General features: G+C 67.8%; 51 protein-coding genes, 1 tRNA gene and 1 pseudogene (1 of these 53 running past the window's edge). 21 read left to right on the forward strand and 32 right to left on the reverse strand.

What is annotated here, in order from left to right; genetic code table 11:
• Nucleotides 1–189 precede the first annotated feature (189 nt).
• Nucleotides 190–594 carry a PaaI family thioesterase gene (locus tag DFQ14_RS11975; protein WP_114453518.1) on the forward strand — a complete coding sequence of 135 codons (405 nt, stop codon included), beginning with the start codon at nucleotides 190–192 and terminating at the stop codon, nucleotides 592–594.
• Between the two features lie 101 nt (nucleotides 595–695).
• Here DFQ14_RS11975 and DFQ14_RS11980 read toward each other — a convergent pair whose 3' ends face one another.
• Nucleotides 696–1,307: an ANTAR domain-containing response regulator gene (locus DFQ14_RS11980; protein WP_114453348.1), complete on the reverse strand. Its 612-nt coding sequence runs from the start codon at nucleotides 1,305–1,307 to the stop codon at nucleotides 696–698.
• Between the two features lie 212 nt (nucleotides 1,308–1,519).
• Between DFQ14_RS11980 and DFQ14_RS11985 the strand changes: the two genes are divergently transcribed.
• Nucleotides 1,520–1,593, forward strand: a tRNA-Leu gene (locus DFQ14_RS11985).
• 552 nt (nucleotides 1,594–2,145) lie between these two features.
• The gene (locus DFQ14_RS11995; RefSeq protein WP_141921311.1) at nucleotides 2,146–2,493 is read left to right on the forward strand and encodes a hypothetical protein; all 348 of its coding nucleotides are present in this window, start codon (nucleotides 2,146–2,148) and stop codon (nucleotides 2,491–2,493) included.
• 993 nt (nucleotides 2,494–3,486) lie between these two features.
• Here DFQ14_RS11995 and DFQ14_RS12005 read toward each other — a convergent pair.
• The 9 genes and pseudogenes from DFQ14_RS12005 to rox all read right to left on the reverse strand — a co-directional run bounded on the left by DFQ14_RS12005 (nucleotide 3,487) and on the right by rox (nucleotide 10,871).
• Nucleotides 3,487–4,482: a hypothetical protein gene (locus tag DFQ14_RS12005; protein WP_141921312.1), complete on the reverse strand. Its 996-nt coding sequence runs from the start codon at nucleotides 4,480–4,482 to the stop codon at nucleotides 3,487–3,489.
• Entirely contained in the window at nucleotides 4,475–4,789 is a 315-nt protein-coding gene (locus DFQ14_RS12010) for a hypothetical protein (RefSeq protein WP_114453352.1), read from the reverse strand. Before DFQ14_RS12010 ends, DFQ14_RS12005 begins: the two co-directional genes overlap by 8 nt.
• A 27-nt stretch (nucleotides 4,790–4,816) precedes the next feature.
• Entirely contained in the window at nucleotides 4,817–5,479 is a 663-nt protein-coding gene (locus DFQ14_RS12015; RefSeq protein ID WP_141921313.1) for a hypothetical protein, read from the reverse strand.
• A 12-nt stretch (nucleotides 5,480–5,491) separates the two neighbouring features.
• Nucleotides 5,492–6,754: a putative T7SS-secreted protein gene (locus DFQ14_RS12020; RefSeq protein ID WP_114453354.1), complete on the reverse strand. Its 1,263-nt coding sequence runs from the start codon at nucleotides 6,752–6,754 to the stop codon at nucleotides 5,492–5,494.
• Complete coding sequence (locus tag DFQ14_RS21875) at nucleotides 6,754–7,107, reverse strand: type VII secretion target (protein WP_158546694.1); 354 nt, start codon at nucleotides 7,105–7,107, stop codon at nucleotides 6,754–6,756. The genes DFQ14_RS12020 and DFQ14_RS21875 overlap by 1 nt, the downstream gene beginning before the upstream one ends.
• A gap of 200 nt (nucleotides 7,108–7,307) precedes the next feature.
• A pseudogene (locus DFQ14_RS22305) lies at nucleotides 7,308–7,506 on the reverse strand (tyrosine-type recombinase/integrase); the annotation flags it as partial.
• Nucleotides 7,507–7,594: 88 nt separating this feature from the next.
• Nucleotides 7,595–7,720: a methionine/alanine import family NSS transporter small subunit gene (locus DFQ14_RS12035; RefSeq protein ID WP_114453355.1), complete on the reverse strand. Its 126-nt coding sequence runs from the start codon at nucleotides 7,718–7,720 to the stop codon at nucleotides 7,595–7,597.
• The gene (locus tag DFQ14_RS12040) at nucleotides 7,720–9,249 is read right to left on the reverse strand and encodes a sodium-dependent transporter (RefSeq protein WP_114453356.1); all 1,530 of its coding nucleotides are present in this window, start codon (nucleotides 9,247–9,249) and stop codon (nucleotides 7,720–7,722) included. The genes DFQ14_RS12035 and DFQ14_RS12040 overlap by 1 nt, the downstream gene beginning before the upstream one ends.
• Nucleotides 9,250–9,443: 194 nt before the next feature.
• Entirely contained in the window at nucleotides 9,444–10,871 is a 1,428-nt protein-coding gene (gene rox, locus DFQ14_RS12045; protein ID WP_114453521.1) for a rifampin monooxygenase, read from the reverse strand.
• Nucleotides 10,872–11,186: 315 nt separating this feature from the next.
• Here rox and DFQ14_RS12050 point away from each other — a divergent pair, with 315 nt between their 5' ends.
• A complete protein-coding gene (locus tag DFQ14_RS12050) occupies nucleotides 11,187–11,696 on the forward strand; it encodes a TrmH family RNA methyltransferase (RefSeq protein WP_114453357.1) in 510 nt (169 codons plus the stop codon).
• Nucleotides 11,697–11,775: 79 nt separating this feature from the next.
• Here the strand turns inward: DFQ14_RS12050 and DFQ14_RS12055 are convergent, their stop codons facing one another.
• Nucleotides 11,776–12,429: a carbonic anhydrase gene (locus DFQ14_RS12055; protein WP_114453358.1), complete on the reverse strand. Its 654-nt coding sequence runs from the start codon at nucleotides 12,427–12,429 to the stop codon at nucleotides 11,776–11,778.
• Between the two features lie 173 nt (nucleotides 12,430–12,602).
• Between DFQ14_RS12055 and DFQ14_RS12060 the strand changes: the two genes are divergently transcribed.
• The gene (locus DFQ14_RS12060) at nucleotides 12,603–13,145 is read left to right on the forward strand and encodes a GNAT family N-acetyltransferase (protein ID WP_114453522.1); all 543 of its coding nucleotides are present in this window, start codon (nucleotides 12,603–12,605) and stop codon (nucleotides 13,143–13,145) included.
• Nucleotides 13,146–13,248: 103 nt separating this feature from the next.
• Nucleotides 13,249–14,133 carry an oxygenase MpaB family protein gene (locus DFQ14_RS12065; RefSeq protein ID WP_114453359.1) on the forward strand — a complete coding sequence of 295 codons (885 nt, stop codon included), beginning with the start codon at nucleotides 13,249–13,251 and terminating at the stop codon, nucleotides 14,131–14,133.
• A 67-nt stretch (nucleotides 14,134–14,200) separates the two neighbouring features.
• Here DFQ14_RS12065 and DFQ14_RS12070 read toward each other — a convergent pair whose 3' ends face one another.
• The 5 genes from DFQ14_RS12070 to DFQ14_RS12090 all read right to left on the reverse strand — a co-directional run bounded on the left by DFQ14_RS12070 (nucleotide 14,201) and on the right by DFQ14_RS12090 (nucleotide 20,242).
• Nucleotides 14,201–14,992: an IclR family transcriptional regulator gene (locus DFQ14_RS12070; RefSeq protein WP_420810158.1), complete on the reverse strand. Its 792-nt coding sequence runs from the start codon at nucleotides 14,990–14,992 to the stop codon at nucleotides 14,201–14,203.
• 176 nt (nucleotides 14,993–15,168) lie between these two features.
• A complete protein-coding gene (locus tag DFQ14_RS12075) occupies nucleotides 15,169–15,795 on the reverse strand; it encodes a sarcosine oxidase subunit gamma (protein WP_114453361.1) in 627 nt (208 codons plus the stop codon).
• Complete coding sequence (locus DFQ14_RS12080; protein WP_114453362.1) at nucleotides 15,773–18,667, reverse strand: 2Fe-2S iron-sulfur cluster-binding protein; 2,895 nt, start codon at nucleotides 18,665–18,667, stop codon at nucleotides 15,773–15,775. Before DFQ14_RS12080 ends, DFQ14_RS12075 begins: the two co-directional genes overlap by 23 nt.
• Complete coding sequence (locus tag DFQ14_RS12085) at nucleotides 18,667–18,939, reverse strand: sarcosine oxidase subunit delta (protein ID WP_114453363.1); 273 nt, start codon at nucleotides 18,937–18,939, stop codon at nucleotides 18,667–18,669. The genes DFQ14_RS12080 and DFQ14_RS12085 overlap by 1 nt, the downstream gene beginning before the upstream one ends.
• Before the next feature lie 76 nt (nucleotides 18,940–19,015).
• The gene (locus DFQ14_RS12090; protein WP_114453364.1) at nucleotides 19,016–20,242 is read right to left on the reverse strand and encodes a sarcosine oxidase subunit beta family protein; all 1,227 of its coding nucleotides are present in this window, start codon (nucleotides 20,240–20,242) and stop codon (nucleotides 19,016–19,018) included.
• Between the two features lie 138 nt (nucleotides 20,243–20,380).
• Here DFQ14_RS12090 and DFQ14_RS12095 point away from each other — a divergent pair, with 138 nt between their 5' ends.
• The 8 genes from DFQ14_RS12095 (at nucleotide 20,381) to DFQ14_RS12130 (ending at nucleotide 31,437) form a co-directional block, all read left to right on the forward strand.
• On the forward strand, nucleotides 20,381–21,064 hold the full coding sequence (locus tag DFQ14_RS12095) for a GntR family transcriptional regulator (RefSeq protein WP_114453365.1): 684 nt from the start codon (nucleotides 20,381–20,383) through the stop codon (nucleotides 21,062–21,064).
• Between the two features lie 268 nt (nucleotides 21,065–21,332).
• Nucleotides 21,333–23,828 (forward strand): GcvT family protein, encoded by a 2,496-nt coding sequence (locus DFQ14_RS12100; RefSeq protein ID WP_114453366.1) that lies wholly within the window; start codon nucleotides 21,333–21,335, stop codon nucleotides 23,826–23,828.
• A 97-nt stretch (nucleotides 23,829–23,925) separates the two neighbouring features.
• Entirely contained in the window at nucleotides 23,926–25,137 is a 1,212-nt protein-coding gene (locus DFQ14_RS12105) for a glycine cleavage T C-terminal barrel domain-containing protein (RefSeq protein WP_114453367.1), read from the forward strand.
• Nucleotides 25,134–25,979, forward strand: coding sequence for a methylenetetrahydrofolate reductase (locus DFQ14_RS12110; RefSeq protein ID WP_114453368.1), 846 nt, complete (start codon nucleotides 25,134–25,136; stop codon nucleotides 25,977–25,979). The genes DFQ14_RS12105 and DFQ14_RS12110 overlap by 4 nt, the downstream gene beginning before the upstream one ends.
• Complete coding sequence (locus tag DFQ14_RS12115) at nucleotides 25,976–27,673, forward strand: formate--tetrahydrofolate ligase (RefSeq protein ID WP_114453369.1); 1,698 nt, start codon at nucleotides 25,976–25,978, stop codon at nucleotides 27,671–27,673. Before DFQ14_RS12110 ends, DFQ14_RS12115 begins: the two co-directional genes overlap by 4 nt.
• Nucleotides 27,670–28,275 carry a cyclodeaminase/cyclohydrolase family protein gene (locus DFQ14_RS12120; protein WP_114453370.1) on the forward strand — a complete coding sequence of 202 codons (606 nt, stop codon included), beginning with the start codon at nucleotides 27,670–27,672 and terminating at the stop codon, nucleotides 28,273–28,275. The genes DFQ14_RS12115 and DFQ14_RS12120 overlap by 4 nt, the downstream gene beginning before the upstream one ends.
• A gap of 241 nt (nucleotides 28,276–28,516) precedes the next feature.
• Nucleotides 28,517–29,749 carry a lipase family protein gene (locus DFQ14_RS12125; RefSeq protein WP_114453371.1) on the forward strand — a complete coding sequence of 411 codons (1,233 nt, stop codon included), beginning with the start codon at nucleotides 28,517–28,519 and terminating at the stop codon, nucleotides 29,747–29,749.
• A 278-nt stretch (nucleotides 29,750–30,027) separates the two neighbouring features.
• Entirely contained in the window at nucleotides 30,028–31,437 is a 1,410-nt protein-coding gene (locus DFQ14_RS12130; RefSeq protein WP_114453372.1) for a GntP family permease, read from the forward strand.
• Nucleotides 31,438–31,443: 6 nt separating this feature from the next.
• Here DFQ14_RS12130 and DFQ14_RS12135 read toward each other — a convergent pair whose 3' ends face one another.
• The gene (locus tag DFQ14_RS12135; protein ID WP_114453523.1) at nucleotides 31,444–32,172 is read right to left on the reverse strand and encodes a FadR/GntR family transcriptional regulator; all 729 of its coding nucleotides are present in this window, start codon (nucleotides 32,170–32,172) and stop codon (nucleotides 31,444–31,446) included.
• Between the two features lie 134 nt (nucleotides 32,173–32,306).
• Between DFQ14_RS12135 and DFQ14_RS12140 the strand changes: the two genes are divergently transcribed.
• Nucleotides 32,307–32,822 (forward strand): gluconokinase, encoded by a 516-nt coding sequence (locus DFQ14_RS12140; protein WP_114453373.1) that lies wholly within the window; start codon nucleotides 32,307–32,309, stop codon nucleotides 32,820–32,822.
• Here the strand turns inward: DFQ14_RS12140 and DFQ14_RS12145 are convergent, their stop codons facing one another.
• From DFQ14_RS12145 to DFQ14_RS12160, 4 genes are all read right to left on the reverse strand, one after another.
• The gene (locus tag DFQ14_RS12145) at nucleotides 32,823–33,245 is read right to left on the reverse strand and encodes a universal stress protein (protein WP_114453374.1); all 423 of its coding nucleotides are present in this window, start codon (nucleotides 33,243–33,245) and stop codon (nucleotides 32,823–32,825) included.
• A gap of 265 nt (nucleotides 33,246–33,510) precedes the next feature.
• Nucleotides 33,511–33,789 carry a type II toxin-antitoxin system RelE family toxin gene (locus tag DFQ14_RS12150; RefSeq protein ID WP_114453375.1) on the reverse strand — a complete coding sequence of 93 codons (279 nt, stop codon included), beginning with the start codon at nucleotides 33,787–33,789 and terminating at the stop codon, nucleotides 33,511–33,513.
• A complete protein-coding gene (locus DFQ14_RS12155) occupies nucleotides 33,786–34,076 on the reverse strand; it encodes a type II toxin-antitoxin system Phd/YefM family antitoxin (protein ID WP_114453376.1) in 291 nt (96 codons plus the stop codon). The genes DFQ14_RS12150 and DFQ14_RS12155 overlap by 4 nt, the downstream gene beginning before the upstream one ends.
• An 86-nt stretch (nucleotides 34,077–34,162) precedes the next feature.
• Nucleotides 34,163–36,676, reverse strand: a complete 2,514-nt coding sequence (locus DFQ14_RS12160) for a DEAD/DEAH box helicase (RefSeq protein ID WP_114453524.1) — start codon at nucleotides 36,674–36,676, stop codon at nucleotides 34,163–34,165.
• A gap of 304 nt (nucleotides 36,677–36,980) precedes the next feature.
• On the opposite strand from DFQ14_RS12160, the gene DFQ14_RS12165 reads away from it, so the two are divergent.
• From DFQ14_RS12165 to meaB, 4 genes are all read left to right on the forward strand, one after another.
• Nucleotides 36,981–37,400, forward strand: coding sequence for an SdpI family protein (locus tag DFQ14_RS12165; RefSeq protein ID WP_114453377.1), 420 nt, complete (start codon nucleotides 36,981–36,983; stop codon nucleotides 37,398–37,400).
• A gap of 136 nt (nucleotides 37,401–37,536) precedes the next feature.
• Nucleotides 37,537–39,474 carry a methylmalonyl-CoA mutase family protein gene (locus DFQ14_RS12170; RefSeq protein WP_114453378.1) on the forward strand — a complete coding sequence of 646 codons (1,938 nt, stop codon included), beginning with the start codon at nucleotides 37,537–37,539 and terminating at the stop codon, nucleotides 39,472–39,474.
• Nucleotides 39,471–41,711, forward strand: a complete 2,241-nt coding sequence (gene scpA / locus DFQ14_RS12175) for a methylmalonyl-CoA mutase (protein ID WP_114453379.1) — start codon at nucleotides 39,471–39,473, stop codon at nucleotides 41,709–41,711. The genes DFQ14_RS12170 and scpA overlap by 4 nt, the downstream gene beginning before the upstream one ends.
• A gap of 21 nt (nucleotides 41,712–41,732) precedes the next feature.
• Complete coding sequence (meaB, locus tag DFQ14_RS12180; protein WP_114453380.1) at nucleotides 41,733–42,719, forward strand: methylmalonyl Co-A mutase-associated GTPase MeaB; 987 nt, start codon at nucleotides 41,733–41,735, stop codon at nucleotides 42,717–42,719.
• Nucleotides 42,720–42,751: 32 nt separating this feature from the next.
• Here meaB and DFQ14_RS12185 read toward each other — a convergent pair whose 3' ends face one another.
• The gene (locus DFQ14_RS12185) at nucleotides 42,752–43,450 is read right to left on the reverse strand and encodes a DUF305 domain-containing protein (RefSeq protein ID WP_246195468.1); all 699 of its coding nucleotides are present in this window, start codon (nucleotides 43,448–43,450) and stop codon (nucleotides 42,752–42,754) included.
• A gap of 258 nt (nucleotides 43,451–43,708) precedes the next feature.
• Between DFQ14_RS12185 and DFQ14_RS12190 the strand changes: the two genes are divergently transcribed.
• Together DFQ14_RS12190 and DFQ14_RS12195 are read left to right on the forward strand one after the other, a co-directional pair.
• On the forward strand, nucleotides 43,709–45,151 hold the full coding sequence (locus tag DFQ14_RS12190; protein WP_246195469.1) for an LVIVD repeat-containing protein: 1,443 nt from the start codon (nucleotides 43,709–43,711) through the stop codon (nucleotides 45,149–45,151).
• 170 nt (nucleotides 45,152–45,321) lie between these two features.
• Nucleotides 45,322–46,017, forward strand: a complete 696-nt coding sequence (locus DFQ14_RS12195) for a dienelactone hydrolase family protein (RefSeq protein ID WP_114453381.1) — start codon at nucleotides 45,322–45,324, stop codon at nucleotides 46,015–46,017.
• Between the two features lie 36 nt (nucleotides 46,018–46,053).
• Here the strand turns inward: DFQ14_RS12195 and DFQ14_RS12200 are convergent, their stop codons facing one another.
• From DFQ14_RS12200 to lpdA, 10 genes are all read right to left on the reverse strand, one after another.
• Entirely contained in the window at nucleotides 46,054–47,769 is a 1,716-nt protein-coding gene (locus tag DFQ14_RS12200; protein ID WP_114453382.1) for a putative bifunctional diguanylate cyclase/phosphodiesterase, read from the reverse strand.
• Nucleotides 47,770–48,150: 381 nt separating this feature from the next.
• Entirely contained in the window at nucleotides 48,151–49,083 is a 933-nt protein-coding gene (locus DFQ14_RS12205) for an oxidoreductase (RefSeq protein ID WP_276528449.1), read from the reverse strand.
• 60 nt (nucleotides 49,084–49,143) lie between these two features.
• The gene (locus tag DFQ14_RS12210; protein WP_114453383.1) at nucleotides 49,144–49,851 is read right to left on the reverse strand and encodes a M50 family metallopeptidase; all 708 of its coding nucleotides are present in this window, start codon (nucleotides 49,849–49,851) and stop codon (nucleotides 49,144–49,146) included.
• A 112-nt stretch (nucleotides 49,852–49,963) separates the two neighbouring features.
• Complete coding sequence (locus DFQ14_RS12215; RefSeq protein WP_246195470.1) at nucleotides 49,964–51,307, reverse strand: amidohydrolase; 1,344 nt, start codon at nucleotides 51,305–51,307, stop codon at nucleotides 49,964–49,966.
• Nucleotides 51,304–52,077 carry an EI24 domain-containing protein gene (locus DFQ14_RS12220; protein WP_114453384.1) on the reverse strand — a complete coding sequence of 258 codons (774 nt, stop codon included), beginning with the start codon at nucleotides 52,075–52,077 and terminating at the stop codon, nucleotides 51,304–51,306. The genes DFQ14_RS12215 and DFQ14_RS12220 overlap by 4 nt, the downstream gene beginning before the upstream one ends.
• A gap of 90 nt (nucleotides 52,078–52,167) precedes the next feature.
• Nucleotides 52,168–52,386, reverse strand: a complete 219-nt coding sequence (locus DFQ14_RS12225) for a hypothetical protein (RefSeq protein ID WP_114453385.1) — start codon at nucleotides 52,384–52,386, stop codon at nucleotides 52,168–52,170.
• A gap of 302 nt (nucleotides 52,387–52,688) precedes the next feature.
• Nucleotides 52,689–53,981 carry a dihydrolipoamide acetyltransferase family protein gene (locus tag DFQ14_RS12230; RefSeq protein WP_179951563.1) on the reverse strand — a complete coding sequence of 431 codons (1,293 nt, stop codon included), beginning with the start codon at nucleotides 53,979–53,981 and terminating at the stop codon, nucleotides 52,689–52,691.
• A gap of 22 nt (nucleotides 53,982–54,003) precedes the next feature.
• The gene (locus DFQ14_RS12235) at nucleotides 54,004–54,999 is read right to left on the reverse strand and encodes an alpha-ketoacid dehydrogenase subunit beta (protein ID WP_114453386.1); all 996 of its coding nucleotides are present in this window, start codon (nucleotides 54,997–54,999) and stop codon (nucleotides 54,004–54,006) included.
• Nucleotides 55,000–55,090: 91 nt separating this feature from the next.
• Nucleotides 55,091–56,212 (reverse strand): pyruvate dehydrogenase (acetyl-transferring) E1 component subunit alpha, encoded by a 1,122-nt coding sequence (gene pdhA, locus DFQ14_RS12240; protein WP_114453387.1) that lies wholly within the window; start codon nucleotides 56,210–56,212, stop codon nucleotides 55,091–55,093.
• A 117-nt stretch (nucleotides 56,213–56,329) separates the two neighbouring features.
• Nucleotides 56,330–57,671 carry the 3' portion of a dihydrolipoyl dehydrogenase gene (gene lpdA, locus DFQ14_RS12245; protein WP_114453388.1) on the reverse strand. It continues 125 nt past the right edge of the window, so 1,342 of the gene's 1,467 nt are visible here — the last part of the coding sequence; the start codon falls outside the window, past its right edge; the stop codon is at nucleotides 56,330–56,332.

Here is a 57,671-nt window from a genome sequence, read left to right on the forward strand (position 1 = left end):
GGTGTTCAGGTCTTTCGTCACACATCGATCATGAACACCCTCCACCTATCCCCGTGCCCGGCCCCTTCACGCGACCTTCACGGAATCAACCATCTAGGCTGCACCCCTGACCACTGGTGCGCACAGGTTGAGGAGGACGATCCAGTGACGGCCACGGAGAACGGCGAAGCGCTGACCGGGGAGAATCCCATGTTGTTCGAGTCGCAGGTGCCCGATGAGGAACTGCTGTGGCATCGGATGGGCATGGAGGTCACCGAATGCACCCCCGATCGTGTGGTCGGGACCATGCCGGTTTCCGGAAACCGGCAGCCGTACGGGCTGCTGCACGGCGGCGCCAACGCCGTGCTCGCCGAGAGCCTCGGTTCCACCGCGGCCGTGCTGAACGCCGGGCCGGGGCGGATCGCGGTCGGACTGGAGTTGTCCTGCACCCATCACCGCGCTGCCACGGACGGTGTCGTGACCGGCGTGGCCACTCCCCTGCACCGGGGTGGCAGCACGGCCACCTACGAAATCGTGATCACCGACGAGCGGGGGAAGCGGACCTGCTCGGCCCGGCTGACCTGCGTGCTGCGCGACCAGCCACCGGGGCAGTGAGAGCATTCCGGCTCCCGGCGCCGAACAGCCGGGGGCCGGAGCGGGGGGGCCGGAGCGGGTGGAGGCGGAGGCGAGCCACTCGGTCTCCCCGAGCGCTCGGGCTACTCCAGGTTGTCCAGCACGGCCTGCGCCACGGCTTTCATCGTGGTGCGCCGGTCCATGGCCGTGCGTTGCAGCCAGCGAAACGACTCCGGCTCGGACAGGTCGTGGTTGCTCATCAGCAGGCCCTTGGCACGTTCGATCGTCTTGCGCGCCTCGAGACGTTCGGAGAGCTCCGTCACCTCCGCCTCCAGGGCCTGGGCTTCGGTGAAGCGGGAGGCGGCGAGTTCGATCGCCGGGACCAGGTCGCGCTTGGCGAACGGTTTGACCAGGTACGCCATCGCTCCCGCGTCCCGGGCTCGCTCGACCAGGTCCCGCTGGCTGAACGCGGTGAGGATCACCACCGGGGCGATCCGCTCCCCCACGATCGACGAGGCAGCCTCGATCCCGTCCATCTTGGGCATCTTGATATCCAGGATGACCAGGTCGGGACGCAATTCGTCCGCGAGGCGGATCGCCTCCTGCCCGTCACCGGCCTCACCGACGACCTCGTAGCCCTCTTCCCGCAGCATTTCCACCAGATCGAGCCTGATCAGCGCCTCGTCCTCGGCCACGAGCACGCGGCGTTGCGTCGTCTGAGCCGCACTTGGGTCCTCGGCAGCCGGCGTGGTCACCGGGTCCTCCTGGATGGTTCTCGGGTCTGCCGGTGCGGTCGCACCGGAGAGTGCATTTTAGCCCCGCATACCGCAGGCTCTCTGAGCAGGGAGAGTGAGCGGCGACACCGAATCGACCGCCCGCCACGCCGCGGGAGGCTGCTCGAACAGTCGCGGCCACACCCCTGGCGGCACCGCTGATCACCGGTGGAGTACCCTGGCTGGAAGCAGCGGCCCCCGTAGCCCAATCGGCAGAGGCGGCGGACTCAAAATCCGTGTAGTGTCAGTTCGAATCTGACCGGGGGCACCTTCTCTCACCTCCCTGAAACGGCCGCTCACCTGCGGACATGCCGTGTTCGGGCGATCACGGCGTCTGCGGGTGTTCCCGACTCGATGCGGCCTCGTGCGGGTGTTCACGGACAATGCGCGGACACGACTTGAGCTGATGCGTTGGCCATATGGTTTTGCAAGCTCGGTTCGAGCTGTTCGGGACGGCCCGGCGTTGCTTCCAGCGGCTGCACGGGTTCCTCGCTCCTTTCCGCTACGCTCGATTGCTCCTGTGGTGTGATTTCTTCCTCTGGGGCACACCAAGGACCGGTCTGCCGATACTGTGGTGCCAGCACGGAGGTTGCATGGGCTACTGGAAAAAGCACCCCCGTAAAGATCTCGAAGAGGTACTTGAGGTATACGACCAGCATGGATGGCGAGTTGAGGACCCTCCGAAGTACTACCGGGTGAAGTGCCCGTGCGGTGACCATCAGCGATCGATCCATCTGACCCCAAGCAACCCCAATTACGGCAAGCAGGCACTACAGTGGCTATACAGGCAACCGTGCACGGAGACCGAGGGAGGTGCTGGATGCAGGTAGGCGTGTTCATTCACTGGACGTTCACAGTCCGCCCCGAGCACTCGGGTCTCGATCTTTTCGAGCACGGTGACCAGCTCACCGAAGCACTCCTGAACCAAGAGGCATGTACTTCGGAGCTGAAGGACTCAGCGGTGTCGGTGGATCGTCGCAACAGTGTCATCGAGATCGAAGCGAGCGTCGTGGCTTCGTCGGCCAACGAGGCGATAGCCATCGGGCAGGCTGCGATCCGTGCAGCAATCCATGCCAGCGGAGGCGGTACGCCAACGTGGCCCAGTCACGACGAGCTGGTCACGCTCCTGCCGACGAACCTGCAGACCGAAGAGCTGGCTCTGACTTAACCTCTACCCCACGGTGAGACAGGAAGCTCGTGGCACCACCCGTGCCGCTCTGCGAGACGGCAGCTGCTCTGCGTAGCAGTCGAGCAGTCTGTCGGCCTCCCACCTTCCGACACGAAAAAGGCGCCGCCCAGGCGGCGCCTTTTCGATGTTACCCAAGCCAGTCCACACACCCTCTTCCCCGAAGAAGCCGGGTATGGTCACCGTCTGTGTTCTCAGCGGCGCGGTACTTGCCGTGCCCAGAACATCCGTAATGGGTGGCTCGACAGCAGCGCATACGCCACTACTCCGGGCTGCTGTGCCCGTTGCCGGCACGAGGGCGCACTACGAGTCGCTCGAACCGGTTCGGTCACTCATGCCCCGTCACCATGTGCTCGTCGCGGCCGGAGACAGCCACACAGCAGTTCACGAGCGGACGGGTGTCATCGAGTGTGCTGCCGATGCGGTCCTGCTCCACCTCGGTGAGGTAGCGGTCGGAGATTCCGAAGACACGCGCAAGATGTAGCGCTGTGTTCGTGTGAGCCGCCGGGTATCGTGCACGAGCTCATTGATTCGACGCGAGGACTTTGTGCTGTTCGAAGCGCTCACCAGAGGGAACCGCGACGCCGACGAGCCCGAGACGAACCCACTCGCTGCCGTAGACCGGCTGGCTGAGGAAGCCTCGCCGGCTATCCGCAGACCATGGCCGAGCAGAACTTCCACGAGTTCAGCCTCTCCAGCACTCCGAACGCGGCCCGGACCGTGTTCCGAGCAACCGCGTGCTCACGTGTCAGAATCGGCTCGGATGGCAACAGTCGGACAACATCGCGCCTGAGGACAGTGCCCCGTACGTGCGCGTCCCGTAGCCACTGACGTCCCTTCTTCCCTCGACCCACGTCTGCGCTCGCTGCCAGGCCCACCACCGCGAACCCATGCGCTCGCCCTCGAACGACTCGATGTCCTGGAACATCGCACACCGGTAATCCTCGGACTCGCCCCTCCACCACCGACGCACTCTCACTGGTGCCGGCTGTGGCGTTCATCGTTCTCGGCGAGCGTGTTGAGTTCTCCGTAGGCGTCGAGGAAATCACCGATCTCCGCACGTCGTTTCCGCCGCACCAGTACCGCCCTGAACATCGCCACCCCCAACAGGGAGAGCATCACCACTGCGATGGCCAGCATGACGTAGAAGCGACTCCCATCACCGGGCTCGAAGGATCCCAGTGTTCCGAACAAGATGATCGTGCCGAAGATCCCGTAGAAGAACGCCAGCGCGACCTGTCTGTTGAACCGCTTCGCCCAGTACTTGTGCCGCTCCCGCGCCCAGTTCAGCTGCGTGGGAGAGAGTGGATCGGTCCCGTTGTCGCGCTTGATTTCTTCTGCGCGTGCGGCGACCACCGGATCCTGCCGCAGCTCAGTCGGTGTCGCTCCTTGAACGAACGAGCCATCGTCGTTGTCCAACACGACATCGCCAGGTCGGGACAAGAGCAGCATGTTCCCGGCAGAAGCAGGATCGGTGCCGGTTATGGCCCATCCAACCGCCTCGGCGGCTGCCCGGATGTCAGCGCGCGACAGGTCCCCGTATTGGGAGGTGTCGAGTCGGTACTGGCCGCGAACATCCGGCTCGGCAGTCTTGAGTTCGTCAGTCAACCGCTGCCCGGAACTTGCTTCGCGCACCTGTCCGGGCGCTTCTGCAGGGCTGCGAACGAAACACAGGAACCAGCCTCTGTCCTGTAGGTCTTCGCCCCGGAATGCCCATCCCAGCTTTCCGAGCACATCGATGATCTCGGATTTTGAAAGCTCCCGGTAGTGCACCCAGTCAATGTGAAAATCTCCCCACCGGTACCGATCCTCGACCTGTGCTTTTTCAAGCTGCAGCAACTGCCGCTTCCGGCGTCTGTTCCTGATGCTGCGCGGGACCCCCCACAGATGCGCACCGACAACCAGGAAAGAAAATAAGAGCGACGGCAACAGTATCCACAGGGCAACACTGTCGGCTATTTCCTCACGCACGGCCGCTCGCTTTCTTTCGAGATTGCGGATGATCGAAGAACTGCATGTATCGACTTCCGTACCTAGTGGAATCGCGAACGTACCGAAGCCCCTCTGCCGAGGCGATTTCCTTTACCATGTGGTCGGACAGCGGATGTATCTTCCATCGCGCCACCTCGGCGTACCCATCGCTATTCCTGCTACCGTACAGATCGCCTCGAACACGTGCAGCAGCCTTACCCACGCTCTGAAAGAGCGGGATGATCCGATCCATCGCCACCCACAGCATGACCAAGGCGAAGAGAGAACTCCCAATAATCGTGCCCATTCGACCGCTCCTCCCGTCCTGGGGTCCTCAGAGCCCAGCCAGTAGATCACCGATTGACTTCTTTGCCGGGTCGGTGAAAGAGACGCTGGTGGCGATCCCGTTCAGCATCGACACGTAGTGCTCCCAGTCGTCCAAACTTTCGCTGGACACACCGAGTACAGCCATCCTCCGGCCACCGGGGAACGGGAGGATCACCTGTGCTTGTCGAACGCGGTGGACGTTTTCCACCGACTTTCCCGTTACCGACACCGGAAGTCGAACCTCTACTTCCTCTCCGACCACGAGAGCCTCACCAGCTGGGTAGTCCGCAAACCCGACCTTGCGACGCCCGTCCGGCTGCCGAAGAGCACTGGCGACTGCGGCGAGCGGCCGATGGGCCGACAAGTCGGCCTCCTTGACCAGAATGCTGAACTGCGATGTGGTCAGCTTGGACGGATCAGCGTCCGAACGCGCGACGCAGTGGCCCACGTAGACCGCTCCCTGATTCAGAAGCTGAGAGAGCATCAACTCCTGAAGGAATACTATGTGCACCTGTTCGGCAACAGACGCTCCGCCCAGCGACGCGGCGATATTCTCGTATCCACGTCTGATCCGCTGTTCAGGATCTTCGTCGAAATCTACGTGATGAAGCTGTTCCGGAACCGTGAAGCAAATCGGAACCGCACATTCGTCCTCTACTCCCGCAGCCAACAACTGTCACCCTCACTTGAGTTGGATACCACTCAGAATGGCACCAGCCGCACCGGCGGAATTTTTGGCATCAGTGGTGTCCTGACCTTTTTCGAACAGGCCCACCCCAGAAGGGACCTGCAATGCCACGTCGGTGCCTCCTTGAAGCACCTTGGCCGCGCTTTCCTGTGCGCCTGCAGTGGCAGCATCAGCGAGAAGCTGATTTCCTCCCACTGCTTTCTCCGCGACCCATTGGAATGCCTTGGCGGGTTCCTTCATGTCTCTCACGACCGAATCAATTTCATCCGAAAACCCTTTACTGCCTTTGGCTACGGCCTCTCCCGCTGTATCGAGCATCCCGGCCGCGCCGGTTGTCCTGGTAACGTCGACCACGCGATCCACTCCCGCCACGACGTCGCCTGCCGCATTGAAACCCTTGGACACGGCACCGACACCCGGAAGTACCCCCAGCACGTCGCCACCAACTGTCATCCAAGCATTGGGGTCGTCGTACTTCTCGTTGGCCACCATGTCCCCGCCATGGGCAGCGAGCGCCACTCCACCTGCGGCCAACGCTATTGGCCCGGCAATCGGGATGAACGCGGGGATGAGCGCCAGTGCGCCGGCGACCGTGGAGACGATCCCGGCGATGTCACCGAGGTCACCGAGGTGGTCCTTGAACCACTTACCCGGGTCGTCGAAGAGCTCACCGAAGGATTCGAAAAAGGCCTTGTTCGGTGCTTTCTCAGCCGCCTCGTTCAAGGCTTTCGAGCATGTTCTGGCGTCATCTTCCCAGGTGTCTTGAAGAGCCTCGGCCTTCTTTCGAATGGCTTCGACCGCTCCCCACGCGTCATTCGCGGCGTTGATCTTCTTTGTTGCGCTATCGCGCAACTCCGGACTGTCCGCTTGCTGCACGGCCGCGCTGCGGGCGGCTTCTGCCGCGGCATTCTTGGCGTTGTAGTCCTCGAGTGCCTGGCGCGCCTGCTGTTCCAGGCGTACCGCTTCCTTCTGGTGTTCCTCCAGGCGGTCGCCCCAGGTTCGCAATGCCTTACCGGCAGCCTCCAGTGAGGAGTGCGCATCGTTCAGGTACTTCGGCAGCTCGCCGAGATCTTCCGCGAACGCTCGCGCAGCTTCACCTGTCCACACGTCCCGCTGGCCCTGAACGGACTTCAGTACGTCATATGCCTCTTCGGAATACTTGCCGGTGTCGGTCATCTGCTCGGCGATGTCTCGCACCATCGCCACATTGCCGCGAGCGGGATCGAACCCCAGCGATGGATACTTCGTGCCGCTCATCACGCATCCCCCGCCGTGTTCTGACCGCCTGCCGGTTCTCCACTGGTCGCTACGGCAACGCCGGTTGCCATCTTCTCCAAGTCCTGCGCGATGGCACTGTCGAGCTCGACATAGCACTGCTTGGAAGCGTCAAGAGATCCCTTGATCTTTTCGACCGCGTCACGGAGCTTGTCCAAGCCTTCCTTCCAGTCGGCCCTGAAGTTGGAGCAAGCTTGATCGAGGCCTTCCGGGCCGATGGAATCCGGACCGGCCTTTTCCATGCGTTTGGTAGCGCTGCTGATGTTCTCGGTGGTCCGGTCCAGGTTCTTGCCGAGCGCGTCCAGTCCCCCGATGTCAACCGACAAGTCCGGCACTGCTACATCCCTACGTGAAGACTGCGGTTCGTAAGCGGTGTGACCATACTCGAGCTCGATCTTTACCTGGCCCCTGTCGGTCGTATTTGCTCCGAACAGCGGTGCCGACCATCGGCGTCTCCAGTGATACGCCCTGCGTACGGGCAACCTGTTTCCTGACGCGTGGCGAGGCAGATGGCCAAGATCACACACGTTCCCGGCTATCCTGCTTTCAACGTTTGTTGAATACGGCGCTGTGCGGCACCCCTGCCTTGCCAGGCACTTGGCGTAGATCTGCAGGAGCACGGTCACGCTGTGCCCGGGCCATTCGGCGACCCGAGTCGGCGGGACACCGGCGGACAGCCAGGTCGATACGGCCGCATGCCGGAGATCACAGGGAAGCTTGGCCGGCGGTGAGGCGACCGAATATCGCCGGGACCGGCGATCTTTCACCGGCCCGGCCGAGATCACTTCAACCTGCGGTGATGCACAGCAGGGCAGTGGTGCACTACTGGTCGGGTTCGTCGTGCTCGCGTGGCTCCGGGTGGCGGCGCAAGTGTATGGCCGAGGCGAGCAATCCGCCCCACACGAGCACGATCGCGATGATCATCATGAGTATGGCAGCCGTCGACATCAGCGCGTCACTCCTGTTCCGACGTCCTCACCCGTGGCAGCTTCGGCACCGCGCCGCCACGGCATCAGCGCGAACACGATGCCGAGCACGATCGCTCCGATCGCCACCGCCCAGCCCGCGCCGATCAGGAACGACGTCGGGTAGTCCTCGTAGTTGCTGGACAGTTCGGCGCGCAGGCTGTCCCACATCATCCAGCCCAGCACGACCGGCGTGACCCCTCCGAGCAGCACCTGCCACCACACCCCGAGACGGACGACGGAGGTTTCGTTGGCGTGCGCCTGCAGCATGGGCAGCTTCCGCAGCAACCACGCGACCGTGATCAGTGCTACCAGAGCGGCGAGCGCGACACCGTAGGCGTTGATGAAGTGATCCATCGTATCCAGCAGGTACAGCCCTTCCGCGGTCGGGAACAGCAGGATCGAGGCCAGCGCGGTCGCTCCACCCACGGTGAGCACGGCGGGCAGCCTGCGCATCCCGGTCTTGTCCTGCACGGCGGAGATGACGACCTGAACGATGCTGATCAGCGACGACAGCCCGGCGAGCACGAGCGAGACGAAGAACAGCACCCCGAACAGGGTGGCGCCACCGGGGATGCTGGAGATGATCGTCGGGAAGGCGACGAAGGCCAGGCCGATCCCGTCGGTGGCGACCTGGTCGAGCGGAACTCCCGTAGCGGCGGCCATGAACCCGACCGTTGCGAACACGCCGATACCCGCCAGCAACTCGAAGGAGCTGTTGGCGAAGCCGGCGACCAAACCGGTTCCGGTCAGATCGGCCCTCCGCGACAGGTACGAGGAGTAGGTGATCATGATTCCGAATCCGATCGACAGGGAGAAGAAGATCTGGCCGTATGCCGCAACCCAGACACTGCCGTCGGTGATGGCCGACCAGTCCGGTGTGAACAGCGCGTTCAGACCGACCGCGGCACCGGGCAGGAACAGTGCTCGCACCACCAGGATCAGGAACAGCACGACGAGCAGCGGGATGAACACCTTGTTCGCGCGCTCGATGCCCTTGCGGATCCCCAGTGCGAGCACGCCGAGCGCGACCACCCATACGGCGATCAGCGGCCACAGCACGTTGCCGACATACCCCGACACCATGCCCGGTTCCCCCGCTCGGGCCAGGAAGTCGTTGAACAGGAACGTGTCGGGTTGCTGTCCCCACTGGGCGCCGAAGGAGAACCCGACGTAGCGCACCGCCCACGCGATGATGACCGCGTAGTAGGTCGCGATCACGAAGCTGATCAGTACCTGCCACCAACCGATCGCCTCGGCAGGGCGGGCAAGCTTGCGGAAGGCCAGCGGCGGTGAGCCGCGGAACCGATGCCCGATGCTGTACATCATGATCAGCATCGGGATGCCTGCGGTCAGCAGCGCGACAAGATACGGGACGAGGAACGCGCCGCCACCGTTGTCGTAGGCCACATACGGGAACCGCCAGATGTTGCCGAGACCGATCGCCGAGCCGACCGCAGCGAGGAGAAAGCCCAAGCGGCTACTCCACTGCTCGCGCCCCTGATCCGCCATGCGCGCTGCTCCTTGCCAGGCCGATTCGTTGCTGGAACCCTCGCAGCATATCCACCGCGCCCACTCGGCCGCGGTGGTGGTCGAGCGGATCGAATGCCTGGCCCCGCCCTCGGTCAACAGCGCCCGGGTTGCTGTTGACCGAGGCATGTCGGAGGTGGGCCGGCACAAGACCCCACCGGGCCACGACTGCGCGCTCAGCCGGCGGCGGCGCCGAACCACGTGGGCAGCCGGCTGAGCAGATCCTGCTGATCGTCACCGACCCACGCCACGTGGCCGTCCGGTCGCAGCAGCACCGCGGGCACGTCCAGTTCCTCGCTGACGTCGACGACGTGGTCGATGCGATCCGCCCAGCCCGCCACCGAGAGCCGGCCGGTCTGGTCGAGCAGCAGCCCGCGGCCACCGTGCATCAACTCGTAGAGGCGACCCCGCTTCAGCCCCACGTCCCGCATCCGCCGGCCGAGCAGGTCATGGTCCTCGCCGAAGTCGTAGCGGACCCCGAGCGCGGTGATCTTCTCGGTCAGGTACCGGTTCACGTCCTCGAAGTCCATCAGCTCCGACACCAGCCGGCGCACTGACCGGGGTCCCGGCTCGGTGGACAGCAGCTGCATCTGCGCGCGGGTGTTGTCCAGCACGTCGGCGGCCACCGGGTGCCGTTCGGTGTGGTAGCTGTCCAGCAGCCCCTCCGGGGCCCAGCCGTCGACCTCGGCGGCCAGTTTCCAGCCGAGGTTGAACGCGTCCTGGATGCCGAGGTTGAGCCCCTGCCCGCCGGTCGGCGGGTGGATGTGCGCCGCGTCGCCGGCCAGCAGCACCCGGCCGGTCCGGTACCGCTCGGCCTGCCGGGTGGCGTCACCGAAGCGGGACAGCCAGCGCGGTGAGCGCACGCCGAAGTCGGTGCCGGCGAACACCTGCAGCTGCTGCTTGAACTCCTCGAGGGTCGGCGGGACCGAGCGGTCCTCGGTCACCCCCTCGGCGGGCACGACGACGCGGTACACCCCGTCCCCGAGGGGCCCGACGCCGAACCGCAGTTGGGTCTTGCGGACTTCCGCGACGGTGGCGGCAACGGTCTCCGGATCCTCGGTCACCTCCATCTCGCCCAGCAGCGTCTCGACACTGGTGGGCTCGCCGGGGAAGCCGACGCCGAGCAGTTTGCGCACCGTGCTGCGTCCGCCGTCGCAGCCGACGAGGTAGCGCGAGCGCAGCTGCGTGCCGTCGGACAGCTCGGCGGTCACCCCGTGTTCGTCCTGGCTGATCCCGACCAGTTCGCAGCCGCGCCGGATCTCGGCGCCGAGCTCGGTGGCGCGCTCGGCCAGCAGGCGATCGGTGGTGGGCTGCGGGATGCCGAGGACGTACCCATGCGCGGTGTCCAGTTGCCCGGGCGGGGGTTTGGGGATGGCTGCGAAGAAACCGCCGACCGGGTACTGCCGGCCGTGCGCGAGGAACCGCTCCAGCAGACCGCGCTGGTCCATCACCTCGATGCTGCGCGCGTGCAGGCCGAGCGCGCGGACCACCGGGGTCGGCTCCGCCTCCTTGTCCAGCACGAGCGCGTGCACGCCGTGCAGCCGCAACTCGCCGGCCAGCATCATGCCGGTCGGTCCGCCGCCGGCAACGATCACGTCGATCATCACGATCCCCCATTTCCGCAGGCTCGGCCGACAAGCCTGCGGCACGACCCGGGTCTTGCCACAAGCCCCCTGGTGCGCTATACGTTGAAAGTGGCGGGGAGTCGGTACTCCTCCCTTTCCAGCATCGAAGGCGCTGGAACAGGTCGAAGGCGCTGGAACAGTGGAAATGCGTCGTGGTTCCGGTTGATTTCGGACGCTCAGTGGTCCCCGCTCCGCCAACATTCACCGCAAGGACAGACCCGTTGTCCGCTGTGTGGCCCGTCCTCGGCACCACCACGACCGGAGCTCGCTACCTGCAGGTAGGCTTCTGCCGTTGTGAGTACCAGTGGGCAGCGCAGCATCGTGGCGATCGCGCACAACCTGCGGTCGGTGCACAACGTCGGCTCCCTGCTGCGCACCGGCGAGGTTTTCGCCGTGGACAAGGTGTACGTCACCGGCTTCACCCCGTATCCCACTCATCCCGGTGACGAGCGCAGCGCCAAGCTGCAGGCCCGGCAGACCCGCCAGATGGCCAAGGCCGCCGCAGGCGCCGAGAGCACGATGCCCTTCGAGCGCCACACGGACGTGGCCGCGCTGCTGGACTCGCTGCGCGAGGCGGGATACACGGTGGCGGGCCTGGAGATCGATCCGCACGCCATCGACCTCGCCGAGTACGCACCGCCGCAGAAGATCGCGCTGCTGCTCGGCGACGAGGTCCACGGAATCGACCCTGCCCTGCGGGACAGCTGCGACCTGCTGCTGCAGATCCCCATCCACGGGAACAAGTACTCGCTCAACGTCAGCGTCGCGGCCGGGATCGCGCTCTACACCCTCCGCACGGCCTGAGGCCTCGCACCGCCGGCCGGCACTCGCGCAACGGCGCCCGGCCGGAAGCCGGTTTCCCCGCGTCGCACCGCAGCGGCGTTCACTCCGCCGAACCGGTCACCGCGCTCTCCCCCACCAGCGGCCCGTGCGAAGCCACCAGTCGCGCAGCGCCCTCGGACAGGCGGTAGGACAGCCCCGCGATCGCGCAGCGCCCCTCGGACACCTCGGTCGCCAGGACCGTGGAGCGCTCCATCAGCAGGTCCACGGTGCGCCGGACGTGCTCGTCCACGAGCTGGTCGACCTCCGTCAGCCCCGCCGCCTGTCCGGCGAGCACACTCGGAGTGACGCGCTCCACGACATCCCGCACATAGCCCGGCGGAGTGCTCCCGCCGGTGCACGCGTCCCTGGCCGCGGTCACCGCTCCGCACGAGTCGTGCCCGAGCACGGCCACCAGCGGCGTCCCCAGCACACCGACGCCGTACTCGATGCTGCCCAGCACCTCGGGACCGGCCACATGCCCGGCCGTGCGCACGACGAAAAGGTCGCCCAGGCCCCGATCGAAGATGATCTCGGCCGCCAACCGCGAATCGGAACACCCGAACAGCACCGCGAACGGGTGCTGTCCCGACGCCAGCGCGGACCGGTGATCGGCATCCTGGTTCGGATGCAGGCGATCTCCGTCCACGAATCGCCGGTTACCCCCCATCAGGGCGTCGAAAGCCTGCGCGGGAGATGTGGGCGAGGAAGACGACATGGCCTGCAAGGTACAACATGCCCGCGGCCACGGTTCCCCGGCATGTGTGTCCCCGGTCTCACCGAGTGAACGGAACTTTCGTCACTTCTATGCGGGTGAAAGTTCCGTTCACTCTCATCGGCTCGGTGATCGGACACCGGGCCGACGGGCGCGATCCGCGATACCGTGCCCGCATGGACCCGGCGCTACGAAGCGACCGCCTGCTGCTGCGGGACTGGACCGTCGACGACGCCGAGGCGGCGTTCGCGATCTACGGATCGGCCGAGGTCGCGGAATGGCTCACGCCGGCGATGCAGCAGGTTCCGAATCCCGCCGCGATGCGCTCGGTGCTGGAGGCCTGGATCGAGGCCCAGCCCAACATGATGCCCCCGACCGGGCACTGGGCGCTGGTGCGGCGGGCGGACGATGCGGTCATCGGCGGGGTCGCCCTGCGGCTGCTTCCACCGTACGAGGAGGACATCGAGATCGCCTGGCAGATACGTCCCGACGAGTGGGGCAACGGGTACGCCACCGAAGGCAGCCGCGTGCTCATGCGGTGGGCCTTCACCCGGGACGTCGACGAGCTGTTCGCCGTGGCCAGGCCGAACAACACCCGTGCGATCGCCACGGCACGCAACCTCGGCATGGAATGGGTCGGCGAAACCACCAAGTACTACAACCTCCGACTGCAGGTGTTCCGGATCCGGCCCGCCGACCTCGGCGGCGGCGACGCCTGAATTCCCGTGCCCGACGAGCACGCGCGTCGGGCATCGGCGTGTCGTGCCATCGGCCGACCCCGTGCCATGCTGGAACACAACCGCCTCACCATCAGGATCCACCATGCACACGCTGCAGCCACGCTTCACCGACACCGGGCTGTTCGGCCCGGACTCGGTGACATGGCGCCTGCACGGTGATCCCGCGGTCATGTGGGTCGGCGGCCTGCGCGCGCTGCTGCTGCAGGCACTGCATCCGCTGGCGATGGCGGGTGTGGATCAACATTCGGATTTCCGGGACGATCCGTGGGGGCGGTTGCAGCGCACCGGTGATTACGTCGCGACTCTGACCTTCGCCGACAGGCCCACGGCCCGGCGTGCGGCAGCCGCCGTCCGGCGGGCACACCACGGCCTGGCAGGCATCGAACCCGAATCCGGGCGGCCCTACCGGGTGAGCGATCCCGACCTGCTGCTGTGGGTGCACTGCTGCGAGGTCGACTCGTTCCTGTCCGTCGCGCGGCGCAGTGGGCCGGCACTGTCGGACGGCGATGCCGATCGCTACGTCGCCGAGCAGGTCGTCGCCGCGCGCCTGGTCGGCGTCCCCCCGCAGCGCGTTCCGGACTCGGCGGCAGCGCTCGAGGACTACTTCCACACGGTGCGCACCGAGCTGCGCTGCACGGCAGCCGCGCGGCGCGCCGCCCTGTTCCTGCTGTGGCCGCCCATGGCGACCACGGTGCAGCTGCTGACCCCGGCACGGCCCGCATGGACCGCGCTGGCGACGCTGGCCGTGGCCACGCTGCCACGCTGGGCACGCACTCTCTACGGCCTTCCGGCGCTGCGTACGACCGACTGGAGCACCACGCCGACCCTGTACGGGTTCCGGCTGCTCGGGCAGACTCTGCCGGACTCGTGGCGGCATCATCCGTATCACGTCCGGGCGCTCGAACAGTGCCGCATCCGGCAACGCGAGGAAGAAGCCGGAGTGGTCCGGTCGCACGCTCGGCGATAGCCGTGCGTAGCCGTGCCCCGGCGCACCGGCTGCAGGGGTGGGGAAAAGGCCGCGCCGCGGCCGGAGGTCAGGCTTCCAGGTAGCCGAGCTGAGCCGAGAGATCCTTGGAGGCCACCGTCATCGCGTCCACGACTTCCCGGACACGCCTCCGCGAGAACCGGTAGGACGGTCCGGAAGCACTCAGCGCCGCGATCACGCCGCCATCGTGGTTGTACACCGCCACCGCGGCGGCGTTGAGGCCGAGTTCCAGTTCCTCGTAGCTGGTGGCATAGCCGTCCCGCACGATCGCGGCGAAGTCCTGGCGCAGCTCGTCGGGCTCGATGATGGTGCGCACCGTGTACCGTTCGAGCTCTTCGGCGAGAAGGTCGTCCTGGTCTTCCGGCGGTGCGTGCGCCAGCAGTACCTTCCCGCTCGACGTGGCGTGCAGAGGGGTGCGCTGACCGACCCAGTTGTGCGCGGTGACCGCCGCGGTCCCGCGTGCCTGGCTGATGTTGATGGCGACGTCGTTGTCCCGGATCGCGATGTTGACCGTCTCGCCCAGTTCGGAGGCCAGTGAGTCGCAGAACGGGCGTCCGAGGCGGGGCAGATCCATGCGTTCGGTCGCCGCCCCGGCGAGCCGCACGACACCGAAGCCGATCGCGTACTTGCCGCGGTCTCCGAGCTGTTCGACCATGCCCCGGGTCTCCAGCACGCTGACCAGCCTGGAAGCGGTGGACTTGTGCACTCCCAATTCGCCGGCGATCTCGGTGATCCCGGCTTCACCGTTGCGCGCCAGGAACTCCAGGACGGTCACAGCCCTGTCGACGGACTGCACGAGCGCTCCGGAATTCCTGGCGCGTCCATCCTCTGAGTTACCCACGGGCCAACCGTATCCGCTCCGGTGGCACACACCGGAACCATCCGCGCGTCTCGACCTTTTTGTAATGATAAATCACGTGTGCGGCAGATCATAACTCTTGTTTCTCATTGTGCAACTCCCGTGCCGGCCCCGTCCAGGGGAGCCATGAACCACCGTCTCGCCATGAGCAGGGCAGCTCACCGATGGGTGAACTCGGCCATGGCATCCAGCAGCAGGTCCGCGAGGTAGTCCGCAAAGGAACCACGCACCATCAGCCGGTACGCGGGTTCGGTGCCGACCTGCCACAGCACCACCTGTGCCCGCCCGACCAGGGTCTGCGCGCACTGTCCGCTCCGGAAGGCACGCGGATGCAGATCCAGCGAGCAGACCTTCTCCAGCACCTCCCGGGAGGTCGGTCCGGCCAATCGAAGCGTGGTCCGGTTGGCCGAGACGTCCACCACCGACCCCGGCGAGTCCGCCATCGCCGTCCGCGCCGCTTCCACGATCCCGTCGGCCCGGCCGTCCGGCGCCACCACCAGCCACTCGTCGGGCCCCAGCCACAGGGCGGCGTCGTGCTCATCGCCTGTCACCCGGTTGGGCTCGCGCGGCAGGATCGTTCCCAGTGCTTGCTCGACTCCGGCGGCTGCCGGACTCGCCGGAAGCACCCGCAGGTTCACCTGGCTCAGGAACGGCTCCTCACCCAGCCGGACCCCGCGCAGTCCCTCCACACCTGCCGCGGCGAGCTCGTCCCGGCGGCCGGCCAGCGGGCTCCGTCGCAGGCCGGCCACCTCGGTCGATGACTCATTCGTACTGACGACCGTCACGGCGGACTCCTTCCTCGTCGTAGAAGATCGGCTTGGTGACCTCGACGGCGATGTCGGTCCCCCCGGCGGGTGCGCACAGCACCTCGCCGACGCGGCGCCGGCCATCGGCGACCAGTGCGAGCGCGAACGTCCGCCCGAGCGCGGCGCTGCGGTAACTGGATGTGACGTGTCCGAGCATCGGCACCGGGGGCTGCCGCGGCCCGTCGGGATCGACCAGGTGCGCCCCCTCCGGCAGTTGCTGCTGCGGATCCATCGGCAGCAGTCCCACCAGCTGCTTGCGGTCGGTGCGAGCGGTGTCCGGCCGCGCGAACGACCGCTTGCCGACGAAGTCCTTGCGCCGGGACACCACCCAGTCCATGCCCAGATCCAACGGGGTGACCGTGCCGTCGGTGTCCTGGCCGACGATCACGAATCCCTTCTCCGCCCGCAGCACGTGCATGGTCTCGGTGCCGTAAGGGGTGATGCCCAGGTCGGCTCCGGCCTCGGCGACCTCCTCCCACACGGCGAGCCCGTACCAGGCGGGCACATTGACCTCGTAAGCCAGTTCACCGGAGAACGAGACCCGGCAGATCCGTGCCGGGACCCCGCTGCGCAGCACGGTGTCCCGAAACTCCATGAACCCGAACGCCTCCGCCGAGACGTCCAGCTCCGGCGCGATGCGCCCGACCACGGCGCGGGAATCGGGACCGACGACCGCCACCGCCGCCCACTGCTCGATGACCGAGGTGCAGTGCACCCCGAGATGGGGCCACTCGGTCTGCAGCCATTCCTCCAGCCAGTCGAGCACTCCCGCCGCACCTCCGGTGGTCGTGCTCATCAGGTACCGGTCCTCGGCCAGCCGCATCGACACGCCGTCGTCGAGCACCATCCCGTCGGCGGTGCACATCATGCCGTAGCGGGCCTTGCCGACCGGCAGTTTGGCGAACCCGTTGGTGTAGATCCGGTTGAGGAACTCGGGGGCATCGGGGCCCACCACCTCGATGCGGCCGAGGGTGCTCACATCCTGCATGGCCACGCCGGTCCGCGCCGCGAGGCATTCACGCTGCACGGCGGCATCCATGTCCTCCCCGGCACGGGGGTAGTACCGCGCCCGCTTCCACTGGCCGACGTCTTCGAACACCGCCCCTGCCGCCACGTGCCAGGAGTGCATCGGCGTGGTGCGCACCGGATCGTGCAGCCCGCCCCGGTCGCGGCCGGCCATCAGCGCGAACGGCACCGGGGTGTACGGCGGACGGTGGGTGGTCGTACCGACCTCGCCCGGCGAGCCGGCCATCAGCGCGTCGGCGATCACCCCGACGGCGTTGACTCCCGAGGTCTTGCCCTGGTCCTGACCGGTGGAGATCGTGGTGTAGCGCTTGACGTGCTCCACCGAGCGCATCCCCGCACCGAGAGCGCGCCAGATATCGGCCACAGTGGAATCGCGCTGCAGGTCCACGAAATGGGTGTGCCACTGCTCGGAAGTGCCCTCCTCCGCCGGGACCAGCCACAGTGGACGGGGGCGGGTGCTCGGCCGGTCTCCCGCGACCGGCGGCACCGGCGGCACCGCGACACGGAAACCGCTCGTGGTCGCCGCTTCGGCTCCTGCCGCCAGCCCCTGGGACAGGCAGCCGGCGAGATCGTAGGTGCCGCGTGCGGCTCCGACGACCTTCGGCAGCGAACCGGTCGGTTCCTCCGGCAGGAATCCCGCCACGACCGGGTCCCACCGCACGGTCCCGCCCGCCTGGCTGAACAGGTGCACCACCGGATTCCAGCCACCGCAGACCGCCAGCAGGTCGCACTCGACCTCCCGGGGCGTGCCCGTCAGGGAGCCCTGTTCGTCGAGCTCCGAAATCCGGACCGAGGAGATCCGCTCCTGCCCACCGGTGCCGACCACGGCCGAACCCGGATACACCTGCCCCCCGGCTGCCCGGACCTGCTCGGCCAGGTGGGCGGGCGGGTCCGGCCGCGTGTCCACCAAGGCAGGCACCCGTGCTCCCGCGTCGAGGAGTTCCAGCGCGGTGGTGTAGGCACTGTCCGATGTGGTGAAAACGACCGCCTGTTGCCCCGGCAGCACGGCATAGCGGTTGATATAGCTGCGCACGGCCGAGGCGAGCATGATGCCGGGCCGGTCGTTGTCGGCGAAGACCATCGGCCGCTCGTGCGCCCCCGTGGCGAGGACGACCCGTTGGGTCCGCAGGTGCCACAGCCGCTGGCGCGGTTGCTGCGGCCCGGCCTCGGCCAGGTGATCGGTGCGTTTTTCGGCGACCAGCAGGTAATTGCCCTCGTAGCAGCCGACGGCACTGGCACGGGTCAGGACCCGGACCTCCGGCAGTTCCACGAGTTCGCGCACGGCACGGCCGATCCACTCCGTGGCCGGGTGACCGTCGATCCGCTCGGTACCGTCGAGCAACGCGCCGCCGAGTTCCCGCTGCTCGTCGACGAGGACGACCCGCGCACCGCTGCGGCCCGCGGACAGCGCCGCGGCGATTCCGGCCGGGCCCGCACCGATGACGACCACATCGGCATGCACGTATTTCTTGTCGTACACCGCGGTGTCCGCCTCGGGGCCGACCCGCCCGACCCCGGACAGACTCTCGGCGACCAGCCCGTCGTAGAGCTCGACCCGGGTGGCGGTCAGCATCGGTTCCGGGCAGGCACCGTGCAGTTGTACGAGGGCGTTGGGCTCGGTGCAGTCGGCGGCGAGGATGCCGCGCGGGCGGCCCCGGTGGATCGACGGGGCCGCCACGATCCTGCCCTCGGCCAGCAGGGCCGAGGCCAGCGTGTCGCCGGGGTGGCCGGACAGCTCGACCCCGTCGACAGTGCCTCGCAGCCTGCGCGTGCGGTCGACGCGGCCTGCCCGGACCGAGGAATCGAGGCGGTGAGGGCTCGTCATCACATCACCGGCTTTCTCGCCGAGGGCAGCTCGGCGCGCATCTGGTTGGTCGCCGTGTCCCGGACCGTGGTGAACCACCGCCGACAACCGGCGGTGTGCACCCACCGTTCGGCGAACTCCCCTTTCGGGTTGTCCCGGACGAACAGGTATTCACCCCAGGCGCGGTCATCCAGTGCCGCCGGATCCCGCGGATAGTCCACATGGGCCTGACCGCCGTACCGGAACTCGGTTTCCTCGCGGTCACCGCACCACGGGCAGCGAATCTGCAACATGTCGACCCCGATTCCACGAAAATTCCTTCTCACTGACCTGTGACTCGTGTACGCAAGTCATTCCCACGGCCCTTCTCTAGTGCGCGACGGCGGCGGCACCGTGCTCGTCGACGAGCGCCCCGGTGGTGAAGCGCTCCATGCCGTACGGGGCGTTGAGCGGATGGGGCTCACCGGTGGCGATGGTGTGGGCGAACACCCAGCCGGCACCGGGAGTGGCCTTGAATCCACCCGTGCCCCATCCACAGTTGACGAAGAGGTTCTCGTACGGGGTCGGGCCGATGATCGGGGACGCGTCCGGGGTGACGTCGACCGTGCCCGCCCAGGTACGCACCACGTGCGCCCGCGCGAAGATCGGGAACAATTCGACGGCCGCCGCCAGCTGGTTCTCGATGACGTGCACCGAACCCCGGTGGGCGTAACCGTTGTAGGAGTCGACGCCCGCACCGAGCACCAGCTCGCCCTTGTGTGCCTGGCTGCAGTAGACGTGCACGTGATTGGACATCACCACGCACGGGTGCACCGGTTCGAGCAGTTCCGAGACCAGTGCCTGCAGCGGGTGGCTCTGCAGCGGCAGCCGGATACCGAGGGTGTCGGTGAGCAGGCTGGTCCGCCCCGCCGCCGCCAGCCCGACGCGGCCCGCGGCGATGGGTCCGGCGGTGGTCTGCACGCCGGTGACCCGATCCCCCTCGGTGAGGAAGCCGGTGACCTCGCATTCCTGGATGAGATCCACACCCATCTCGTCGGACTTGCGCGCCAGGGCCCAGGCCACGTGGTCGTGCTTGGCGATGCCCGCGCGGCGCTGCAGTGTCGCTCCGAGCACCGGATACCGCAGATCTGCGGACGTGTTCAGAATGGGGCAGATTTCGGCGATCTCGTCCGGAGTGACCCATTCCGCGTCGACGCCGTTGAGTTCGTTGGCGAAGGCCCGACGCCGGGAGTCGCGCACCTCTTGCTCGGTGTGCGCGAGATTGAGGACTCCGCGCTGGCTGAGCAGGAAATCGTATTCGAGTTCGTCGGGCAACTGCTCCCAGAGCTGCAACGCGTGGTCGTAGAGCGCGGCGCTGGCGTCGAGCAGGTAGTTCGACCGGATGATCGTGGTGTTGCGGGCCATGTTCCCGCCCGCCAGCCAGCCTCGCTCCAGGACCGCGATATCGCGGATACCGTGGTTGCGGGCCAGGTAGTACGCCGTGGCCAGCCCGTGCCCGCCCGCACCGACGATCACCACATCGTAGCTGCGTTTCGGTTCGGGGTTGCGCCACAGGCGTGCGGGCGGATCGGGCAGGGCGTGCCGAGATGTGACCACAGTGACTCCTTGTGAGCGAAAGCCTTCTGCGCGAGGAACGCCGTTGTTCCGGTCGGTCGGCCGGAGACACCAGTGAAGAATTCTCGAATACAACTACTCGACAACTGATATGTCAGTCTGTGAGGTAGGCTACGATTCATGCCACCAGCGGTCAATTCCCCATCGGGTGACGGCTTCACGAGCATGGACCACGCGGGCACCCTCTCGCAGGCCGAGCGCGCGTACCTGACCCTGCGGGACCTCATCCTGTCGCTGCGGCTTCCGCCGGGCTCACCGATCCGGGAAGAGATCCTGACCGGTGAACTGGGCATCGGCCGCACGCCGTTCCGGGAAGCCGTCAAGCGGCTTCAGGCGGAGTCGTTGATCGCGATCTACCCCCGCCGCGGGAGTTTCGTCACCGAGGTCAACATCACCGACCACGCCCTGATCGCCGACGTGCGCCGCAGGCTGGAAGGTCACGCGGCACGGCGAGCCGCCGAACGCGCCACCACCGCCGAGCGCACCGAACTGGAGGAGCTGCGCGAGCTGGTCGAGTCCCTGCCCGGCGCACAGGCGCCGATCATGGACGTGGACACCCGGGTGCACCGGACGGTGTACCGCTGCACCCACAACGGCTACCTGGAAGCCACGCTCGGCCAGTACTACAACCTCGCCGTGCGGATCTGGTGCCTGTTCTTCGATCGCCTGCCCGACGTCACCGATCACGTCGTCGAGCACGGTGAACTGCTCAAGGCCGTCATCGAGGCGGACACCGAGCGCGCCGACCGGATCGCGGTGGCACACGTGGACCACTTCGAGCACGCCATCCGCCAGGTGCTCTGACCCGACGGGCCCGCCTCCGCGGCTGACCCCCTACCACACCCGGCCACGGGAGTCGGCGACGCGCAGCGCTCTCGCGCGGGGGCGCCGGAGCGGCGATGCGCGCCTGCCACCGGGCCGAGTTGATCTCCCTGGGCACACGCTCACGCAGCCCTGAATCGAGCCCGCCGAAATCGCTCGAATGTGTGTCTTGACGCACACGAGGCCCCAGGCGCACTGTTGCGTGTGACGCAGTTAGTTGTCATAGGCGCAACGGCAACAGGGGGTGGAGATGGGTACTGGGCTCGGATCAAGCACAGGGGTACTCATCATCGGCGCAGGCATCGTCGGCTGTAGCACGGCGTACCACCTCGCGCGCATGGGAATCACCGACGTACTCGTGGTCGAACAGGGGCCGCTGTTCGCCACGGGCGGTTCGAGCTCGCATGCGCCCGGCCTGGTTTTCCAGACCACCGCGTCCCAGACGAGCACCCAGCTCGCCCGGTACACCGTCGAGCGCTACGCCTCCGAGACCCTCGACGGGCAGCCCTGCTTTTACCAGGTCGGCGGGATCGAGGTGGCCACCACGTCCGCACGGTGGGACGACCTCAAGCGCAAGCTCGGTCTCGCCACCTGCTGGGGCGTCGAGGCCGAACTGCTCGGTCCCCGCCAGGTGCACGACCGGATCCCCCAGATCGATCCGGCTCGGATCCACGGCGGTCTCCACGCGCCCGGCGACGGCATCGCCAAACCCGTCCGCGCCGCCGAATCGATGGCCCGGGACGCCCGGAGCCGGGGGGTGCGTTTCGTGGGCAACACCGAGGTGACCGGTTTCGACATGGCCGGCGGTGAGGTCCGAGCGGTGCACACCTCCCAGGGCACGGTGTCGGTGGACACCGTGCTGTGCTGCGCGGGCGTCTGGGGCCCGCAGGTCGGGGCGCTGGCGGGAGTGTCGATCCCCGTGCAGCCGGTGGCCCACCAGTACGCGGTGACCAGCCCGGTGCCCGGGCTGACCACGGGGGACAGCGAGGCTCACCAGCCGATCCTGCGCCACCAGGACAGCTCGATGTACTTCCGGCAGATCCACGACCGCTACGGCGTGGGCTCCTACCAGCACCGCGCGATCCCGGTGAGCCAGCAGGAACTGGCCCCCACGGCCGCGCCGGGCAACGGCGCCGAACCCTCCTCCCAAGGCGGCGGCTGGAAGGGCATGGCCTCGGTGCACCCCTTCACGGCCGAGGATTTCGCCAAGCCCTGGTCGGATGCCTGCGCTCTCCTTCCCGGCCTGGCCGAGACCGAGATCACCGAGGGCATGAACGGGCTCATGCTGTTCACCGCCGACGGGGCACCAGTGCTCGGCCCTTCTCGCGAAGTCGGCAACTTCTGGGTGGCCGAAGCGGTGTGGATCACCCAGGGCGCCGGGGTCGGGCTGGCGATGGCCGAGTGGCTCAACGGGGACGTCCCGAGCATCGACCTGCGCGGAGCGGACCTGCGGCGCTTCGAGGACTTCGCGCACAGCCCGTCCTACGTCGGAGCACGCGGCAAGCAGAGCTTCCGCGAGGTCTACGACATCGTGCACCCGCAGCAGCCCCCGGAACACCCGCGACCGCTGCGCACCAGCCCCTTCTACTCGAGGCAGCGCGAGCTCGACGCCTACTTCCTGGAGGCCAACGGCTGGGAGCGTCCCCACTGGTTCGAGTCCAACACGTCCCTGGTGCCCGGGCGCGACATCGCCGAACCCGGGCAGTGGGCGGGACGCTACTGGTCCCCGGTCGTCGCGGCCGAACATCAGGTCACCCGGGAACGTGTCGCCATGTACGACATGAGCTCCCTGACCCGCTGCGAGGTCAGCGGGCCGGGCGCCCTGGACCTCCTGCAGCGGGTGACCACCAACCAGCTGGACCGCAAACCCGGCTACGTCACCTACACGCTGATGCTCGACCACGACGGCGGTGTCCGCGCCGACATCACGGTGGCCCGGCTGTCGGAGGACACCTTCCAGGTCGGCTGCAACGGTCAGCGCGACGTCGCGTGGCTGCGCAAGCACGCCGACGCCACGACCCAGGTCCGCGACATCACCGGTGGCACGTGCTGCATCGGACTGTGGGGGCCGTGTGCCCGTGACGTACTTCAATCACTGACCAGCGAGGACGTATCGCACGAGAGTTTCCGCTTCTTCCGCGCCAAGCAGCTCTACGTCGGCGAGGTACCCGTGACCGCGCTGCGGTTGTCCTACGTCGGTGAACTCGGTTGGGAGCTGTACACATCGGCCGAGTTCGGCCTGCGACTGTGGGATCTGCTGGCTTCGGCCGGGGCCGAGTACGGCATCATCGCCGCAGGCCGGGGCGCCTTCAACAATCTGCGCCTGGAGAAGGGCTATCGCGCCTGGGGCAGCGACATGTGGAGCCTGCACACGCCCGACGAAGCCGGCCTCGACTTCGCCGTCAAACCGGACAAGGGCGACTTCATCGGTCGCCGGGCACTGCTGCGCCGCCGCGAGCAACCGCTCCAGCGACGACTGTGCTGCCTGATCGTCGACGACGGCACCGTCCTGATGGGCTCCGAACCGGTGTTCGCCACCGCCGAACCCGACCGCGGAACGGTCGGCTTCACCACCAGTACCGGCTACGGCCACAGCATCGGCGCCAGCCTCGCCTACGCATGGCTGCCCGCCGACCTCGCCGATGAAGGCACCGATGTCCAGGTTTCCTACTTCGACCAGCGACACCCTGCCACGGTCGCGGCCGATCCGGTCTTCGACCCGGAGATGAAGCGCATGCGCTGCTGAGCAGGTCACCACCGTTCACCCCCTACAGGCCACGCCCGTCACCGTTCACCGCGGTACGGGCGCGATCACCTCACCCGAAAAGAGCGAGGAGCGTCCCATGAGCATCAATCCGAACCCGGGAATCCTGCAGTACCCGCGCATCCGCAAGTCCCCGTTCTTCTACGCCTCCCGCCGCCACGGCGTGGGCATGTACAGCGTGTACAACCACACCTATCACGCCCGGCACTACGGCGACCCCGTCGCCGAGTACTGGGCCCTGCTGGAGGACGTGACGCTGTGGGACGTCGGCGTCGAGCGGCAGGTGGAGATCACCGGCCCCGACGCCTTCGAGTTCACCAACATGCTGGTTCCCCGGGACCTGAACAAGTGCAAGATCGGGCAGTGCAAGTACGTGTTCATCACCGCCGAGGACGGCGGCATCATCAACGACCCCGTCCTGCTGCGGCTGGGTGAGAACCACTTCTGGCTCTCGCTGGCCGACAGCGACGTGCTGCTGTGGGCGAAGGGGCTGGCCTACAGCCTGGGGATGAACGTGCAGATCCGCGAGCCCGACGTGGGACCGGTGCAGGTGCAGGGCCCCAAGTCCCGGGACGTGATGGTCGACCTGTTCGGCGAGTCCATTCTGGACGTGCCGTACTACTACGCCGTCGACCGCGAGCTCGACGGGATGCAGATGGTCGTCTCGCGGACCGGCTTCACCGCCGAGCTCGGCTACGAGATCTACCTGCACAACGCCAGCAGGGACGGCGTGAAGCTGTGGGAGACCATCTGGGAGGCCGGCCGCCCGTACAACATGCGCGTGATCGGTCCCTGCCACATTCGCCGCATCGAGGGCGGGCTGCTGTCCTGGGGCAACGACATCACCTACAACACCAACCCGTTCGAGGTCGGCTACGGCTTCGAGGCCACGTGGATGGTCGACCTCAACCAGGAGGCCGACTTCATCGGCAAGCAGGCCCTGACCCGCGTCGCCAACGAGGGCATCGCGCGCAAGCTGGTCGGCGTGGAGATCGGCGGGCCGAGCGTCGGCTCCTTCAACGACGGGTCGATGATCGACGTCTTCGACGTGCGCGACCCGCACGGCCTGCGCATCGGCGAGGTCACCTCCGCCTGCTACTCGCCCCGGCTGGAGCGCAACATCGGCTACGCGATGGTGCCGATCAGCTACTACGAGACGGGCACTCCGCTGGTGGTCGACACCCAGCACGGGCCGCAGGACGCGGTCGTGGTCGAAAAGCCGTTCCTCGACGCGAAAAAGGACATCCCCAAGCAGCTCCAGCGGCAGGAAACGGCGGTGCCATCACGATGACCACGAACACGCAACAGCAACTGCAGCGCTATCTCAGCCAGGCGCGATTCGAGGTTCTGCCGCTGTCGGGGGTCCTGGACCAGGCCGACACCCTGCCCCGGGACGCCACCGTGACCGTGACGTCGTCTCCCTCGAAGGGCACGGAAGCGACACTGGACACGGCCGCACAGCTGCGGAGCAAGGGGTTCCACGCGGTTCCGCACCTGTCCGCGCGGCTCGTCACCGATCGCTCGCACCTGGCGGAGCTCTACAGCCGGATCGACGAACTCGGACTCTCCGAAGTCTTCGTGATCGCCGGGGATTCCCCGACCCCGGCCGGGGAATTCACCGACGCGCTCTCCCTGTTGCGGGCCACGGACGAACTGGGACTCCGGCCACCCCGGGTCGGAGTCACCGGCTATCCCGAACCCCACGCCTTCATCTCCGACCAGACGACCATCCAGGCCCTCGACGAGAAATCCCGCTACGCCGACTACATCGTCTCCCAGATCTGCTATGACCCGAACACGATCGTGTCCTGGGTGAAGGCCGTGCGGGAGCGTGGCGTCACGCTCCCGATCCACATCGGAGCTCCCGGCTCGGTGGATCCGAAGAAACTGCTACGGATCTCGCTGAAGATCGGTCTGGGGCCGTCGATGCGGTTCCTGCGCAAACAGCAGGGTGTGGTCACCAGACTGCTCACGCGCTACACCCCGGAGACCATCTTCGACGAACTGTCGCCCTACCTCCTCGACCCGGACTACGGGATCGCGGGCTGGCACCTGTTCACCTTCAACGAGATCACCAAGACCCGCAAGTGGGTCGACGAGATGGCCGCACGACTTCAGGAGGTTCCGGCATGAGCATCCCGTCGGATCTGGACATCTCGCGTTCGGCTCCACGCAAATCGCTCGATGACATCGCCGAACGGCTCGGGATCGGCACACACCTGCTCGAACCCTACGGTCACGACGTCGCGAAGATCTCGCTGCAGGCACTCGACGAGTTGCCCGAGCAGAACCAGGGGAAGTACGTGGTGGTCTCCGCGATCACCCCGACGCCACTGGGCGAGGGCAAGACCACCACGACGGTCGGGCTCGGGCAGGCGCTGCAGCAACTCGGCAAACGCTCGGCGATCGCGGTCCGCCAGCCCTCCATGGGGCCGACCTTCGGCATCAAGGGTGGCGCCGCGGGCGGCGGGTACAGCCAGGTCGTTCCGATGGAGTCGTTGAACCTGCACCTGACCGGGGACATGCATGCCGTGACGGCAGCGCACAACATGCTCGCCGCGATGGTCGACAACCACCTGCACAAGGGAAACCGGCTCGGCCTCGATCCGCACCGCATCACCTGGCGCCGCGTCATCGACGTCAACGACCGGGAATTGCGCAACATCGTCACCGGGCTCGGAAGCGGCGCCGACGGCACGCCCCGGCAGTCCGGGTTCGACATCACCGCGGCCAGCGAGGTCATGGCGGTTCTGGCCCTGTCCACATCGCTGCACGACATGCGCAGGCGCCTGGGGCGCATCGTCGTCGGCTACACCCACGACGGATCCCCGGTCACGGCCGAACAGCTGGGTGCCGCCGGGGCGATGACCGTGATCATGCGCGAGGCCATCAAGCCGAACCTGATGCAGACGGTGGAGAACACGCCGGTGCTGGTCCACGCAGGCCCGTTCGGCAACATCGCCCACGGCAACTCCTCCATCGTGGCCGACCGGATCGCCAGTCGCTGCACCGATTTCCTGGTCACCGAGGCCGGATTCGGCGCCGACATGGGAGCGGAGCGGTTCTTCAACATCAAGTGCCGCAACTCCGGGCTGCGTCCCGACGCAGCCGTGCTGGTGGCGACCGTGCGCGCGCTGAAGGCGCACTCCGGCCGGTACCGCGTCGTGGCGGGCAAGTCGCTGCCGGAGGAACTGCTCGCCGAGAATCCGGACGACGTGCTGGCGGGGGCGGACAATCTGCGCAAGCAGATCGACAACATCCGCCTGCACGGTGTCTCTCCCGTCGTGGCGATCAACGCGTTCCCGACCGACCATCCCAGCGAACACGAGACCATTCGCCGGGTCGCCGAAGAAGCGGGCGCGCGGGTGGCCGTGAGCAACCACTTCACCGATGGCGGGAAGGGAGCGATCGAACTGGCCGAGGCCGTGGCCGAGGCAGCCGAGGAGCCCAGCGGGTTCCAACTGCTGTACCCGGATTCCGACGACCTGCGCACGAAGATCGAAACGATCGCCACTCGGGTCTACGGCGCCGAGGAGGTGTCCTACCAACCGGCGGCGGCCAAGGCGCTGGACAGCTACACCGCGAACGGGTTCGGCTCGTTGCCGGTGTGCATCGCCAAAACCCACCTGTCGCTGAGTTCCGATCCCACGCTGCTCGGAGCCCCCACGGGGTGGACACTGCCGGTGCGCGAGGTGCGGGCCTCGGTGGGTGCCGGCTTCGTCTACCCGATCTGCGGTGACATGCGCACCATGCCCGGGCTGGGTTCACAGCCCGCCGCGGAGCGCATCGACATCGACGATCGCGGTGAAGTCGTGGGGCTGAATTGAGCATCCTCGACACCTCCGTGCGGGATTTCCTGGCCGAGGTCGCCGCACCGACACCGTCCGCCACGGGTGGCGGTGTCGGTGCGGTGACCACGGCCGCCGCCGCGGGCTTGGTGGCGATGGTTGCCCGGCTGTCGACGTCACTGCAGGACTCGGCCGAACTCGCGGCCCAGGCGGAAGGCTTGCGCGAGCGGGCGATGGAACTCGCCACGGCGGACGCGGACTCCTATGCGGCGGTGCTGGCTGCCCAGCGCCGCCCGCGGGAGGACCCGGACCGTGCCGAGGCCCTGCGGGAAGCGCTCGCGGCAGCGGCCCGACCGCCTTTCCGGCTCGCCCTGCTCGCATCCGAGATCGCCGATCTGGCGGCCGATCTGGCCGAGCGCGGCAAGCCGGTACTGCGCGGCGACGCGGTCACGGCGACCACGCTGGCTGCTGCCGCCGCCCGCAGCAGTGCCGTCCTCGTACGGACCAATCTCACAGCAGCCGGTCACTCGCTCGAACACGCCGATTCCGCCGATGCGGCAGCCGCCGCGGCACAGCGCTCCTCGGCGACGGACACGACCGCCATGGGCTCGTCCTCGGAGGCGGGAACCTCCAGCCGCTGAACGGAGCGGCTTCGCGCCCCATGTCCGCGCTCGATCGTGATCAATTCGAGACTTTCCAGTACCGCTTCGCGCCTCCACGCATAGCACCAGCTCACGCCGTCGCGCGGTCACATCCTCGCGCGTCTCTCCTCGATGCAGCTCGGTAAACAGCGTTGACAAGTGATCCACGTCATCCGAATACTTTTCGGAAATCTTGCCGACTGCTCATTGCCGGTGACGCGTACCGGCCAGGGGAGACCCGATGCGCACACCTCGTCGTTCGTTCCGTACGGCGGCACTGTGTCTGACAGTGCTGACCAGCATGGCGGTGACCGCCACCGGCACCTGGGCGGAGCCGGAAAGCTCCTCGTTCTACGACCCACCCGCACCGCTGCCGCCGGGCGAGAACGGCGACATCATCCGGCACGAACCGTCGGATTTCTTCCTCGATCCGCTCAAGACCGTGCCCGCCTCCGCCGAAGCACACCGGATCATGTACCGCAGCACCGACACGCACGGCGATCCCATGGCGGTCACCGGCACCGTGCTGACACCGCAGGTCCCGTGGACCGGCGCAGGCGAGCGCCCGATCATCGGCTACGCGGTCGGCACCCAGGGGCAGGGCGACCAGTGCGCGCCGTCCAAGCTGATGGCCGCCGGCAAGGAGTACGAGGGCGCGTTCCTGCAGGGAATGCTGGCACGCGGCTACGGGATCGTGGTCACCGACTACGAGGGCCTGGGCACTCCCGGTGTGCACACCTACGTCAACAGCGCCTCCGAGGGCCACGCCGTGCTCGACGCAGTCCGCGCCGCCCAACGCCTCGACGAGGCCGGCCTGCCCGATGACGGTCCGGTCGCCACCTCCGGGTACTCCCAGGGCGGCGGCGCCTCCGCCGCGGCGGCGGAGCTGCAGGCCGACTACGCGCCCGAACTGGACTTCCGGGGTTCCTACGCGGGAGCGGTGCCCGCCGACCTCGGTGCCGTGGCGGAATTCCTCGACGGGAGCCCGTACTTCGGCTTCGCCGGCTACGCGATCAACGGCGTGGAGGCCGCCTACCCGGAGGTGGACACCGACGAGATCCTCAACGACCGCGGGGAGCGGATCCTCGAGGAGATCGAGCAGCAGTGCGTGGGCGAGACCGTCGTGCGGTACCCGTTCACGCAGTCCAGCACACTCACCGAGGACGGCCGTCCACTGTCGGCCTACCTCGACGAGGAACCCTACGCCGCCATCCTGGCCGAGCAGCGCATCGGCGACCGCGCTCCCGAGGCACCGGTCCTGGTCGCGCACAGCGCCTTCGACGACATCGTGCCGTACGAGCAGGGCAGGAACATGGCCCGTTCCTGGTGCGAGGAGGGCGCGACCGTGCAGTTCTCCACCTACCCGTCCCCCACTCACCTCGCCACCGCGGTCGCCGCATTCGGCGAGGCGTTCGCATTCCTGGAAGCCCGCTTCGCGGGTCTACCCGCTCCCGGCAACTGCGGAAGCTTCTGAGACCGCCCCACCGGCAGCACACCTCATCCGCCCCGGGATCCGAGCGCTCCCGGGGCGGTTTCGTCTCGTGTGGGCATCCCGCCCGATCGCATCGAAAACAGCACCTCCACAATGGAGCCGAACGAACACGGAACGCAGCACCGCCCTGCCTGCGCAACTCACGGGTAACTTCCTCGCACAACGGGGTTGTATTCGTATCACCATTGGGGCACAGTGTTGCGCACCGCAGTCGACCCTCCGCGTCGACCTCACGCTCATCAATGGCGAGGAGTTCCACGTTGGAAACGATGCAACCCGCATACGGGGTTGTGCCCCTGTTGCTCATCGCAGTAGCAGCGGTCGCATTGCTGTTGCTGCTGATCATGCGGTTCAAGCTGCATGCCTTCATCTCACTGGTACTCGTCAGCCTGCTGGTGGCCCTGGCCACCCAGGTCCCGCTGGACGAGATCGTGGACACCCTGCTCGCCGGGTTCGGCGAGACACTTGCCAGCGTCGGCCTGCTGGTCGGGCTGGGGGCCATGATCGGGCGACTACTCGAAATCACCGGCGGCGCACAAGTCCTGGCGAACACCCTCATCAACCGCTTCGGGCGCGGCCGCGCACCGCTCGCACTCGGCGTGGCATCACTGATCTTCGGTTTCCCGATCTTCTTCGACGCCGGCTTCGTCGTCTTCCTGCCGATCATCTTCAGCGTGGCCAGGCGATTCGGCGGCTCGCTGCTGCTGTACGCACTGCCCGTGGCCGGTGGATTCGCGGCGATGCACGCCTTCGTCCCGCCGCATCCGGGGCCGGTGGCCGCCGCCACGCTGCTCGGCGCCAACGTCGGCCTGGTCCTGCTGGTCGGCCTGCTCGTCGCGATCCCGTCCTGGTACCTCGGTGCCTACCTGTTCTCCCAGTTCATCGGCCGTCGCCTCGACGTGCCGCTGCCCAGCAACATGCCCGGTGCCAGCAGCACGAGTGGTGACGGTGGCACCGAGGACGAGGGCCAGGAGCCTCCGGTGCAGCTGCCGCGCTTCAGCACCGTGATCACCATCCTGCTGGTTCCGCTGTTCCTGATCTTTCTGAACACGGGCCTGGACACGCTGGGCAGCACCGGCGTGGTGAATCCCGATCAGACGTGGGTGCAGGCGCTGCAGATGATCGGGCAGACCCCGATCGCCCTGCTGGCCACGGCCATTCTCAGCATCGTGGTGCTGGGCCGTGGCCGGTCCAACGCCAGTGTCGAGCAGATCGTCAACGGTGCGCTGGGCCCGGTGTGCTCGATCATTCTCATCACCGGCGCCGGCGGCATGTTCGGCGCGGTGTTGAACAAGAGCGGGATCGGCACCGCGCTGGCCGATACCCTGGCGGCCGCGGGATTTCCGCTCATCGTGGCGGCTTTCGTGATCTCGACGGCTCTGCGGGTCGCCCAGGGATCGGCGACCGTCGCACTCACCACCACAGCGGGCCTGCTCGCGCCGACCGTTGCCGCGACCGAGGGGTTGTCACCGCTCTACCGCGTGCTGCTGGTGCTGGCCATCGCCTGTGGTGCCACGGTGCTGTCCCACGTCAACGACTCCGGGTTCTGGCTGGTGACACGCTTCCTGGACATGGACGTCAAGACGGGGCTGAAAACCTGGACGGTCCTGGAAACACTGCTCGGCGGAATCGCCTTCCTGCTGGTGCTGCTGATCAGCCTGGTTGCTTGACCGCGGTCACGCCGGAGAAGTATCGGGGGGGTGCGACCGTGTTTCCGCCACGGCCGCACCCACCTCGGTGACGATGCCGTGCATGGCCACCCGGGCCACGTCGGCGTCGGACGTCTCGATCGAGGAAGCGACCAGCGCGTGCAAGCGCAGCGCTTTTTCCTCGGGCTGGGGCGGCATCAGGTGGTGCACCGTGCGCCCGATCAGCACCTCCTCGATGACCTCGGACAATCCGGCCATCATCTCGTTGCCCGATGAGGCCAGGAGCAGGCGGTGGAACTCGATGTCCAGGGTCAGGAAGGCTTCCAGGTCTCCGGCCCGCCCGGCCTCCCGCATCAGCGGTCCCAACTCGGCCAGCCGGGCTCGCTGCTGCGGCGACGCACGTTCGGCCGCCAGAGCGGCAGCCGACGGTTCCACGGCCGCACGCAGCTCCGTCAGCGATCGCAGCTGGGCATTGCGGCCCCTGCCCGCCATGCGCCAGCGGATCAACTGAGGATCGAAAACGTTCCACTCGGCCTGGTCCGAGACGGTGACCCCCGTCCTCGGGCGACTCACCACCATGCCCATCGACTGCAGGACGCGCACGGCCTCGCGGGCGACGGTGCGCGAGACGCCGAACTGCTGCTCGATCTGCTCCAGCGTCAGCATGTCCCCCGGGGCGTAGTCCCCGCCGGCGATCGCCGGACCGAGCACGCCCAACACGCGGTCGTGCAGGGTCCGATGACTCGTCGGGGCCATCCGCCCACCACCTTCCGAGCCGGCGTCGGTACCGTCCGCGACAGTGCCGCGTCGCATTGATATCACCAATCATACTGCCATCGGTGCTGTGCAGTTCCTGAGCGAACCGCACAGCACCGTGCGAGGAGAACAGCATGTCGATTCAGACCATGATCATGGGTGTGTCCGGATGCGGCAAAACCACGGTCGGCAAGCTCCTGGAAGAACGGGCCGGCCTGGAGTACGCGGAGGCGGACGAATTCCACCTCCCTGCCAACATCGCCAAGATGAACGCAGGGCGGGCGCTCACCGACGAGGACCGCCTGCCGTGGCTGCGCCGGCTTGCCGAGTGGATGGGGCAACGTCGGCAGGCCGGTGCGTCGACGGTCCTGGCGTGCTCGGCACTCAAACGCTCCTATCGCGACATCCTGCGTGCGCACGCTCCGGACCTGCGAGTGGTGCACCTGTCCGGGTCCGCCGACCTGATACGAGAGCGCATGCTCACCCGGCAGGAGCATTTCATGCCCGCTGCCCTGCTGGAGTCCCAACTGCGGGACCTCGAACCGCTCCAGAGCGACGAGGACGGCATCACGCTGGACTTGACGCTCGCACCGGAGAGCCTCGTACGGCACTCGATCGCCTGGCTCACCCGGCAACCGGCCGAGGCGTGATCACCGCACCACGGTCACCGGGCAGTGCGCATGCTGCACCAGTTTCAGCGCGGCCGAGCCGAGCAGCATCCCCCCGAAAGCACCGTGCCCTCTGTTCCCCAGCACCAGCAGGTCGGCCTGTTTCGACAGCCCCATGAACTCGTCGACCACGTGTCCGCGCAACAGGCGTGTCCTGATGTCCACTGCGGGGAACTGTTCCCGGACGGGGGCGACCACCTTCTCCTGGGACTTCCGGGCGCGATCCTCGAGATCCGCGTCGGATTGCACCAACCGGTACCCGAACTGGACGGGCTGGTGCCACACCGTGATCACATGCACCACACCGCCGAGCTGGTGAGTGTATTCCGCTGCCCATCGCAGCGCATGCTCGGACTCCTCCGAGCCATCCACTCCCACCACGACAACCGGCAAACGCGGCGCCATGATCGACTCCTTCCAGAGCTCTACGGCCACGGCGACAAGACCGACACTTCACCGGATACTCGCAAGTCATCCCGACACCCGACCGTATGGCACGCGCACCACCAGCGCCACCACACGATCCGCCTACCGGACACGACCGAGTGGCAGTCGCGGCGCGCCAACCCGGGCGTCGGTTCTGGAGGGCCTGCCGGGGACAGCGCTACAGCTGGTCGACGGCGGTCACCCGGATCACGGGGGTTCCCGCCTCGTCGGAAGCGGGCACCGGTCAGTGCGAACGATAAGCGTCCCGGCGATGAGCCACCGTGACCACGCTGACAAGGATCTCCTTGTCGTCGATTTCGTAAAGGGCTCGGTACTCACCCCGCCTTGTGCTACGCAGCCGTTCCAACGGTGGATCGAGGCGTTTGCCGAGGCGCCGTGGATTATCGGCAACCGGACCGGTGAGGTGTTCATGCATCGCCACTGCGGCATCCAGCGGCAGCCGGTTCATCTGGCGACGAGCAGCGGCAGTGTAGGAAATCGTATAGCTGCCGGAATGGCTCACTCGTCGGCCGCCGAACGGGCTCGGAGATCAGCAGCCACTTGGTCCGAGGAGACGGTGCGGCCTGCGTGCAGATCAGCCAAACTCTCTTCCAGGGTACGCACAAGGTCGGAGTCCGACAGGACCTCGATGGTCTCCCGCAAACGATCCAGTTCACCGGAGGGCACCACATCCGCGACATGCTCGCCGTGGGCGATGATCGGCACGCTTTCACCGTGCTCAGCACGCTCCACCGCTTGGTTCCACGAGGCCAAACCGTCCGCGGAAACACTCACCGGATGTTCGCTCATGGCACCAGTATGCGACATTGCCGCAGGGATCCCAACAGCACATACGGAGCCGGAGTGCGGGTCGGGCCGTCCCGGCAAGCGGCTTGCTACAGCTGGTCGACGGCGGTCACCCGGATCACGGGGGTTCCCGCCTCGTCGGAAGCGCCGAGGTCGATCTCGGCGCTGATCCCCCAGTCGTGATCCCCGGCCGGGTCATCGAAGACCTGGCGCGCGAACCAGCGATCGGATTCCTCGGTCAGCATCAGCAGTGCGGGACCTCGCGCGTCGGCGCCGGTGCCGATCTCGTCGTGCTGCTCGAAGTAGTCGTCCAGGGCCGCGGCCCACTCCTCGGCATCGAAACCGCTCGCGTGGTCGAGTTCGCCCAGTTCCTCGTGGCAACGCCGGGCGGCGAGCTGCACGCGCCGGAACAGCGCGTTGCGTACCTGCACCCGGAACGCGCGCGTGTTCGCGGTCAGCCGCCATGTCTCCTCGGCGGCAGGCTCCGGTGTGGCGGATTTCACCGCATCGGGATTGCGCAGGCGTTCCCACTCGTCCAGCAGGCTGGAATCGACCTGACGCACCAGTTCACCCAGCCATTCGACGAGGTCGCCGAGCTCTTCGGTCTTGGCGTCGTCGGGCACGGTCTGGCGCAGTGCCTTGTAGACATCGGCCAGGTAGCGCAGTACCAGTCCCTCCGACCGCGCCAGCCCGTAGTGGTTGACGAATTCGACGAAGTTCATCGCTCGTTCGGACATGTCGCGGGCGACGGACTTCGGCGAGAGCTCGTGCTCGGCCACCCACGGATGCCCCCGCCGGTAGGTCTCGTAGGCCGCTTCCAGCATCTCCTCGAGCGGCTTCGGATGGGTGATGTCCTCCAGCATCTCCATGCGCTGCTCGTACTCGATGCCCTCGGCCTTCATCTGCGCGACGGCTTCCCCGCGCGCCTTGAACTGCTGGGCGGACAGGACCTGCCGCGGATCGTCCAGTGTCGACTCGATCACCGAGAGCACGTCGTGGGCGTAGGTCGGCGATTCCGCGTCGAGCAGCTCGATCGCGGCCAGCGCGAACGGCGACAGTGGCTGGTTGAGCGCGAAGTCGAACTGCAGGTCCATCGTGAGCCGCACCGTGCGTCCCTGCTCGTCGGGCTCGTCGAGGCGCTCCACCACCCCTGCCGCCAGCAGGGCCCGATAGATGGCGATCGCACGCAGGATGTGCCGCCGCTGGGCGGGCCTGCTCTCGTGGTTGTCGGTCAGCAGGTGGCGCATCGCCGCGAACGCATCACCCGGCCGGTTGATCACGTTGAGCAGCATGGCGTGGGTGACGCGGAAACTCGACGTCAACGGTTCGGGCTCGGCCTCGACGAGCTTGTCGAAGGTTTTCTCGTTCCAGGACACGAACCCCTCCGGTGGTTTCTTCTTCACCACCTTGCGACGTTTCTTCGCGTCGTCGCCCGCCTTGGCCAGCGCTCGCTCGTTTTCGATGATGTGCTCGGGTGCCTGCACCACGACGGAACCCGCCGTGTCGTACCCGGCACGGCCGGCGCGGCCGGCGAGCTGGTGGAACTCGCGGGCCTTGAGGTGGCGGGTGCGCGTGCCGTCGAACTTCGTCAGGCCGGTCAGCAGCACCGTCCGGATGGGCACGTTGATGCCGACGCCGAGAGTGTCGGTACCGCAGATGACCTTGAGCAGTCCCGCCTGCGCGAGTTGCTCGACCAGGCGCCGGTACTTCGGCAGCATCCCGGCGTGGTGCACGCCGACACCGTGGCGGAGCAGACGCGAGAGGGTCTTGCCGAATCCCGCGGTGAAGCGGAAGTCCCCGATGGCTTCGGCGATGGCGTCGCGCTCGGCGCGGGTGGCGACGTTCATGCTCACCAGTGCCTGCGCCTGTTCCAGAGCCGAGGCCTGGTTGAAGTACACGATGTAGATCGGTGCCTGGTGACCGGCGAGCAGTTCCTCGACCGTCTCGTGCAGCGGGGTCATGGCATAGCGGAACGTCAGCGGGACCGGCCGCTCGGCGGAACTGACCACGGCCGTCTCACGACCCGTGCGCCGGGTGAGGTCCTTCTCGAAGTGACTGACGTCACCGAGCGTGGCCGACATGAGCACGAACTGCACCTGCGGCAGTTCCAGCAGGGGTACCTGCCAGGCCCAACCGCGTTCCGGCTCGGCGTAGAAGTGGAACTCGTCCATGACGACCTGGCCGACCTCGGCACGCGCACCGTCGCGCAGGGCGATGTTGGCCAGGATCTCGGCGGTGCAGCAGATGATGGGGGCATCGGCGTTGACGCTGCTGTCCCCGGTCAGCATCCCGACGTTGTCGGCGCCGAACACGTCGACCAGCGCGAAGAACTTCTCCGAAACGAGCGCCTTGATGGGCGCGGTGTAGAAACTGCGCTGCTTGCCGGCCAGTGCCGTGAAATGCGCCCCGACGGCGACGAGGCTCTTGCCGGAGCCGGTGGGCGTGCTCACGATCACGTTGGCCCCGGACACGGCCTCCATCAGCGCCTCCTCCTGCGCTGGATAGAGCTCGATGTCCTGCTCGCTCGTCCACGTCACGAAGGCGTCGAGCAGAGCGTCAGGGGCGGGATCGGGGGTGTCCGGGAGCTGGTCGGTAAGCGTCATCGCATCTTTCATCGTCCCTGCTCACCTCCGGCCGACAGCAGGCGGGGTACCCGCGGCGCCGCACGGGAGCCGGATCGCCGGCGGCCGCGGCGTATTCGACATGTACGAGCAGGCACGGCGCCGGATAATGCGACCGGTGCCGGTATCGATGATTACCGCCGTGGCCGCGGGCGTGATCGGCAAAGCCCCACGGCCGAGATGAATCGATCGGCGAACACGGTCCGGGCTGTGCTGCCGTATCGTGAAGTGTTCCGCCTTTGGCGGATCGCCGGTTGGTTGTCGAGGAACGCCGAACGGAGGCGAGGTGCACGAGCAGGTGCCCTGGGCGGGTGTGATCATCGTGGCGGTAACGATGGTCGGCGGTGCAGTGCTCGTACACCAGGTGGTTCGACGCGCATCGGACGGTCGCCTCCGCCGCAACCACTTCGCCGGCATCCGAACTCCGTCCACGATGGCGAGCGAGTCGGCCTGGATCGCCGGCCACCGAGCAGCACGCCGGGCAACCGATCTCGGGGCCGGGGGCATGGGACTTGCCGGTGTGATCGTTCTCGGGTTGCGAGACCCGTGGCCCTTCCTGATCACGACACTGCTGGGGGCTGTGTGGGTGCTTTTCTGGGTCTTCGTCAGCGCACGCCACGCCGGCAAGGCAGCCCGGTCGGCCTCCGACATCGCGGAGACAACGACGGTGCCGGCACACCGGAATCGGCACGATCAGTCCCGTTGACGCTTCGGGGAAACAATCTCGGTCGAACACCGACCGGACATAAACCGCTGTCCGACAAGGCATCGTCGCCTGTGCGACCTGCATCACACCCCTGATGTCTCTCGGTGGATCGACCAGCGGCCTACCATCGGCTCCCATGACGGCGTCCCAGCACTCAGCGTCGAGCAGCGGTCGATCCGAACTCGCCCTCATGGAAGGGTTCGAGATGCCGACTCACGAGCAGTGGCAGCAGCAGGTGGAAAAGGTCTTGCGCAAGTCCGGCCTGCTCGCCGAAGGAGCACCGACCCCCGCTGCGCCGGAAACCCTCCTGGCCGAGACCACGCACGACGGAATCACCGTGCAACCGCTGTACACGGCGGACCGGGACGTTCCGCAGGCCGGCGTCCCGGGGCTGGCTCCCTTCGTACGGGGCAGCCGAGCGGACGGCTGTGTCGCCGGAGGCTGGGACGTACGCCAGTGTCACGCTCACCCGGACGCGGCAGCGACCAACCGGGAGATACTGGCGGATCTGGCCGGCGGCGCGTCCTCGGTCTGGCTGCGGCTGGGGCGATCCGGCACGACCGTGGAAGACCTCCCCGATGCCCTGCACGGCGTGCACCTGGACATGGCCGGTGTCGTCCTGGACGCCGACGAGCACTTCGGGGAAGCCGCCGAGGCGCTGCTGAAGCTGGCCGCCGAGGAGGAGGTCCGGCCGAGCGCGCTGCGCGGGAACCTCGGCGCGGACCCGATCAGCGTGCACGCACGCACGGGGCAGGCCGCCGACCACGCTCCCGTCATCGACCTGGCACGTCGCTGCGCCGAGTCCTACACCGGGCTGCACGCGATCACCGTGGACGGTTTGCCCCACCACGATGCGGGTGGCTCCGACGCCGACGAACTCGGCTGCTCGATGGCGGCCGGAGTCACCTACCTGCGTCTGCTGACGGCACCCGCCCCGGCCGGGGCCGGGTTGGACATCGACACGGCAGCCGGGCTGCTGGAGTTCCGCTACGCGGCCACCGTCGACCAGTTCCTCACCATCGCCAAGCTCCGCGCGGCACGCCGGATGTGGGAGCGGATCCTGCGCGCCTGCGGCGCCTCCGAGCCCGCCCGCGCCCAAGTCCAGCATGCGGTCACCTCCTCGGCGATGCTCACGCAACGGGACCCCTGGGTGAACATGCTGCGCACGACGATCGCCGCCTTCGCGGCCGGAGTCGGTGGCGCCCGGGCCGTGACGGTGCAGCCCTTCGATGCCGCGCTCGGGCTGCCGGACGGCTTCTCCCGGCGGATGGCCCGCAACACCCAGTCGCTGCTGCTGGAGGAGTCGCACCTGGCACAGGTGATCGACCCGGCCGGCGGCTCCTACTACGTCGAGCAACTCACCGACGACCTCGCCCGAACCGGGTGGGAGTGGTTCCAGCGCATCGAGGCGGCAGGCGGCATGTCCGCCGCGCTGGATTCGGGACTGGTCGCCGACACGCTCGCGGCGACCTGGTCGCAACGGCAGGAGTCGATCGCCGACCGCAGCGATCCGATCACCGGGGTCAGCGAGTTCCCGGACCTCGACGAGACACCGCTGCGTCGCGATCCCGCACCGGAATCCGGTGACGAGCACAAGGCGCGGAACGCGCTGCCCCGCCATCGCTACGCCGAGGACTACGAGCGCTTGCGCGACGCCGCAGACCGGCACCTGGCCGAATCCGGCAGGCGCCCCCGGGTCTTTCTGGCCACGCTCGGCTCGTTGGCCGCGTACAACGCGCGCGCCTCCTTCGCGCGGAACCTGTTCGCGGCGGGCGGCATCGAAGCACCGGAAGCCGGAGTCACCGAATCCACCCGGGAACTCGTGAACGCCTTCACCGAGTCCGGTACCTCGCTGGTGTGCCTGTGCTCTGCGGACAAGGTCTACGCCGAACGCGCGGAAGACGCCGCCCAGGCCCTCAAGCAGGCCGGTGCGAGCGTGGTGCTGCTCGCCGGTGCCCCCCAGGATCCACCACCCGCCGGTGTGGACGGCTTCGTGCACACCGGCGGCAACGCGCTGGAAATTCTGACCGACATCCACCGCAGGTGGGGATCAGCGAACGGAGCGAAGCAATGACGCAAGGCGACCGGGTCCCCAGTTTCGCCGACATCCCCCTCGACGATCCGGTCGGCTCGGGTGGCCACGAGCAGTGGGCCGGCGCCGTGCAGGCCGCCACCGGCAAAGAGGCCGACGCGCTCACCTGGGAGGCGCCGGAGGGCATCGGCATCAAGCCGCTGTACACCTCCGCCGACACCGCCGAGCTGGAGTTCCCCCGCACGTACCCGGGCATCGCTCCCTACCTGCGCGGGCCGTACTCGACGATGTACGTCAACCAGCCGTGGACGGTGCGCCAGTACGCCGGGTTCTCCACCGCGAGCGAGTCCAACGCGTTCTACCGCCGCAACCTCGCCGCCGGGCAGAAGGGGTTGTCGGTGGCCTTCGACCTGGCCACCCACCGCGGCTACGACTCCGACCATCCCCGCGTCGGCGGGGACGTCGGCATGGCCGGAGTGGCCATCGACTCCATCTACGACATGCGCCAGCTCTTCGACGGCATCCCGCTGGACCGCATGAGCGTGTCGATGACCATGAACGGTGCCGTCCTGCCGGTGCTGGCGTTGTTCATCGTCGCCGCCGAGGAGCAGGGCGTGGCTCCGGAGCAGCTGGCCGGGACCATTCAGAACGACATCCTCAAGGAGTTCATGGTCCGCAACACCTACATCTACCCGCCGCAGCCGTCGATGCGGATCATCTCCGACATCTTCTCCTACACCTCGCAGAAGATGCCGAAGTTCAACTCCATCTCGATCTCCGGCTACCACATCCAGGAAGCCGGGGCCACCGCCGATCTCGAGCTGGCCTACACGCTGGCCGACGGTCTCGACTACATCCGCGCCGGACGCGATGCGGGCCTGGACATCGACTCCTTCGCACCGCGCCTGTCGTTCTTCTGGGGCATCGGCATGCACTTCGGCATGGAGGTCGCCAAACTCCGTGCCGCCCGGCTGCTGTGGGCCAAGCTCGTCGGGCGGTTCTCCCCGCAGGATCCGAAGTCGCTGTCGCTGCGCACCCACTCGCAGACCTCCGGCTGGTCGTTGACCGCCCAGGACGCCTTCAACAACGTCGCCCGCACCTGCGTGGAGGCGATGGCCGCCACCCAGGGACACACCCAGTCGCTGCACACCAACGCCCTCGACGAGGCGCTGGCGCTGCCGACCGACTTCTCGGCCCGGATCGCCCGCAACACGCAACTCGTGCTGCAGCAGGAGTCCGGCACCACCCGGGTCATCGACCCGTGGGGCGGCAGCCACTACATCGAACGGCTCACCCAGGACCTCGCCGAGCGCGCCTGGGCCCACATCACCGAGGTCGAAGAGGCCGGCGGCATGGCCCGAGCCATCGACGCGGGGATCCCGAAGCTGCGCATCGAGGAGGCCGCCGCCCGCACCCAGGCACGCATCGACTCCGGGCGGCAGCCGCTGATCGGCGTCAACAAGTACCAGCCCGACGCCGACGAAACCGACGGGGCACCCGAGGTGCGCAAGGTCGACAACTCGGCGGTGCGCGCCGAACAGCTCGAGAAGCTGCAACGGTTGCGCCAAGAGCGGGACGGCGAGGCCTGCGCCGCCGCGCTGGACCGGCTCACCGCCGCTGCCGAGGCCAGTGTGGACGGCAACCGTCCCGGCGACCTGGAGCACAACCTGCTCACCCTGGCCGTGGATGCCGCACGTGCCCACGCCACCGTCGGCGAGATCTCCGACGCGCTGGAGAAGGTCTTCGGCCGCCACTCCGGTCAGATCCGTACGATCTCGGGGGTGTACACCGACGAAGCGGGGCCCTCGGACAACATCGAGCGTGCCCGCGCCCTGGTGGACGAGTTCGCCGAACTCGAGGGCCGCCGCCCGCGCATCCTCGTGGCCAAGATGGGCCAGGACGGTCACGACCGGGGGCAGAAGGTCATCGCCACCGCCTTCGCCGACCTCGGGTTCGATGTGGACGTCGGTCCGCTGTTCCAGACCCCGGCCGAGGTCGCCCAGCAGGCCGCCGAGTCCGATGTGCACCTGGTCGGCGTGTCCAGCCTCGCCGCCGGGCACCTCACGCTGGTGCCCGCCCTGCGCGAACAGCTGCACGCGGTCGGACGCGACGACATCATGATCACCGTCGGCGGTGTCATCCCACCCGCCGACCACGAGGCCCTGCACGAGGCGGGCGCTGCCGCCGTCTTCGGTCCCGGCACGGTCATCGCCGAAGCCGCCCTCGGGCTCCTCGAGCAGCTCCGCGACCAGCTCGACCACGACACCGGGCAGAGCTGACAGGCAGGTCGGTCGAGAGTCATGCCACGCACCATCGACGTCGACGAGTACGCCAAGGGCGTCCTGGCCGGTTCCCGCACCAAGCTCGCCCAGGCGATCACGCTGGTGGAGTCCACTCGCGCCGATCACCGTGCACGGGCGCAGGAGCTGCTCGTCGAACTCCTGCCGCATTCCGGGGGCGCGCACCGCGTCGGGATCACCGGCGTGCCCGGGGTGGGCAAGTCGACGTTCATCGAGTCGCTGGGCACGATGCTCACCGCAGCCGGGCACCGGGTGGCGGTGCTGGCCGTGGACCCCTCGTCCAGTCGCAGTGGTGGCAGCATCCTCGGCGACAAGACCAGGATGGCCACGCTGGCCGCCGATCCGTCGGCGTTCGTACGCCCCTCCCCCACGGCCGGAACGCTCGGCGGGGTCGCCCGCGCCACCCGCGAGACCATCGTGCTCATGGAGGCGGCCGGGTTCGACGTCGTGCTCGTGGAGACCGTCGGGGTGGGGCAGTCCGAGATCACCGTGGCGGGCATGGTCGACTGCTTTCTCATGTTGACCCTGGCCCGCACCGGCGACCAGCTTCAGGGAATCAAGAAGGGCGTGCTGGAGCTGGCGGACCTGGTCGCGGTCAACAAGGCCGACGGCCCGCACGAGACCGACGCCCGCAAGGCCGCCCGCGAACTGCGGGGGGCTTTGCGGCTGCTCACCCCGGCCGGGGCTTCGTGGAAGCCACCCGTGTTGACCTGCAGCGGCTTGAACGGCACCGGCCTCGACTCCCTGTGGGAGCAGATCGAACTGCACCGCGCCACGCTGACCGAAACCGGCGAGCTCGCGGAGAAGCGCAGCCGCCAGCAGGTGGACTGGACATGGTCCCTGGTGCGCGACCAGCTCATGAGCGAACTGATGCAGCATTCCGGAGTCCGCGACGTGCTCGGCGAGGTGGAACGGCAGGTGCGCGACGGCGAGCTCACCGCGAGTCTGGCCGCCGAACGCCTCCTCGACACCTTCCGCGGGCGCTGATCTGGCCGCGGCGCCGCGCCGCCCGGTGCGCTTCAGCCGATTTCGGTGAGCAGCTGCTGCATGGTGGCGATCTCGTCGCGCTGGGAGGCGATCACGTCCTTGGCCATGGAGCGCACCTGCGGATCGGTCCCCTTCGTGAGGAGATCCTCCGCCATCGTCACCGCGCCCTCGTGGTGCCGGCTCATGAGCCGCAGGAACAACCGATCGAACTCCGTACCGGAGGACCCCTTCAACCGGTCCAACTGCTCCCGGGTGGCCATGCCCATCATGCGCTTGTGGCGGGCGTCGACGTGATAATCGGTCACCGGCTGCAGATCATTGCGTTTCAGCCACGCCTGCATCATGTCGATCTCGGCCTGCTGCGCCCCGCCGATACGTTCGGCCAGTCCTCGGACGCGAGGATTTTTCGCACGGGCGGGCGCCATGTCCGTCATGGTCAGAGCCTGCCGATGGTGGGGGATCATCATCCGGATGTAGTCGATCCCGGCCTCGGACGGCTCGGCCTGCTCCGCGCCCAGTTCGGCCATCTCGGCGGAACCGGCCACCCGCGGTTCGTCACCCGGCGCTCCGGGCAGCACCACCGGTGCCTGCGAGGAACTCGGCTGCCCGGTGTCGGTGGAGGCAGCGCCGGTGGACCCCGTGCTCGTGCAGCCGTTCAGGACCGTCACGGACATCGCGACGGCTGCGGCCACCGCCAGGGCACGGCTCGCCACCACACGGGATTGACGCATCGATTCTCCGTCTCGCCGCGGACAGGACTCGGCGGCAGTAAACCAGAATCCGAGTGCCCGAAATACCTCCATTGAGCGGATTGGCCCCGAGATCGACGAACAACATACTGGATCCTCGCAACACGCCGACGCCCGACCGGCATCGCCGGTCAGGTGTCGACCCATCGATCCGGAACATGGAGTGTGGTGGTCTTGACTTCGAGATCTCGCCCTACAGGCGGGAGAGGGCGCGGGCGGAGGTCGGCGGTCGCCGTCGGGGTGACATCCCTGGTCGCAGGCCTGCTGTTCGCCGCCCCCTCGGCTGCGACACCTCCGGCCAACCAGCCGGAGGAGAACTCTCGGGCGACGGCTGCCGCTCAGAACGACCGCAAGGTTCTCATGAGCGAGAACATGGAGCACGTCGCCAACGTGCCCAAGCAGGCGCCGTTCGACAAGCAAAGCTCCTTCGGCAGCGACATCGCCTTCAAAAAGCACTACGCCTTCGTGGGCAACTACAACGGGTTCACGGTGTACAACATCGCCAACCCGCGCAAGCCACGCGTGATCAGTCAGGTCGTCTGCCCCGGCGGACAGGGCGACGTCTCGGTCTCGGGGGGCCTGCTGTTCCTCTCGACCGACTACCCGCGCACGAACGACACCTGCACGAGCGAACCGACCGACAGTGCCGACCCCAACGGGTGGCAGGGCATGAAGGTCTTCGACATCAGCAATCCGCGCAAGCCGAGCTACGTCTCGTCGGTCGCCACGTCCTGCGGCTCGCACACCCACACGCTGGTGCCGGACAAGGCGGGCCAGGCTGCCTACCTCTACATCTCCTCCTACGGCCCCTCGGAAAAATTCCCGGCCTGCCAACCCCCGCACGACAAGATCTCGATCGTCAAGGTTCCCTACGCCGACCCGGCCTCACCGACCCTCGTCGACGCGCCGGTGCTGTTCCCCGAGGGTGGTAACCCCGGCAACGACAGCACCAGTGCCACCACCGGGTGCCACGACATCACCGTCTTCCCGTCGAAGGACCTGGCGGCAGGCGCCTGCATGGGTGACGGCATCCTGATGGACATCTCCGATCGGGAGGCGCCGCGCGTCATCGAGCGGGTCCGCGACGACGAGAACTTCGCGTTCTGGCACTCGGCGACCTTCAACAACGACGGCACCAAGGTGGTCTTCACCGACGAACTCGGTGGGGGCGGTGCCGCGACCTGCAACGAGGCCATCGGGCCGAAGCGGGGTGCCGACGGCGTCTACGACATCGTGGGGACCGGGGACAACCGGACACTGAAGTTCCGCAGTTACTTCAAGATCCCGCGCCACCAGGCCGACACGGAGAACTGCGTGGCGCACAACGGGTCCCTGATCCCCGTCGAGGGACGCGACATCATGGTGCAGGCGTGGTATCAGGGCGGCGTCTCGGTGTGGGACTTCACCGACTCGGCCAATCCGACCGAGATCGCCTACTTCGACCGCACCCCGTTCGACACGGAGCAGATGCAGATCGCCGGACCGTGGTCGGCGTACTACTACAACGGCTACATCTACTCCAGCGGGATCCAGGAAGGACTCGACGTCCTGAAGCTGCACGATCCCAGGACGGGCAACGCGGACAAGGTGCGGTTCAAGCAGTTCAACCCGCAGACCCAGCCGGTTTACCAGGGCCATCCGTCCACCGGCTCGAACGCCGGGAGCACATCGGGCGGCATGTGAGCAACACCCGAACACACGTCGAGCGGCCCCGCGAGAACCATCACTCTCGCGGGGCCGTTTGCCGCCCCGCATCCGACGCGGCGTTTCGGTGCGGCCCGCAACGGGTAAGAACCGGCACAGTTGTGGTGACGGATCCTTCCCGATCCTTCCCGAGAGCGAAAAGGTGCCGCGTGACCGAAGCGAACCCGCATCAGAACGTGACCTTCACCAGCAACGGCGAGACCGCGCACGGCTACCTCGCCGTCCCCGCATCCGGACAGGGGCCGGGTGTCCTGGTCATTCAGGAGTGGTGGGGCCTGACCGATCACGTCGCCGACGTCACCGACCGGTTCGCCGCCGAAGGTTTCGTGGCACTCGCCCCCGACCTCTACGGTGGACGGACCACACACGACTCCGGGCAAGCGGCGACGATGATGAACAACCTGCCGGTGGAGCGGGCCGCCCGCGATCTGTCCGGAGCGATCGATCACCTGCTCGCCCACCCCGCCGTGGTCGGTACGTCCGTGGGGGCGGTCGGCTTCTGCATGGGAGGCAAGTTCGTCCTGGTCATGGCCGCTCGGGAAGGCAACCGGATCGGAGCTGCCGTGCCGTTCTACGGTCTCCCCTCGATCGAGGAGACCGACTTCTCCCACCTGACCGCCCCGGTGCTCGGTCACTACGGCGAGCACGACCGTTCCGTGACTCCCGAAGCCGTGGACGGCCTCAGGGCCCGGATCACAGCCGATTCCGAAGTCACCCCCCACATCCACTTCTACCCGGCGGGCCATGCCTTCTTCAATGACAGCAACCCCTCCACCCACCACGAGGAGTCGGCCCGGACGGCGTGGACACGCACCCTCGAATTCCTGCGCACACACCTGAGCTGAGGCACACGCCCGGTTCGGCAGGGCGCTTCGGTGGATTCACCAGTCGCGGAGCAGGTGACTCATCGTCTCGGCGGAAACCGGATCACCGTAGACGGAGCCCGCTGCGACCTCGCAGCCCTTCGAGTGCCACCAGGAGGCCTGCTGTTCGGTGTCCATCCCGACCACGGCGATCGGCACACCGCAGTCCCGGACCAGCGGGATCGCCCCCGCGACCGCGCGCACCTCGGGGGCGTCTTCGGTATCGCGCTCGTGGATCAACCGCACGAGGTCACTCGAGAACCGCACCGCATGCACCGGAAGGTCCCGCAGGCAGCGCAGTTCCTCCGGACAGGCCCGGAAATCGTGCAGAGCGGTTCGCACCCCCATCGTGTCGAGCACGTGCACGTTGCCCCGTGCCTCGCCGGAACCGTCCAGCAGTGCCGTCGCCGGCATCCCCAGCCACATCCGCTCCGGGTCGAGCTCCCCGTCTCCGAGAACCTCGCGCACCCTGGCCACCAAGTCGGGATCTTGAGCCTGATTCGGACTGAGAGCCCCCAGGAGCCGCACCCGGTACCCCTCGCGGTGCCACGTGTCGAGCTGCTTCCACGCCGTGGCCAGCATCCAGTCCCGCAAGGACAGGGTGACGCCGGAGCGTTCCGCGAGTCGCAGGCACTCGGTGTGGCCGAGCCGTCCGTAACCGTGCGGCTGCCAGCTCAGCTGCACCTCCACAGCGACCAGTCGCCGGTCGTCCATGGACACCAGGGGTCGGTAGCCGACCTCGAACTCACCGAGTTCCAGCGCCCCCGGCATGATGGCGGCCAGCTTGGCCTCGATCTGCTCTTCCGGAGCACGGTCCGGGTCGAACAGCGCCCACTGCCGCTTGCCCGCCGTCTCCGCGCGGCGCAATGCCACATCGGCCCCCCAGACCATGTCGGCGGGTGCCACTTCCCCCACGGCACGCTGGATCACGCCGATACTCGCCGAGGTCGCGATCCCGTGCTCGCCGACATAGATCGGTTCGGCCAGCTCCTCGTTGATCAGCGCCGCGAACGACGCGATCCCGGGGGTGTCCGGCGACTGCCGCAGCAGGATCGCGAACTCGGTTCCTCCGAGCCGGGCCACCATTCCGGTTTCCCCGTCGATCAACTGCTCCAGGCGTCCGGCCACCGCCCGGATGATGGTGTCGCCCGCTTCGTAGCCCAGACCGTCGTTGACGAGCTCGAACCCGTCGAGACCGAGATGGTAGAGCGTCAGTGTGGCGTCCTTGGGCAGGTTCGCCAGCGCGGCCTCCAGGCGCGTGCGGAAATACTGGCGATTGGGCAGCCCGGTCATGGCATCGTGCAGCGCCTGATGCCGCAGGCGGTCCTGCAGCGAGCTCAGTTCACGGAGATCCTCGATCATGGTGACGGAATGGAGTGGCGTGCCGTCGGCGTCACGCAGCATCGACACGGCCAGGTAGGTCCAGGCCCTGTTCCCGTCGGCGCGGACCAGATTGCGCCGCTCGTGCAGACCCCGGCGGGTTCCCTCGGCCAGCTCGGTGTACGAGGCAGCGAGGCTTCCGGCTTCCTCCGGATCGAACAGATCGTGAATCGTCGCCGACCGCAGATCCTGCTCGGAGTAGCCGAGCAGGTCTCTCAGCGCGGTGTTCGTCTCGACGAACGTGCCGTCCAGGTCGCAGATCGCCACCCCGATGGGGGTGGTGGTGAACACCTCCCGGAAGCGCGTTTCGCTGAGCCGCAGTTCCCGTTCGTCACCCGAATCCTCGACCGTCATGCCGTTCGCCCCGTAACGACCCTGTTCACGAGCATGTCCCGAATCCGACCTCTGCGGCCGTTGTCCGGTCTTTCGATCTCCTCGATGCCTCGGCCCACGAGCGGAGGCGGAGTGAGCCCGCACTGCGGTGCAGCACGGCGGCCTCTCCGGGGGTTCGGGGTGCCTGCTCGGTCACGTCACATCCCTGCGTAGCTTCTCTGCGTGTGCACCAGACTACTGGGGGATACCGCTCCGGGGGAGCACCGGCCCGCGATCATCGACACGTCACTTCGTATCCACTCGATCAGGCGAGTGATCGGCTGTTGGTGTCGGATCGATGTCGGGCACGGTCGAAGGCGGGAACCCCATTCGGCAGCTCCCTGCCTCACTCCACGGCCTTGGCTACTCCACGGCCTCCAGGGTTTCGCCATCGGCCACGAGCGCGTCGAGTTCGGCCACATCGGCGCCCGTGAGCTCGATACCGGCCGCAGCGGTGTTCTCCTCCAGGTGCCGCGGCGAGGACGTGCCCGGAATCAGCAGGATGTTCGGTGACCGCTGCAGCAGCCACGCCAGCGCCACCTGCGCCTGGGTCGCGCTGTGCCGCTCGGCCACGGCGCGGAGGACCTCGTCCTCACGGGCCCTGCTGTCGGTGAAACCCGAGCCCAGCGGGAAGAAGGGCACGAAAGCGGCCCCGACCTCGGTAGCCCTGGTCAGCAGGGCCGCAGCCGAGCGATTCACGAGATTGTAGAGATTCTGCACCGCCGCGATCGGCGCGATCGCACGAGCCTGCTCGAACTGCTCCACCGACACGTGCGAAAGCCCGATCGTGCGGATCAGTCCCGCCTGCCGGAGTTCGTCCAGCGCGCCGACCCGGTCTTCGAGCACCTGGCCGGACTCACCGTCCATGAAGCGCAGGTAGACCAGGTCCAGAGTCTCCCTGCGCAGGCGCCGCAGGTTGTCGTGCACCTGGGCGCGCAATGCGTCCGGGTGACTCAGCGGCAGCCAGCCACCCCGCTGATCGCGGTAGGCACCGATCTTGGTGGCCAGCACCAGGTTCTCACCGTAGGGAGACAGCGCCTCGGCGATCAGCTCGTTGACCACCCACGGCCCGTAGAAGTCACTGGTGTCGATGTGGTTGATCCCCAGCTCGACGGCACGGCGCAGGATGCGCACGGCGCGGTCGTGGTCGGCGGGCGGGCCGAACACACCGGGGCCTGCGAGCTGCATCGCACCGAATCCGACCCGGTTGACGGTCAGGCCCTCACCCAGTTCCAGAGCACCACCGAGGGTGGTCGATGTCGTCATCACGAGGTGATGCTGGTCCAGTCGAAGCATGTCGGCAACCGGATAGTGGACAACATCGCAGATTTCCGCCGATCGCTGCGTCCGAGATGCTCACTCCTGCGGCGGGAGCAGCAGCCAGTGCCCGCCGAGTCCCACGGATCCGATGCCGATGGCGAACCACGATGCGAGCCACACCACTGCGGGCAGACCGGTCAGGCGCGCGAGCTGGTCGGCATCGGAATTCGCGGCTCTCCCTCCTCTGCGCTTACCGCCCAGTTCGAGGAGGGGACGGATCCCGCCGAAGAGCAGGAACCAGCTCAGCAGCTCACCGGACAACGCCCGCACGGCGGAAGCGGCCCACCACGACACCGCGAACACCAGTGCCGCGGTGGCGAGCACCGACAGCACACCATAGGCATTGCGCAGGGCCGGCAGCATCGCGACGAGCAAGCCGACGGTGATCCACAGCATCGTCCGGGTTCGATCGGTGGCGACCAGCCACGCCCCGGCAAGTCCCAGCAGCGATACGGCCGGGTAGCCGGCGAACAGGGTCGCGACCATGCCGGGGCCGGTGGCGCGGCCCGTCGAGACCGTGAGCCCGGAGGTGTCGGAGTGCAGCCGGATCCCGTCGAGTCTGCGACCGCTGAGCAGGGCGACCACGGCGTGGCCGCCCTCGTGTGCGATGGTCACCACACTGCGCAGCAGCGGCCAGAACGTCCGGGAGCCGACCAGGACGAGAGCCGCCGCTGCGACGGCCGCCGCGATCAGGTTGCCGGGATCGTGCAGCAACAGCGCGAGCCGCCGCGATAATTCGTCCACAGGAGATACTCACCGTCCGGGGCCGGGTTTGCCTCCACAGGGTGCCATGCCGTCCGGGCGGGCCGGGCGGGAGCGCCTTCTCCTCCGCGTCGGGCCCTCGTGAGAGCACTCCTCAGCCGAAGAAGGTGGTGACGTCGAGGGCACCGCCGGCCGCTTCGAACTCGTCTCCCACCGCCCGGCGCAGCGCCGCGTCGGCGAGGTAGTCCGCAGTGGTCGAGGCCAACCCGACCGCCCCGTCGAGGACCGCACGGTCGCCGGTCGCCGACCCGGCGGCGGCGGCGAATTCCGCCGTGTGCAACGCCAGGTTCTCGCCCTCCAGAGCGATCATCGGGTGGATCGCGGGCATGCGGTGGCTGAGATTGCCGAGATCGGTCGAGCCCGTGAGATATTCCGGTACGACACCGCGAGGCAAGGAGGTCCGCCCGCGCCGCGACTGGTGCCGGGCCCAGCAGGCGGCCAGCGTGTCGTTGTGCCGGATCGGCAGGTACGCCGGGTTCCGGTCCCACCGCACTTCGATCCCGCACCCGGTCATCTCGGCCGCACCTGCGGCCACGGCCTCCACCCGCCGTGCCAGATCGTGCAGCGGTCCCGGCTCCGCGGAGCGGAGGTAGAACAGCGCCGCCGCACGGTCCGGCACCACGTTCGGGCGCTTGCCGCCCTCGGTGATGATTCCGTGCACCCGGTCGGTCGACGGGAGGTGCTGGCGCATCGCGGCAACACCCTGATAGGCGGCGACCACGGCATCCAGGGCGTTGCGTCCCATGAACGGCTGCGCCGAAGCGTGTGCGGCCACACCGTGGAAAACCATCTCGACCTGGCGGCGCCCGAGAAACGGGTGCACGGCGATGTCGTGGGAGAACGGGTGCAGCATCACCACGGCATCCACATCGTCGAAGACACCCTGCCGGGCGAGCAGCTCCTTGCCACCGCCACCTTCCTCGGCGGGCGTGCCGATGAGGCTCACCCTGCCACCGAGGGACTCGACCACCGGTGCAGCGCCGAGGAACCCGCCCGTGCCTGCGGCACAGATGATGTTGTGGCCACAACCGTGACCGATGCCGGGCAGCGCGTCGTACTCGGCCAGCACGGCCACATGCGGATGTCCCGCACCGGCCACGACCCGGAAGGCGGTGGCAAGTCCGCCGAGCTCCGTCTCCACCCGGTGACCGTGGCGCCGCAGCAGCCCCGTGACCCGCTCCACCGAGTGATGCTCGGCGAAACCCTCCTCGGGGTGCGCGTGCAGGTCCCGGCTCAGGCCCACGAGTTCGTCGGCGTGAGCGAGCACGCTCTGCTCGATCTCGTCGTGCCGTGCCCGTCCGGCGCCGTCGAAGGTCGACTCGATCGGCTCGGCAGCCGCCACGGCACGTTCGGTGGCTGCGGTGACCGCTCGCAGGTAGGAGTCGTCGGCAACCACGGGTTCGGCGGCGGGGTCCCCGCCGGGGTCGATCACACTCACACCCCGGACTGTAAGTCCTGCGAACCGGCCGGGGCCGGATCGAGCACCCGGTGTGCCAGCAACGTGCCACCGACGACGGCGGAGGGAATCACCACGAGCTGCGCCACCGGGACGAGGCAGAGGAGGTAGGTCGGCAGCCCGAAACCGAGTACCCGAGCACGGTGGCGCCGCAGCATCCGGTGTCGCTCGCCGATCCGGAAACCGCCGCGCTGGAAGACCGGGCCCACCATCTCCAGACCGATCACCCACGCACCGAACAGCACCGCCAGGATCGGTGCGGTGACCTGCCCGGCCAGCGGGACGAGTCCGACGGCGAACAGGACGAGCGCACCGGCGATCGCGATCAGCACGAGCGTGACCGAATCCCGCAATCCCCGCCCTGCCTGGCGCACCCACCCGGCGCCTTCACCGGTTCCGTCCAGGCCGAGCCTCCTCTCGGCGACCTCGGCGATGTGTTCGTAGAAGGGTCCGCCGATCAGCAGCGTCAGAGCGATGAACGACAGTGATCCCACCACCGCGGCGCCACCGACGAGGGCGATCCCCACGGCGATTCGGATCGCGCGCCGCCAGAAGAGGGCCCAGTCGTCGGCGAAGGGCGTCATCCAGCCGATCAGGTCCCCGCTGACGTAGAGCAGCGTTCCCAGACCGCCCAGCAGCAGGACCGCGCTCAGCAGTGCCGGAACCATCCCGATCGCCAGCAGCTTCGGCGAGCGCAGGATGATCCCGAATCCGGTACCCAGGTTCCGGGCGCCGGCGATGAAGTCGCTCACGGTAATCCGTCTTTCGCGGTCATGGCCCGCGGGCCTCGGTGCGGAAAGCACCGTGATCATATCCGCCCTCGGCCCCGCCGGACGGCGAGATCACCGCTCGAGGCGGTTCTCCCGCCGGATGTGGCGACTGCTGCGGGGCGCGCGCGCCCACAGCGGATACGTGCGCCGCGGCCGGGACTGCCCCCGTTGGGCGTACAGCTCGACGAGCACCACATCGGGGTTCTCGCCGCCATGGCAGCGCCAGAGCATGGTCAGCAGCTCGTCCTCGTTCAGGACCCAGCGGCGGCTGAACACATCGCCGTCACTCATCGCCGTCACCCCCGAGCAGGTCGGCGGGCACCACAGGCGCCCGTGGTACGCGTACGGACGGTGCTGCCCTACTCGCAGGGTAGCCCATATCACAACTACCGAACGTGTTCGGCGGGCTGCTCGTACGCACGCGAACGGCCCCGCAGTGGTCGGGGGGCACTGCGGGGCCGTTCTCCTCCCCCAGGGGATTTCCGACAGAGACTGCCTGGGAATCGGTTTCTTCGCTCAAGGGATCCGCCCGAGCGCCAGCGACCCCCTCCGGTGGTTCAGCGACCACCCGACCAAGTCCCGAGGCGGTCCATTCAAGCGATGATGCGGAGCGGATCCTCCAACAGAGCGGTGAGCTGCTGCAGGAACACCGCTCCCACGGCCCCGTCGACCGCGCGGTGATCGGCCGACAGAGTCATGCGCATGACCGTGCGGGCCACGAACTCACCATCGCGCACCCGCACCTCGTCCTTGGTCTCGCCGACCGCGAGGATCGCGGCCTCCGGCGGGTTGATGACCGCGGAGAACTCCTCGATACCGAACATGCCCAGGTTCGACACGCTGAACGTGCTGCCCGTCATCTCGTCCGGCTTCAGCTTCCCCTCGCGGGCGCGCCCGGCCTTCTCCCGGCCCTCGGCGGCGATCTCCGAGACGCTCTTGCGGTCGGCGTCGGTGATCACCGGAACCACCAGACCGGATTCGATCGCCACCGCAACACCGAGGTGGATCCGCTTGTGCTGCAGCAGCTTGTCCCCGGCGAAGGAGACGTTGACCGACGGGTTGGCGCGCAGCGCCGTGGCACACGCCTTGACCACCAGATCGTTGACGCTGACCTTCGGCCCGCCTGCGGCCTGCAACCGCTCGTTGAGATCGGCCCGGAACGCCACGAGATCGGTCACGTCGACCGCGCTGGTGAGGTAGAAGTGCGGCGCCTGCTGCTTGCTCTCGGTCATGCGCCGCGCGATCACCTTGCGGATGTTGCCGAGCGGGATCTCCTCGACATCCTCGTCGGCACCGGCCGACGGGGCGGGGGCCGCCGTTGCCGCGGACGGGCTCTCGGAGGTGGCCTGCCCGGCGGGAGCTTCCGCGTCCGATGCCGCGGGCTGCTCGGCCGCGGCGGTGTCGATGTCGACACGGATGATCCGGCCGTTCGGTCCGCTGCCTGCCACGTTCGCCAGGTCGACACCCCGATCCCGGGCGACCGCACGGGCCAGCGGTGATGCCTTCGGACGCTCGGCGCTGCCGGTTTCCCTCCCGGTCGCTGCCGGTGCCTCGGCGGGCTGCGCGGCCGCGGCGGATCGAGTCTGCTCCGAGGAGGCCTCCGTCGCGGGCTGCGACGGCTCGGCTTCCACCGAAGCCGCCGCCGCGCCGGAACCGTCCCCCACGAGGCCGATGGGGGTGCCGATCGGCACCGTCTGCCCCTCCTCGACGAGGATCTTCTCCAGAACTCCCTCGTCGTAGGCTTCCATCTCCATGATGGCCTTGTCGGTCTCGATCTCGGCCACCACGTCACCGCGTTCGACTCGATCGCCGACCTGCTTGCGCCAGCTCGCGATCACGCCCTCCTCCATCGTGTCGGACAGGCGCGGCATGTGGATCTCGGTCATGGTCTTCCTCGAAAAGTGGGGATCACCGGCGGCGGCCGACGGCTTCCAGGGTTTCGTGCACGGCAGTGGTCAAGGACTCGGCCGAAGGCAGCGCGGCCCGCTCCAGCGGCTTGGCGTAGGGCAGCGGGACCTCGGCGGCGGCCACGCGGCGCACCGGCGCGTCGAGAGAATCGAAAGCACCGTCCGAGATGGACGCCGCGATCTCGGCGCCGATCCCGTAGGTCAGCCAGTCGTCCTCGGCGATCACGGCGCAGTTCGTCTTGCGCACCGATTCCACGAGGGTCTCGCGGTCCAGCGGGCGCAGGCTCCGCAGATCCACCACCTCGGCCGAGATCCCCTCCTCGTCCTCGAGCTTGTCGGCCACCTGGTGAGCGACCGTCGCCATGCGGGAGTAGCCGATGATGGTGATGTCGTTGCCCGGCCTGCTCACCGCCGCCTTGCCGATCTCGGCCGGTTCGACGGTCTCGGGCACCTCGCCTTTGGTGTTGTAGAGGGCGAGGTTCTCCAGGAACAGCACCGGATCGTTGTCGGCGATCGAGGCCCGCAGCAGCGCCTTGGCATCGGCGGGGGTGCTCGGTGCGACCACCTTCAGTCCCGGCACGAACGCGTAGTACAGCTCGATGTTCTGCGAGTGGGTGGCGCCGAGCTGCTGACCGCCCCCGCCGGGAGTGCGCATGACCATGGGCACGCTGCACTGGCCGCCGAACATGCCGTAGATCTTGGCCGCGTGGTTGACGATCTGATCCAGCGCGATCAGCGAGAAGTTGATCGTCATGAGCTCGGCGACCGGGCGCAGGCCCTGCATCGCCGCCCCGACCGCCGCGCCGATGAAACCTTCCTCGGCGATCGGGGTGTCGCGCACCCGCTTCTCCCCGAACTCGTCGAGCAGTCCCGCGGTGATCTTGTAGGAGCCCTCGAAGACCCCGATCTCCTCGCCGATGAGGAAGACGTCCTCATCGGCGAGCATTTCCTCACGCAGTGTGTCGTGCAGCGCTTGCCGGTAGGTGATGACGGCCAAGGGTGTTTCTCCTGGAAGTACATCGTGAGCGACGTGGCCGTTCGGCACGCCATGTCCGCCCACGAACCGTGGTGGGTGATCGCTTGCGGCCTCAGAACACCGGGTCTGCGGGCAACCGCCGGGAATCGTTGGCCACCGGGGTGGCGTAGGTGTAGTCGAACAGCGTCGAGACGTCCGGGTGCGGGCTGTCGTCGGCGAAGGCCACGGCCGCGTCCGCGTCCGCCTGCGCCTGGCGTTCGATCTCGGCCGCCCCGTCCTCGTCGAGGACACCGGAGTCGATCAGCCGGGCGCGGAAGGTCGCCACCGGGTCGGCGGCGCGAGCGGCGTCCACGGATTCCTGGCTGCGGTACTTGCTCGGGTCCACGACCGAATGTCCCTTGAGCCGGTGGCTGACGGTTTCCAGCAGGGCCGGCTCACCGGTGGCGCGCGCGTGTTCGACCAGGCGGCTCGCGGCCTCGTTCACCGCCGTCACATCGTTGCCGTCCACCCGCTCGCCGTGCATGCGGTAGGCCACCGCGCGTTTGTACAGTTCGGACTCCGCCGAGGACTTCTCCACCGTGGTGCCCATCCCGAGCTGGTTGTTGACCACGACGAAGATCACGGGCAGGTTCCACAGCGCCGCGATGTTCAACGACTCGTGGAAGGCGCCGATATTGGTGGTGCCATCGCCCAGCTGGCACATGACGACCTGGTCACCGCCGCGGTAGTCGATGGCCAGCGCAGCACCGGTGGCCAGCGGGATCTGCCCGCCGACGATGCCGTATCCGCCGAGCAGGCCGGAATCCACGTCGAACATGTGCATCGATCCGCCCCAACCCTTGGAGGTGCCGCTGGTGCGTCCGTACAGCTCGGCCATCACACGGCCGGGCTCGATTCCCTTGGCGAGTGCGTAGCCGTGCTCGCGGTAGTTGGTGAACAGGTAGTCGGACCGGCGCAGGGCGCTCATCAAGCCGACCACGGTGGCTTCCTCACCGAGGTTGAGGTGGCAGTAACCGCCGATCTTGGCCTGGGTGTAGCCCTGAGCAGCGCGCTCCTCGAAGCGGCGGATGAGCGTCATCTGCCGGAAGTAGTCGCGCAGGGTGTCGGGAGATTCCCCGGAGAAGACGTTGTTCGCTCCGGTCTGCACACGCTTTCCGCTGCTTCGTGTGCCGTTGCGGCGGGTCTTGCCCGCCCCACCGGAGGCGGGTTTGCTGCGGGTGGCCGTCTCAGCCATCACGGATCCCTCTTTTCCGAAGCTCGAATGTCGACGAACACATCAGCGGCGTGCTCGCGCCGTGGTCGTGGCCGTCGCCGCGGCGGTATCGACGTCCACCGCCACGGCGACAACGGGTCACCGTCGCCGCGGCGGCGCGGTGTGGACGGGCAACCCCAGTGCGGACATCGCCGCCTCCATACCGACCTCGCCGAGAGTCGGATGGGCATGGATGGTCTCGGCGAGCTCGTCGAGAGTCGCCTCCAGCGTGATCGCCAGCGCTCCTTCGGTGATCAGGTCGCTGGCCGACGGGCCGATGATGTGCACGCCGAGCACCTCGCCGTACTGCTTGCCCGCGACGATCTTCATGAATCCCTCGGTCTCGCCGTAGGTCTTCGAACGGCCGAGTGCGGCGAACGGGAACTTCGCGGTGACGATCTCGTGTCCGAGTTCGCCGGCCCGGGCCTCGGTGAGCCCGACGCTGGCGATTTCCGGGTGGGTGAACGTCGCGGCGGGCACGGCGGTGTAGTCGATCCGGGCGTGGTCGTCGCCCGCGATCACCTCGGCGGCCGTGATTCCCTGGTGCGAGGCCACGTGTGCCAATAGCGCCTCACCGGTGACATCGCCGATGGCGTACACGTGCTCGACGTTGGTGCGCAGCTGCTCGTCGACCCGCACGAAGCCACGCTCGTCGGTGGCGACACCGGCGGCGTCGAGATCCAGCGCGGCCGTGTTGGGTCTGCGGCCGACACCGACGAGGACCACGTCCACGTCGACCTGCTGGGCCTTGGATCCCTCGACGGTGACTCGCAACTCGTCCGAGGGGCCGCGTTCGATCGCCGACACCGTGGAGTCGGCGAGCACCGAAACACCCCGCTTGCGCAGCGACTTGCCCAGCTCCTTGCCGACCTCGGCGTCCTCGGCGGGCACCAGGCTCGGCATCATCTCGACGATCGTGACCTCGCTGCCGAGAGCGGCGAACAGACTCGCCCACTCCGCACCGACCGCGCTCCCGCCGATGACGGCGATGCGCCCGGGTACCTCGGTCAGCCCGAAAGCGCCGTCCGAGGTGATCACACCGGGCAGGTCCGCTCCGGGCAGGGGCAACTGCACCGGGACCGAGCCGGTGGCGACGAGCACATCGCGCGCGCGGACCTGTTCGATCGGTTCGGAACCGGCCGGGGACGCGGCGTAGCGGGGGCCGCCTGCACCGAGTTCGGATTCACCGGTGCCGTAGACATCCACCGTGGTCGGGCTGGCGAACCGTGCGTGCCCGTCGATCACGGTCACGCCGTTGGCCTTGAGCAACCCCGCGACACCGTCGGTGAGGTTCTTGACGATGCCGTCCTTGCGGCGCGACACCGCATCGTAGTCCAGCGCCACGTTCTCGGCGTGAACGCCGAAGTCGGCGGCGTGGAGCACGGTCTCGTAGACCTCGGCCGACCGCAACATCGCCTTGGTGGGGATGCATCCCCAGTTC

This window comes from Halopolyspora algeriensis, assembly GCF_003337235.1.
GTDB classification, from domain to species: domain Bacteria; phylum Actinomycetota; class Actinomycetes; order Mycobacteriales; family Pseudonocardiaceae; genus Haloactinomyces; species Haloactinomyces algeriensis.

Bases quoted from the DNA above. Each gene is read 5' to 3' on its own strand.
- DFQ14_RS12100 (WP_114453366.1), top strand. From the start codon at position 21,333: ATGGGTACTGGGCTCGGATCAAGCACAGGGGTACTCATCATCGGCGCA.
- DFQ14_RS12065 (WP_114453359.1), top strand. From the start codon at position 13,249: ATGCACACGCTGCAGCCACGCTTCACCGACACCGGGCTGTTCGGCCCG.
- DFQ14_RS12225 (WP_114453385.1), bottom strand. From the start codon at position 52,386: ATGAGTGACGGCGATGTGTTCAGCCGCCGCTGGGTCCTGAACGAGGAC.
- DFQ14_RS12145 (WP_114453374.1), bottom strand. From the start codon at position 33,245: ATGGCGCCGCGTTTGCCGGTTGTCGTGGTGGGAGTGGATGGCTCGGAG.
- scpA (WP_114453379.1), top strand. From the start codon at position 39,471: ATGACGCAAGGCGACCGGGTCCCCAGTTTCGCCGACATCCCCCTCGAC.
- DFQ14_RS12095 (WP_114453365.1), top strand. From the start codon at position 20,381: ATGCCACCAGCGGTCAATTCCCCATCGGGTGACGGCTTCACGAGCATG.
- DFQ14_RS11975 (WP_114453518.1), top strand. From the start codon at position 190: ATGTTGTTCGAGTCGCAGGTGCCCGATGAGGAACTGCTGTGGCATCGG.
- DFQ14_RS12105 (WP_114453367.1), top strand. From the start codon at position 23,926: ATGAGCATCAATCCGAACCCGGGAATCCTGCAGTACCCGCGCATCCGC.
- DFQ14_RS12170 (WP_114453378.1), top strand. From the start codon at position 37,537: ATGACGGCGTCCCAGCACTCAGCGTCGAGCAGCGGTCGATCCGAACTC.
- DFQ14_RS12160 (WP_114453524.1), bottom strand. From the start codon at position 36,676: ATGACGCTTACCGACCAGCTCCCGGACACCCCCGATCCCGCCCCTGAC.
- DFQ14_RS12125 (WP_114453371.1), top strand. From the start codon at position 28,517: ATGCGCACACCTCGTCGTTCGTTCCGTACGGCGGCACTGTGTCTGACA.
- DFQ14_RS12080 (WP_114453362.1), bottom strand. From the start codon at position 18,667: ATGACGAGCCCTCACCGCCTCGATTCCTCGGTCCGGGCAGGCCGCGTC.
- DFQ14_RS12060 (WP_114453522.1), top strand. From the start codon at position 12,603: ATGGACCCGGCGCTACGAAGCGACCGCCTGCTGCTGCGGGACTGGACC.
- DFQ14_RS12135 (WP_114453523.1), bottom strand. From the start codon at position 32,172: ATGGCCCCGACGAGTCATCGGACCCTGCACGACCGCGTGTTGGGCGTG.
- DFQ14_RS12055 (WP_114453358.1), bottom strand. From the start codon at position 12,429: ATGTCGTCTTCCTCGCCCACATCTCCCGCGCAGGCTTTCGACGCCCTG.
- pdhA (WP_114453387.1), bottom strand. From the start codon at position 56,212: ATGGCTGAGACGGCCACCCGCAGCAAACCCGCCTCCGGTGGGGCGGGC.
- DFQ14_RS12110 (WP_114453368.1), top strand. From the start codon at position 25,134: ATGACCACGAACACGCAACAGCAACTGCAGCGCTATCTCAGCCAGGCG.
- DFQ14_RS12010 (WP_114453352.1), bottom strand. From the start codon at position 4,789: ATGGGCACGATTATTGGGAGTTCTCTCTTCGCCTTGGTCATGCTGTGG.
- DFQ14_RS12205 (WP_276528449.1), bottom strand. From the start codon at position 49,083: ATGCTTCGACTGGACCAGCATCACCTCGTGATGACGACATCGACCACC.
- rox (WP_114453521.1), bottom strand. From the start codon at position 10,871: ATGATCGACGTGATCGTTGCCGGCGGCGGACCGACCGGCATGATGCTG.
- DFQ14_RS12040 (WP_114453356.1), bottom strand. From the start codon at position 9,249: ATGGCGGATCAGGGGCGCGAGCAGTGGAGTAGCCGCTTGGGCTTTCTC.
- DFQ14_RS12115 (WP_114453369.1), top strand. From the start codon at position 25,976: ATGAGCATCCCGTCGGATCTGGACATCTCGCGTTCGGCTCCACGCAAA.
- DFQ14_RS12185 (WP_246195468.1), bottom strand. From the start codon at position 43,450: ATGCGTCAATCCCGTGTGGTGGCGAGCCGTGCCCTGGCGGTGGCCGCA.
- DFQ14_RS11995 (WP_141921311.1), top strand. From the start codon at position 2,146: ATGCAGGTAGGCGTGTTCATTCACTGGACGTTCACAGTCCGCCCCGAG.
- meaB (WP_114453380.1), top strand. From the start codon at position 41,733: ATGCCACGCACCATCGACGTCGACGAGTACGCCAAGGGCGTCCTGGCC.
- DFQ14_RS12020 (WP_114453354.1), bottom strand. From the start codon at position 6,754: ATGAGCGGCACGAAGTATCCATCGCTGGGGTTCGATCCCGCTCGCGGC.
- DFQ14_RS12140 (WP_114453373.1), top strand. From the start codon at position 32,307: ATGTCGATTCAGACCATGATCATGGGTGTGTCCGGATGCGGCAAAACC.
- DFQ14_RS12230 (WP_179951563.1), bottom strand. From the start codon at position 53,981: ATGACCGAGATCCACATGCCGCGCCTGTCCGACACGATGGAGGAGGGC.
- DFQ14_RS12155 (WP_114453376.1), bottom strand. From the start codon at position 34,076: ATGAGCGAACATCCGGTGAGTGTTTCCGCGGACGGTTTGGCCTCGTGG.
- DFQ14_RS12035 (WP_114453355.1), bottom strand. From the start codon at position 7,720: ATGTCGACGGCTGCCATACTCATGATGATCATCGCGATCGTGCTCGTG.
- DFQ14_RS12085 (WP_114453363.1), bottom strand. From the start codon at position 18,939: ATGTTGCAGATTCGCTGCCCGTGGTGCGGTGACCGCGAGGAAACCGAG.
- DFQ14_RS12200 (WP_114453382.1), bottom strand. From the start codon at position 47,769: ATGACGGTCGAGGATTCGGGTGACGAACGGGAACTGCGGCTCAGCGAA.